At 61.5% G+C, this 49,854-nt stretch carries 45 protein-coding genes, 4 tRNA genes and 1 pseudogene (1 of these 50 only partly in view); 10 read left to right on the forward strand and 40 right to left on the reverse strand.

Features of this window, described 5'->3' with window-relative positions:
• The 10 genes from rpsS to H3V04_RS05455 form a co-directional block, all read right to left on the reverse strand.
• Positions 1 to 105, reverse strand: the start of a protein-coding gene (gene rpsS, locus H3V04_RS05410) for a 30S ribosomal protein S19 (RefSeq protein WP_015022355.1). Its footprint begins 174 nt before the window's first position; the window shows 105 of its 279 coding nt (coding positions 1–105); it begins with the start codon at positions 103 to 105; the stop codon falls past the left edge of the window.
• 15 nt (positions 106 to 120) lie between these two features.
• Positions 121 to 951 (reverse strand): 50S ribosomal protein L2, encoded by an 831-nt coding sequence (gene rplB, locus H3V04_RS05415; protein WP_015022356.1) that lies wholly within the window; start codon positions 949 to 951, stop codon positions 121 to 123.
• 35 nt (positions 952 to 986) lie between these two features.
• The gene (gene rplW, locus H3V04_RS05420; RefSeq protein ID WP_015022357.1) at positions 987 to 1,289 is read right to left on the reverse strand and encodes a 50S ribosomal protein L23; all 303 of its coding nucleotides are present in this window, start codon (positions 1,287 to 1,289) and stop codon (positions 987 to 989) included.
• Between the two features lie 5 nt (positions 1,290 to 1,294).
• The gene (gene rplD / locus H3V04_RS05425; protein ID WP_015022358.1) at positions 1,295 to 1,969 is read right to left on the reverse strand and encodes a 50S ribosomal protein L4; all 675 of its coding nucleotides are present in this window, start codon (positions 1,967 to 1,969) and stop codon (positions 1,295 to 1,297) included.
• 4 nt (positions 1,970 to 1,973) lie between these two features.
• Positions 1,974 to 2,627 (reverse strand): 50S ribosomal protein L3, encoded by a 654-nt coding sequence (gene rplC / locus H3V04_RS05430; protein ID WP_015022359.1) that lies wholly within the window; start codon positions 2,625 to 2,627, stop codon positions 1,974 to 1,976.
• A 16-nt stretch (positions 2,628 to 2,643) separates the two neighbouring features.
• The gene (rpsJ, locus tag H3V04_RS05435; protein ID WP_006295278.1) at positions 2,644 to 2,952 is read right to left on the reverse strand and encodes a 30S ribosomal protein S10; all 309 of its coding nucleotides are present in this window, start codon (positions 2,950 to 2,952) and stop codon (positions 2,644 to 2,646) included.
• A gap of 285 nt (positions 2,953 to 3,237) precedes the next feature.
• A complete protein-coding gene (gene adhE / locus H3V04_RS05440; RefSeq protein WP_232342472.1) occupies positions 3,238 to 6,003 on the reverse strand; it encodes a bifunctional acetaldehyde-CoA/alcohol dehydrogenase in 2,766 nt (921 codons plus the stop codon).
• A 328-nt stretch (positions 6,004 to 6,331) separates the two neighbouring features.
• A complete protein-coding gene (gene rpsI, locus H3V04_RS05445; RefSeq protein ID WP_015022361.1) occupies positions 6,332 to 6,823 on the reverse strand; it encodes a 30S ribosomal protein S9 in 492 nt (163 codons plus the stop codon).
• Positions 6,824 to 6,843: 20 nt separating this feature from the next.
• The gene (gene rplM, locus H3V04_RS05450) at positions 6,844 to 7,293 is read right to left on the reverse strand and encodes a 50S ribosomal protein L13 (protein ID WP_198180442.1); all 450 of its coding nucleotides are present in this window, start codon (positions 7,291 to 7,293) and stop codon (positions 6,844 to 6,846) included.
• A 203-nt stretch (positions 7,294 to 7,496) separates the two neighbouring features.
• Positions 7,497 to 8,129, reverse strand: a complete 633-nt coding sequence (locus H3V04_RS05455; protein WP_198187448.1) for an AbrB family transcriptional regulator — start codon at positions 8,127 to 8,129, stop codon at positions 7,497 to 7,499.
• Between the two features lie 113 nt (positions 8,130 to 8,242).
• On the opposite strand from H3V04_RS05455, the gene H3V04_RS05460 reads away from it, so the two are divergent.
• Positions 8,243 to 8,905, forward strand: a complete 663-nt coding sequence (locus tag H3V04_RS05460; RefSeq protein ID WP_198187449.1) for a YigZ family protein — start codon at positions 8,243 to 8,245, stop codon at positions 8,903 to 8,905.
• 228 nt (positions 8,906 to 9,133) lie between these two features.
• Here the strand turns inward: H3V04_RS05460 and H3V04_RS05465 are convergent.
• Positions 9,134 to 9,223 (reverse strand) — tRNA-Ser (locus H3V04_RS05465).
• Between the two features lie 227 nt (positions 9,224 to 9,450).
• Between H3V04_RS05465 and dinB the strand changes: the two genes are divergently transcribed.
• Positions 9,451 to 10,722 (forward strand): DNA polymerase IV, encoded by a 1,272-nt coding sequence (dinB, locus tag H3V04_RS05470; RefSeq protein ID WP_198187450.1) that lies wholly within the window; start codon positions 9,451 to 9,453, stop codon positions 10,720 to 10,722.
• On the opposite strand, the gene dapC is transcribed toward dinB, so the two are convergent.
• The 5 genes from dapC to H3V04_RS05495 all read right to left on the reverse strand — a co-directional run bounded on the left by dapC (position 10,706) and on the right by H3V04_RS05495 (position 16,643).
• Positions 10,706 to 11,872 (reverse strand): succinyldiaminopimelate transaminase, encoded by a 1,167-nt coding sequence (dapC, locus tag H3V04_RS05475; protein ID WP_198187451.1) that lies wholly within the window; start codon positions 11,870 to 11,872, stop codon positions 10,706 to 10,708. The genes dinB and dapC overlap by 17 nt on opposite strands.
• A gap of 70 nt (positions 11,873 to 11,942) precedes the next feature.
• Positions 11,943 to 12,260: a ferredoxin gene (gene fdxA, locus H3V04_RS05480; protein WP_015022367.1), complete on the reverse strand. Its 318-nt coding sequence runs from the start codon at positions 12,258 to 12,260 to the stop codon at positions 11,943 to 11,945.
• A 57-nt stretch (positions 12,261 to 12,317) separates the two neighbouring features.
• The gene (locus H3V04_RS05485) at positions 12,318 to 13,841 is read right to left on the reverse strand and encodes an amino acid permease (protein WP_198182946.1); all 1,524 of its coding nucleotides are present in this window, start codon (positions 13,839 to 13,841) and stop codon (positions 12,318 to 12,320) included.
• Between the two features lie 163 nt (positions 13,842 to 14,004).
• Positions 14,005 to 15,411, reverse strand: a complete 1,407-nt coding sequence (gene uxaC / locus H3V04_RS05490; RefSeq protein ID WP_198182947.1) for a glucuronate isomerase — start codon at positions 15,409 to 15,411, stop codon at positions 14,005 to 14,007.
• Between the two features lie 200 nt (positions 15,412 to 15,611).
• Complete coding sequence (locus tag H3V04_RS05495) at positions 15,612 to 16,643, reverse strand: LacI family DNA-binding transcriptional regulator (RefSeq protein WP_198182949.1); 1,032 nt, start codon at positions 16,641 to 16,643, stop codon at positions 15,612 to 15,614.
• Between the two features lie 247 nt (positions 16,644 to 16,890).
• Here H3V04_RS05495 and H3V04_RS05500 point away from each other — a divergent pair, with 247 nt between their 5' ends.
• Both H3V04_RS05500 and H3V04_RS05505 read left to right on the forward strand, forming a co-directional pair.
• Positions 16,891 to 18,534, forward strand: a complete 1,644-nt coding sequence (locus H3V04_RS05500) for a mannitol dehydrogenase family protein (protein WP_198182951.1) — start codon at positions 16,891 to 16,893, stop codon at positions 18,532 to 18,534.
• 73 nt (positions 18,535 to 18,607) lie between these two features.
• Positions 18,608 to 19,735: a mannonate dehydratase gene (locus H3V04_RS05505; RefSeq protein ID WP_198182953.1), complete on the forward strand. Its 1,128-nt coding sequence runs from the start codon at positions 18,608 to 18,610 to the stop codon at positions 19,733 to 19,735.
• A gap of 343 nt (positions 19,736 to 20,078) precedes the next feature.
• Here the strand turns inward: H3V04_RS05505 and H3V04_RS05510 are convergent, their stop codons facing one another.
• Complete coding sequence (locus H3V04_RS05510) at positions 20,079 to 21,524, reverse strand: tagaturonate reductase (protein ID WP_198187452.1); 1,446 nt, start codon at positions 21,522 to 21,524, stop codon at positions 20,079 to 20,081.
• Between the two features lie 74 nt (positions 21,525 to 21,598).
• On the opposite strand from H3V04_RS05510, the gene H3V04_RS05515 reads away from it, so the two are divergent.
• Positions 21,599 to 21,793: a hypothetical protein gene (locus H3V04_RS05515; protein ID WP_198187453.1), complete on the forward strand. Its 195-nt coding sequence runs from the start codon at positions 21,599 to 21,601 to the stop codon at positions 21,791 to 21,793.
• A 30-nt stretch (positions 21,794 to 21,823) separates the two neighbouring features.
• Here the strand turns inward: H3V04_RS05515 and H3V04_RS05520 are convergent, their stop codons facing one another.
• Positions 21,824 to 23,056: an FAD-binding protein gene (locus tag H3V04_RS05520; protein WP_198187454.1), complete on the reverse strand. Its 1,233-nt coding sequence runs from the start codon at positions 23,054 to 23,056 to the stop codon at positions 21,824 to 21,826.
• A 302-nt stretch (positions 23,057 to 23,358) separates the two neighbouring features.
• Between H3V04_RS05520 and H3V04_RS05525 the strand changes: the two genes are divergently transcribed.
• Positions 23,359 to 24,690 carry an O-acetylhomoserine aminocarboxypropyltransferase/cysteine synthase family protein gene (locus H3V04_RS05525; protein WP_198187455.1) on the forward strand — a complete coding sequence of 444 codons (1,332 nt, stop codon included), beginning with the start codon at positions 23,359 to 23,361 and terminating at the stop codon, positions 24,688 to 24,690.
• A gap of 137 nt (positions 24,691 to 24,827) precedes the next feature.
• On the opposite strand, the gene rpmG is transcribed toward H3V04_RS05525, so the two are convergent.
• The 13 genes from rpmG to H3V04_RS05590 form a co-directional block, all read right to left on the reverse strand.
• Positions 24,828 to 24,995 (reverse strand): 50S ribosomal protein L33, encoded by a 168-nt coding sequence (rpmG, locus tag H3V04_RS05530; RefSeq protein WP_015022386.1) that lies wholly within the window; start codon positions 24,993 to 24,995, stop codon positions 24,828 to 24,830.
• Between the two features lie 46 nt (positions 24,996 to 25,041).
• Positions 25,042 to 25,115: transfer RNA gene (locus tag H3V04_RS05535), tRNA-Met, on the reverse strand.
• 4 nt (positions 25,116 to 25,119) lie between these two features.
• Positions 25,120 to 25,191: transfer RNA gene (locus H3V04_RS05540), tRNA-Thr, on the reverse strand.
• A 1-nt stretch (position 25,192) separates the two neighbouring features.
• A tRNA-Tyr gene (locus H3V04_RS05545) sits at positions 25,193 to 25,274 on the reverse strand.
• 116 nt (positions 25,275 to 25,390) lie between these two features.
• Positions 25,391 to 26,386, reverse strand: coding sequence for a class 1b ribonucleoside-diphosphate reductase subunit beta (gene nrdF / locus H3V04_RS05550; RefSeq protein ID WP_029678084.1), 996 nt, complete (start codon positions 26,384 to 26,386; stop codon positions 25,391 to 25,393).
• A gap of 170 nt (positions 26,387 to 26,556) precedes the next feature.
• Complete coding sequence (gene nrdE, locus H3V04_RS05555) at positions 26,557 to 28,752, reverse strand: class 1b ribonucleoside-diphosphate reductase subunit alpha (protein ID WP_198187456.1); 2,196 nt, start codon at positions 28,750 to 28,752, stop codon at positions 26,557 to 26,559.
• Between the two features lie 51 nt (positions 28,753 to 28,803).
• Positions 28,804 to 29,301, reverse strand: coding sequence for a class Ib ribonucleoside-diphosphate reductase assembly flavoprotein NrdI (gene nrdI, locus H3V04_RS05560; RefSeq protein WP_015022389.1), 498 nt, complete (start codon positions 29,299 to 29,301; stop codon positions 28,804 to 28,806).
• 175 nt (positions 29,302 to 29,476) lie between these two features.
• Positions 29,477 to 30,472, reverse strand: a complete 996-nt coding sequence (gene nrdF / locus H3V04_RS05565) for a class 1b ribonucleoside-diphosphate reductase subunit beta (protein WP_232342589.1) — start codon at positions 30,470 to 30,472, stop codon at positions 29,477 to 29,479.
• A 65-nt stretch (positions 30,473 to 30,537) separates the two neighbouring features.
• Positions 30,538 to 31,026 carry a class Ib ribonucleoside-diphosphate reductase assembly flavoprotein NrdI gene (nrdI, locus tag H3V04_RS05570; RefSeq protein ID WP_198180474.1) on the reverse strand — a complete coding sequence of 163 codons (489 nt, stop codon included), beginning with the start codon at positions 31,024 to 31,026 and terminating at the stop codon, positions 30,538 to 30,540.
• A gap of 177 nt (positions 31,027 to 31,203) precedes the next feature.
• Complete coding sequence (locus tag H3V04_RS05575) at positions 31,204 to 32,304, reverse strand: histidinol-phosphate transaminase (RefSeq protein WP_198187457.1); 1,101 nt, start codon at positions 32,302 to 32,304, stop codon at positions 31,204 to 31,206.
• A 119-nt stretch (positions 32,305 to 32,423) separates the two neighbouring features.
• Positions 32,424 to 32,717 carry a co-chaperone GroES gene (gene groES, locus H3V04_RS05580; protein WP_015022393.1) on the reverse strand — a complete coding sequence of 98 codons (294 nt, stop codon included), beginning with the start codon at positions 32,715 to 32,717 and terminating at the stop codon, positions 32,424 to 32,426.
• Between the two features lie 178 nt (positions 32,718 to 32,895).
• On the reverse strand, positions 32,896 to 34,245 hold the full coding sequence (locus H3V04_RS05585) for a hypothetical protein (RefSeq protein ID WP_198187458.1): 1,350 nt from the start codon (positions 34,243 to 34,245) through the stop codon (positions 32,896 to 32,898).
• A gap of 76 nt (positions 34,246 to 34,321) precedes the next feature.
• Positions 34,322 to 34,975, reverse strand: a complete 654-nt coding sequence (locus H3V04_RS05590) for a GNAT family N-acetyltransferase (RefSeq protein ID WP_198187459.1) — start codon at positions 34,973 to 34,975, stop codon at positions 34,322 to 34,324.
• A 79-nt stretch (positions 34,976 to 35,054) separates the two neighbouring features.
• On the opposite strand from H3V04_RS05590, the gene H3V04_RS05595 reads away from it, so the two are divergent.
• From H3V04_RS05595 to H3V04_RS05610, 4 genes and pseudogenes are all read left to right on the forward strand, one after another.
• The gene (locus tag H3V04_RS05595; protein ID WP_198187460.1) at positions 35,055 to 35,732 is read left to right on the forward strand and encodes a 5-formyltetrahydrofolate cyclo-ligase; all 678 of its coding nucleotides are present in this window, start codon (positions 35,055 to 35,057) and stop codon (positions 35,730 to 35,732) included.
• Between the two features lie 101 nt (positions 35,733 to 35,833).
• Positions 35,834 to 36,046, forward strand: a complete 213-nt coding sequence (locus H3V04_RS05600; RefSeq protein WP_198187461.1) for an FmdB family zinc ribbon protein — start codon at positions 35,834 to 35,836, stop codon at positions 36,044 to 36,046.
• Positions 36,047 to 36,122: 76 nt separating this feature from the next.
• A pseudogene (locus tag H3V04_RS10540) lies at positions 36,123 to 36,458 on the forward strand (SAF domain-containing protein); the annotation flags it as partial.
• Between the two features lie 715 nt (positions 36,459 to 37,173).
• Complete coding sequence (locus H3V04_RS05610; protein WP_373564684.1) at positions 37,174 to 37,584, forward strand: MscL family protein; 411 nt, start codon at positions 37,174 to 37,176, stop codon at positions 37,582 to 37,584.
• A gap of 9 nt (positions 37,585 to 37,593) precedes the next feature.
• Here the strand turns inward: H3V04_RS05610 and H3V04_RS05615 are convergent, their stop codons facing one another.
• From H3V04_RS05615 to H3V04_RS05655, 9 genes are all read right to left on the reverse strand, one after another.
• The gene (locus H3V04_RS05615; protein ID WP_198187462.1) at positions 37,594 to 37,827 is read right to left on the reverse strand and encodes a hypothetical protein; all 234 of its coding nucleotides are present in this window, start codon (positions 37,825 to 37,827) and stop codon (positions 37,594 to 37,596) included.
• Positions 37,827 to 41,537, reverse strand: a complete 3,711-nt coding sequence (locus H3V04_RS05620; RefSeq protein ID WP_232342474.1) for a helicase — start codon at positions 41,535 to 41,537, stop codon at positions 37,827 to 37,829. The genes H3V04_RS05615 and H3V04_RS05620 overlap by 1 nt, the downstream gene beginning before the upstream one ends.
• A gap of 8 nt (positions 41,538 to 41,545) precedes the next feature.
• Positions 41,546 to 43,135 carry an FHA domain-containing protein gene (locus tag H3V04_RS05625; protein WP_332460588.1) on the reverse strand — a complete coding sequence of 530 codons (1,590 nt, stop codon included), beginning with the start codon at positions 43,133 to 43,135 and terminating at the stop codon, positions 41,546 to 41,548.
• 258 nt (positions 43,136 to 43,393) lie between these two features.
• Positions 43,394 to 44,929, reverse strand: a complete 1,536-nt coding sequence (locus H3V04_RS05630; protein ID WP_198187463.1) for a glycoside hydrolase family 30 beta sandwich domain-containing protein — start codon at positions 44,927 to 44,929, stop codon at positions 43,394 to 43,396.
• 52 nt (positions 44,930 to 44,981) lie between these two features.
• The gene (locus H3V04_RS05635; protein ID WP_232342475.1) at positions 44,982 to 46,553 is read right to left on the reverse strand and encodes a glycoside hydrolase family 30 beta sandwich domain-containing protein; all 1,572 of its coding nucleotides are present in this window, start codon (positions 46,551 to 46,553) and stop codon (positions 44,982 to 44,984) included.
• 297 nt (positions 46,554 to 46,850) lie between these two features.
• Complete coding sequence (gene rplL / locus H3V04_RS05640) at positions 46,851 to 47,231, reverse strand: 50S ribosomal protein L7/L12 (protein ID WP_045924837.1); 381 nt, start codon at positions 47,229 to 47,231, stop codon at positions 46,851 to 46,853.
• 103 nt (positions 47,232 to 47,334) lie between these two features.
• Positions 47,335 to 47,856: a 50S ribosomal protein L10 gene (rplJ, locus tag H3V04_RS05645; RefSeq protein WP_198187464.1), complete on the reverse strand. Its 522-nt coding sequence runs from the start codon at positions 47,854 to 47,856 to the stop codon at positions 47,335 to 47,337.
• Between the two features lie 377 nt (positions 47,857 to 48,233).
• On the reverse strand, positions 48,234 to 48,968 hold the full coding sequence (gene mtnN, locus H3V04_RS05650) for a 5'-methylthioadenosine/S-adenosylhomocysteine nucleosidase (protein WP_198187465.1): 735 nt from the start codon (positions 48,966 to 48,968) through the stop codon (positions 48,234 to 48,236).
• 65 nt (positions 48,969 to 49,033) lie between these two features.
• A partial coding sequence (locus tag H3V04_RS05655; protein ID WP_198187466.1) for a 3-deoxy-7-phosphoheptulonate synthase occupies positions 49,034 to 49,854 on the reverse strand: 821 nt, incomplete at its 5' end.

The following is a 49,854-nucleotide window of genomic DNA, read 5'->3' on the forward strand; positions in this document are numbered from 1 at the left end:
GGACCAGGTCTTGATGACGTTCTTGGTGCCCTTCTCGTTCTGCTCGTCGACTTTCTTCTGCAAGTGGGCGTCGACGAATGGGCCCTTCTTGATGCTACGAGTCATCTTTCCGACACTCCCTTACTTGCGGTTCTTACCATTTGGACGACGACGCACGATCATCTTGTTGGAGGCCTTCTTGGGCCTGCGGGTGCGGACCTCGCCCTTGCCCCAGGGAGACACTGGCGGCTTGCCGCCACGGGTGCGTCCGCCATGCGGGTGGTCGACCGGGTTCATGGATTCACCACGGGTGATGGGCCTGCGTCCCATCCAGCGTGCACGTCCCGCCTTGCCGAGCTGGACGTTGGCGTGGTCATTGTTGCCGACCTCGCCCACCGTTGCGCGGCAACGGGAATCGACATTGCGGATTTCACCGGAGGGCATACGCAGCTGGGCGTAGGCCCCGTCCTTGGCCACCAACTGGACGGCAGCACCGGCCGAGCGGGCGATCTTGGCGCCGCCCAGGGGCCGCAGCTCAATGGCGTGGACGATGGTGCCGGTGGGGATGTTGCGCAGAGGCAGGTTGTTGCCGGGCTTGATGTCGGCCTGGGGACCGGTCTCGATGACGTCACCCTGCTTGATGCCCTGCGGGGCGATGATGTAGCGCTTCTCGCCGTCTGCAAAGTGCAGAAGGGCGATGCGGGCCGAGCGGTTGGGATCGTATTCGATCTCAGCCACCTTGGCGGGCACGCCATCCTTATCCCAGCGACGGAAGTCGATGAGGCGGTACTGGCGCTTGTGTCCGCCGCCGCGGTGGCGGCTGGTGACGCGGCCATAGGAGTTGCGTCCGCCGGTCTTGCTCAGCTTGCGAACCAGCGACTTCTCGGGCTTGGAGCGCGTGATTTCGGCGAAGTCCGAAACCGAGGCGTTGCGACGGCCCGCGGTCGTCGGCTTGTATGTACGGATAGCCATAATCTAGTTCTTCCTTAACTTTTCTCGGCTAGCCTTCAGTTGTTGGTACCGAAGACATCGATCGACTGGCCCTCGGCCACCTTGACGATGGCGCGCTTCTCGGCGGCGCGACGACCCCAGCCCGTACGGGTCCGGGTCCGCTTGCCCTGCCGATTCAGGGTGTTGACCGATGTGACCTTCACGTTGAAGATCTGCTCGATGGCCTGCTTGATGGCGACCTTGTTGGCATCAGGGTCCACCACGAATGTGTACTGGCCGCGGTCCGAGTTGGCATAGCTCTTCTCGGAGACGACCGGACGCAGAATGATGTCGTGTGCTGGCTTGTGAATAGCTGCCATGAAAATCAGGCCTCCTTGACGGTCTCGGACTTGGCGCCGCCCTTGACAGCCAGGAAGGCATCGAAGCCATCCTTGCTGAAGACGACATCCTCGGCCGTGACCACATCGTAGGTGTTGAGCTGATCGGCGAAGAGGACATGAACGGTGGGCAGGTTCCTCACGGAGAGCCACTCGTTGATGTTCTCACGGGACAGCACGACAGTGGTGAATCTGTTGTCGACCAGGGGCAGCAGGGCTGCCTTGGCGGCCTTGGTGGACGGGGTCTCGCCAATGCCGAAGTCGACCACGTGCACGCGTCCAGCGTTGACCCGGTCGGACAGAACGTAGCGCAGGGCTGCGGCCTTCATCTTCTTGGGGGTGCGCTGGGAGTAGTCACGCGGCTGCGGGCCGTGGACAATAGCGCCACCAGTCCACTGGGGAGCACGGATGGAGCCCTGACGAGCGCGTCCGGTGCCCTTCTGCTTCCAAGGCTTGCGGCCGCCGCCGGAGACGGTGGACCGGGTCTTGACCGAGTGCGTGCCCTGGCGGGCTGCAGCCAGCTGGGCGACGACCACCTGGTGGATCAGCGGCACGTGCGAGCGGACATCCTCCTCGGCAATGCCGAAGATCTGCTCGGGTGCGTCCACGGTCCCGGTGTTCTTGCCCTGGGCGTCGGTGATGTTCAGAGTCAACTTAGCCATGGTTTCAGGCTCCCTTCACTGCCGAACGAACCAGGACGATGGCGCCGCGGGGCCCGGGCAGGGCACCCTTGATGGCGATGACGCCCTTCTCGGCATCTGCGGAGACGATGGTCAGATTCTGGACGGTCGAGGTGTCGTGACCCATGCGGCCGGCCATCCGCTTGCCCTTGAGGATGCGGCTGGGCGTTGCGCATGCGCCCACTGAACCGGGACGGCGCTCGTTCTTGTGCGAGCCGTGGGTGCGGCGGTAGGACTTGAAGCCCCAACGCTTGATGGTGCCGGCAAAGCCCTTGCCCTTGGTGGTGCCGGTCACGTCGACCTCGCTGCCCTCGGGCAGCAGGTCCAGGCCCAGCTCCTGGCCGGGCTGATAGCTGTCAGCATCGGCGGTGCGGACCTCGACCAGGTGACGACGCGGGGTCACTCCGGCCTTGGCGAAGTGGCCAGCCAGCGGCTTGGTCACCTTGGTGGGGTCGATCTGCCCGTAGCCGATCTGGATGGCCTGGTAGCCGTCCTTCTCCTGGTTCTTGACCGCGGTCACCACGTTGGTGGACACGTCCACCAGGGTCACCGGGACGAAGAAGCCGTTCTCGTCCCAGACCTGGGACATGCCCAGCTTGCGGCCCAGGAGAGCCTTGCGGTTCCTCTGCTCTTCAGCCATGCGGTTTCCTCCTCCCCTACAGCTTGATCTCAATGTTGACGTCCGCCGGCAGATCGATGTGCATCAGCGAATCCACGGCCTTGGGCGTGGGATCCACGATGTCGATCAGGCGCTTGTGGGTGCGCATCTCGAAGTGCTCGCGGGAGTCCTTGTACTTATGAGGAGAACGGATGACGACATACACGTTCTTCTCAGTCGGCAGCGGAACGGGGCCAACCACAGTTGCGCCCGCGTTCGTCACCGTCTCGACGATCTTCTTCGCCGATTGGTCGATGACCTCATGGTCATAGGACTTTAGCCTGATGCGGATTTTCTGTCCCGCCATTGCCGTCCGCCCTTTCTAGCGATCTATGAACTGATTACCCAGTCTGTTTCGAGGGCACGGAACGACGGCCACAGGAGACATTCCTCCCGACAGGCCTCAGCCGGATCCATGCGCAGCCGTGGAAAATCCCGTGGGGATGGGACTCCTCGCTGCACCCGCTATTGTGATTGACAAAATGCGAGCCCAAAACAGGCAACTTTCTTATTAAAGCACGAGGGTTCCCCTAGAAGAATCCGGGCGTGTCGCGCCGCTCCCAGGGGAACCCTCGGCTCAATTCCGGTCCTGTCAGGCCCGCTGGGAGGCCTCCTGGACCACATCCTCGCCCTGGCGGGCAACCCTCATCCGGTGGCCCTCCTCCTGGCTGACCCCATAGTAGGCGGCCACAGCTATGTCCTTCATGTCCTCAATCAGCGGAATGCGGGGGTTTGCCGGCGTACACTGGTCCTCATAGGCCCGCATGCCGATTTGATCCAAGGACTGCCAGTAGAGGTCCTCGTCCACTCCGGCTGCCTGGAAGGAGGCATCCATGCCCAGGCGCTCGTCCCTGTAGGATTCCACGGCACGTGCCAAGAGCTCCACACCCTCCTCGGGAGTAGCGGATTCGATGCCCAGCACGTGGGCCATCTGTCTGTAGCGCTCCGGGGCCACATACTCGCTGTACTTGGGCCAGCTGGTCGGCTCGTCCGGGATCCGCCCGTTGTAGCGGATCACATAGGGCAGGAGGATGGAGTTGGCCCGCCCATGGGCCACATGGCAGAGGGCTCCGATGGTATGCGCCATGCCGTGGCACATGCCCAGGAAGGCCGAGCCGAAGGCCATGCCAGCCATGGTCGCCGCATTGTGCATCTTCTCCTGGGCCCGCACCTTGGCCTCGCCGCCGGCGGTGCCCACGGCAGACTCCAGGTTGTCCCAGATCAGCTTGGCGGCGTGCAGGGCCATGGCGTCCGTGTAGTCATTGGCATAGACCGAAACGAAGGCCTCCATGCAGTGGGTCAGGGCATCGAAGCCCGAGTCACAGGCCAGCCTCTTGGGCTGGGTGCGGGCCAGTACCGGATCCACGATGGCCACGCTGGGGGTCAGGGCGTAGTCGGTGATGGGGTACTTGTATCCGGTCTTATGGTCGGTGATGACCGCGAATGGGGTGACCTCCGAACCCGTGCCCGAAGAGGTGGGAATGCAGACTAGCCTGGCCTTGGTGCCCAGGGGCGGAATCTTGAAGGCCCGCTTGCGGATGTCGAAGAACTTCTCCCGAACATCGGCGAAGGAGATCTCCGGATGCTCATAGAGCAGCCACATGATCTTGGCCGCATCCATGGGGCTGCCGCCTCCCACGGCGATGATGGTGTCGGGACCGAACTCATCGCGCATCATGGCCGCGCCACGCTCCACCGTCTCGACGCTGGGCTCCGGCTCTACGTAGTCGATGATGCGGAAGGTGACGGGCTGGGACCTGGCCCGCAGCTGATCGATGATCTTGTCGACGATCCCCAGCTGCTCCATGACCTTGTCGCAGACGATGACGGCCCGGCGGATGCCGAACATGTCGCGCAGGTAGCGGACGGAGTTGGGCTCGAAGTAGGTCTTGGGGGGCACCTTGAACCACTGCATGTTGTTGTTCCTCCGCGCGATCCGCTTGATATTGATCAGATTGACCGCCTGGACGTTGCCAGAGACCGAGTTGCCGCCGTAGGAGCCGCAACCCAGGGTCAGGGAGGGGGCGATGGCATTGTAGATGTCGCCGATGCCGCCCAGGGAGCTGGGCTGGTTCCAGACGATCCGGCAGGCATGCATGCGCTGTCCATACTCACGCACCAGCCTCTCATCGTCGGTGTGGATGGCCGCCGTATGTCCGGCACCATAACGCAGCATCTGCTGGCAGAGGGTGAAGCCCTCCTCCTTGTTGCTGGCCTTGAGCACGGCCTGAACCGGTGCCAGTTTCTCCAGGGTCAGGGGTTCCATGGGGCCGACCTGGTCGCATTGGGCGGCCAGAATGGTCACATCCTCGGGTATCTTGAAGCCGGCCCGGCGGGCGATGAACTGGGGGGACTTGCCCGGAACCTCGGAGTTGAGCCTGGGAGCGGGCGCATCGGCACCGGCATGGGCCCGCACGCCGAACATGTACTCCTCCAGCTTGACCTTCTCCCCGGGGTTGACGAAGTAAGCCTTGCGCCTCTTCATCTCCTCGATCACCCGGCCATACACATCCTGATGGGCGATGATGGCCTGCTCTGTAGCGCAGATCATGCCGTAGTCAAAATGCTTGGACAGGATCAGGTCGTTGACGGCCCGGGGCACGTTGACCCTGCGGTCCACATATGCCGGGGCATTGCCGGCACCTACGCCCAATGCCGGCTTGCCCGAGGAATAGGCGGCCTTGACCATGCCGGTGCCCCCGGTGGCCAGAATGGTGGCTACCCCGGGGTGCTGCATGAGGGCCCCGGTGGCTTCGACCGAGGGGTGCTCGATCCACTGGATGCAATCGCGCGGAGCGCCCGCCTCGACGGCTGCGTCGCGGACGATCCGGGCCGCCTCCACCGAGCAGCGCTGTGCGTAGGGGTGGAATCCGAAGACGATGGGACAACGGGTCTTCAGGGCCAGCAGCGATTTGAAGATGGCTGTCGAGGTGGGGTTGGTCACCGGGGTCACGCCGGCTACAACTCCCACCGGCTCGGCCACCTCGATGATGCCGTCCACGTCGTTCTCGCTGATGATGCCCACGGTGCGCTGCCTGGCCAGGTAATTGGTCACATGCTCGCAGGCAAAGATGTTCTTGGTGGCCTTGTCCTCCACCAGGCCGCGCCCGGTCTCCTCCACGGCCATCTGCGCCAGGGGCAAGTGCTTGTTCAGGGCCGCGATCGAGGCCTTGGCCACGATCCGATCCACCTGTTCCTGGTCGAGCTCCTCAAAGGCACGTAAAGCCGACTGCGCACGGACGACCAGGTCATCCACCTCCCTGCGTGCCTGCTCACTGCTGTCGGCCCGAGCGCCTTCCCTGCCAGCTGCCGGCTCCTTCACTTGATGCTCATGCTTCTGCTTCTGCGTTCCAGCCAAGATATTGGCCCTCCTCATGTTCCGCGGATGCCGATGAGGGCCGGCAGAAAGTCTCAGACGGTCCCAGACCGTACCGGTCCACGAAAGACATCCGTCATAACGTGACGAAAATCACAATATAGACCAGAGGGGGCACCATTGAGCCCCAGGATGAGCGAACGTTCGCTTGACGCGTGTCGTGTGGGAATTCGTGGCTTTCCTGGTCATTTTCCGCACCGCAACGTGCGTTTTGGCGTTCGCTTCAGACTGGGCCGTCCAGTCATGAATCCGGGCATGAAAAAATCCCCGAGGTCCGTGAGGACCTTGGGGATGGAAGAAGCTGCGAACGTCAGCGCTTGGAGAACTGAGGAGCGCGGCGGGCCTTGTGCAGACCGGCCTTCTTGCGCTCCACCACGCGGGCGTCACGGGTCAGGAACCCGGCCTTCTTCAGGGCAGGACGGTTGGCGTCCCGATCGATGGCGTTCAGGGCGCGTGCAACGCCCAGACGGACTGCGCCGGCCTGGCCGGTCACGCCGCCGCCCTCGACGCGCACAACCACGTCGAACTTGTTCTCGAGCTTCAGCAGCACGATGGGCGAGTTGACCTCGCGCTGGTGCAGCTTGCTGGGGAAGTACTCCTCCAGGGTGTGCCCGTTGATGCTCCACTTGCCGGAGCCCGGGATCAGACGGACACGAGCGACTGCCTCCTTGCGGCGGCCGGTGCCATAGCCCGGCTCGATTGCGGAGGTGCCGGTGCCTGCACCGGCGTTGGTCTCGGAAGTGTAGGAAGCGCTGGTCTCCTCGGCCTCAAGAACCGCGGAGCTGTTGTTGTTGTCAGCCATGGTGATTATCTCCTCTGGTCCTACTTGGCCTGCTGGGCGACCTGATGGATCTTGTACTCAATGGGCTGCTGCGAGGTGTGAGGATGCTCCTCGCCTGCGAAGACGCGCAGCCTGGTCAGCTGGACCTTGGCCAGCTTGTTCTTGGGCAGCATGCCCTTGACCGCCGTCATGATGATGCGCTCGGGGTTGTGCTCCATCAACTGCCCGTAGGAGTCGCGGCGCAGACCGCCGGGACGGCCGGAGTGGGTGTAGAGCACCTTGTCGCTCTTGTTGCCCGTCAGCACCATCTTGGACGCGTTGATGACGATGACGTTGTTGCCGGAGTCGGCATAGGGCGCATAGGTGGGCTTGTTCTTGCCGCGCAGCAGATCGGCCACCTGGGATGCCAGACGTCCCAGCACCACACCGGAGGCGTCGACGATATACCAGTCATGTGTCAGATCGGCTGGTTTCGGGGTGAAAGTCTTCACGATTCAACCTTTTCCTTGCATTGTGTTTCGGGCTCTCCGCGCCGCATGCTGCCATGCCGGCCGAAAGCCGTGTATTCCGTGGGCTCCCTTAAAGTCCTAGACGGCGAGTGGGAAAAGCGCTTTGAGGACCCCTTAGGGAAACACAACAATCCATTATTGTAACGCCTGAGTGCCGTTCGTCAAAATTCGCGTCGGCCCCGGTCTCAGCGGGAGGCTGCTGCCCGTGCCACCTGCCCGTCCGGGTCCTTGCGCAGGGCATCAAGGGTGGCCTGCCCGGTGTTGGGATTCAGGGCCACGGCCCGGCGCACCATGGCAGCCAGCACATGGGGGGCATCCCGCTCATCGCGAGTGCCCAGCGCCCCCAGGAAGTCCAGGGTGTCAGCGTCGGTGCGCTCGTCCTGGGCGCCCTCCAGGCGCATCTTCCAGGATGTCATGGGGTTGGTCAGCGCAGCAGCCCTGACTCCGGCATCCTCGTCCTTGGTGAGCAGACCGGCCAGCCAGTTTTTGTCGTCCTTGTTGGCGGCCACCGCCCGACGGACCTCCGTGCTGGAATCCTGGGAGAGCCTGACCAGGATATTGGGGAAGGGCATGGTCTTCGCCAGGTAGATCCTGTCCTCCACCGGCGTGTGCTCGTTGCCGGCCACGGCTTCCAGCAGTGCCGTAAAGCGGGAGAAGGCGGCCTGATCGGACTTGTCGGGCAGGGGACTGCGGGCGAATTCGTGCAGCTCGGCCGTATCCGTGGAGTGCCTGAGCCTTTCGTAGAAAACGGTCAGGGCCTCGTGGGGCTTGCCGGTTGACGGTGATTCGGTTTCCGGTGGGTCCTGGGGATTGGTCATGCAGCCAGCTTAGGTCGTCTCCGTGATAACGGACTCGGCCAGGGATCCGATCCCCTCTAGCATGGAGATGACGAGGGAACCGAGGAGACAAGAGGCATAGGAGGCAAGCCGATTTGCTCACCATACTGGATACGCCGCAGAAACCGGCCACAGGCTCTCTGATCGAGCGCAAGTCCGAATTCATCGGCCAGGCCTGCCATGTGGAGGATCAGGAGACGGCCATGGCCTTCGTCCAGGAGGTCCGCTTGCAGCACCCCAAGGCCCGGCACGTCTGCCACTGCGCGATATGGGGACCCGAGGGCCGCACCAGCGAGCGCATGAGCGATGACGGGGAGCCCTCCGGAACGGCCGGCAAGCCCATACTTGAGGTCATGCGTCGGCAGGGACTGACCGACTGCGTCCTGACTGTGACCCGATACTTCGGGGGAATCCTTCTCGGGTCAGGGGGGTTGATCCGGGCCTATTCCTCGGCAGCCTCCCTTGCGCTCAAGGCGGCGAGATCGGCACGCGTGCTCCCGACGCAGCGCTTCACAATCACTGTGGACTACCCGGAGTACGATCCCCTGCGCCGTCTGATCCGCGCCTCTGGTGGGCACGTGGAGACTGAAGACTTCACCGATAGGGTCCGATTGACCTACGATCTGGAGCCTGCAGAGGCACCGGCCTTTCATGGCCGACTGGATGACCTTCTGCAGGGCCGGGCCCAGCCCAGTGCACTGGGCGAAGGCCGCAGGCTGATTCCCCTGTCGAAAGACCAGGCTTCGTCTGCCTCATGATCGCCCGGACGGTCCGTGCAACCTTACTCGGCTGCGGCTTTCCCTGTCATACAGATGCCTGCCAGACACCGTCGGTCTACCGCCACGCGGACTGGCATTTTTCCAGACCTGAGCTTCGCAAAGAAAGAATATGGAAATAAACGCCCTTGGCAACGACTCTGCTAGTGATGAATCCCTTAACAATGGATAAGGCCGATGATCGTCCAGAATCAGCGATCACCGGCCATCTGGCGGAGACGAGGAGATTCGAACTCCTGGACCGCTTGCGCAGTCAACACCTTAGCAGGGTGCCCCTTTCGGCCACTCAGGCACGTCTCCATGCTGGCTCCCGAACCGGAGACTTGATCCCAAAGTTTCGAGAACAAAACAATAGAATACCATGATTGACTGATCTGACTCGCCGGAGCAGGCGGACCCAATGAATCGGAGAACAGACCTGTTTCATTTTCTTGGATAAAAATCAGAAAAATGATTCTTTCCTCAGAATTGAATTCTGAGAATAATGTATTACACATTCCTCCGGTGTCGCCTTATATCATAGAGCTATGAGTACAGCGCCAAGGCTTGCAGCCGCCAAGAAGGACTGGGGGCATGACGAGAGCGGCTGCACAGTGCTGCACATTGACATGGACGCCTTCTACGCCTCCTGCGAAGTAGCCCGGCACCCGCAACTGCAGGGCCGACCGGTCATCATCGGCACTGGACGTCGTGCAGTGGTCTCCGCGGCCAGCTATGAGGCCAGGGCTTTCGGCATCAATTCGGCCATGCCCTTGGCACGCGCCAGGCGACTGTGCCCTCAAGGGATCTTCCTCCCGGTTGACATGACCTATTACCGGAACATCTCACGACGGATATTTGATACGGTTTTCTCACAGATCACCGATCAGATCGAGCAAGTCTCGGTGGATGAATGCTACATGGATGTGTCAGGAGCGCTCATACGCTGGGGCAAGCCCACAGCCATAGCCCGGTGGATCCGAGCCAGCGTGGCCCGTCAGTTCCACGTCACCTGCTCAGTAGGCATCGCTACCAACAAGTTGGTGGCCAAAATGGCCTCGACCAACGCCAAGCCCGACGGAATGCTGTTGATTCCCAAGGCCAGGCAGGCCGAGTTCGTCCAGCTGATGCCCCTGCGCGGCATTCCCGGCATCGGCCCCGCCCTGGAGAAGCGGCTCAACGACTGGGCCGTCAAGGATGTGGCTGATCTGGCTAGCATGAGCGAGCGCGACCTGACTCGGGCCACAGGCTCGAGCCTTACAGCCAGGAAGCTGGCACAGGCCTCCCACGGGCTGGACGACGATCCGGTCCAGCCACGAGCACCTGAGAAATCCCTGGGCGCAGAACGTACCTTTCTACACGACACCACCAGCATGAAGCAGGTCTGCGACCTCCTGCGCGTCTGCAGCAACGAGGTGGCCACCGGACTGCGAGCGCATGACCTGGTCGCCCGGACCATCACCGTCAAACTGCGCTTTGATGATCTGCGCTATATGACCAAGGCCCATACCTTGGAAACACCGGTCAACTCAGCCAATCGAATCTATCCGCAGGCGGTCGGACTGCTCAAGGCCATGTTGGGGCTGCCCGAGGGCGCGCCCATGGACACCCCCCTGCCCCGGCTGATTCGCTTAGCCGGTGTCAGCGCATCCGGTCTGAGCCGGGTGGAGGATACCCCAATCCAGCCATCCTTGGATGACATCATGCGCGAGAGCAAACGTCACACCGGCAGCGAGGCCCAGCGCCTGGATCAGGCAGAGGCCACTATGGACTCCATCAGGAGCCGCTACGGCAAGGGTTCAGTCAGCATGGGTCTTTAGGGCCGGTACGCAAACGCTCCAGGGCCAGCTCCAGCTGCTCGTCAGATATGGTGGACGAGAATCGCAAACGGCGACCATCCCCGTAGAACTCCCCAGGACTGGCCAGGATCCCCATACGGGACAGGTCAGCCATATCCGCCCAGCAATCACCCGAACGGGCTTGCGTCCAGATATAAAGGCCGCCTTGGGGCATGACGGCCTCATACCCGTAAGCCCTCAGAGCTTGAGCCAAGGCTCGCAGGCGACGGGCGTAGACCTCCCGCTGGGCCGTCACAGCCTCGACATCCTCCAGAGCGGCCTGCATGGCCCGCTGTACCGGACCTGGCACAATCAGTCCCACCTGTTTGCGGTAGGCGGTCATGGCCTCCACCAGATGAGCGTCTCCGGCCACGAGGGCTGCCCTATAGCCGGCCATGTTGGACTGCTTGCTCAGCGAGTACAGGCAAAGTATCCCGCTGGCATCGCCGCCACAGACTTGTGGCTCCAGGATGCAGGGCGAGGCCGGAATCGGCGCATTCTGCCCGGCTTGGGCGGGTCTTGACCAATCCAACATGGCATAGCACTCGTCACTCAGGACCATAGCCCCTATCGAACGGGCCGCCCGCACGATCTTAGCCAACCCAGCTCGGTCGATGATCCGCCCACTGGGGTTGCCTGGCGAACTGACCCATATTGCTCGCACGCCGGGCAGATCCACCCATGAATCCGTATCAGCCGGATCATCCACGGTCGTCACCTGGGCCCCGGCCAGCTGGGTTCCGATGGCATAGGTGGGATAGGATACCTTCGGCTGCACCACTCGGTCCCCCGGTCCCAGGTGCAGAAGGGAGGCCATGAGCGCCACCGCCTCCTTGGATCCGACCGTGGGCACCAGATCCGCGCCAATGGCATCCAGATCGACCCCCCGGCGACGACGGAACCAGTCGGACGCGGCCTGCCTCAGGGGACCATCACCGGCGGTTTTCGGATAACCCCGTGCCTGGCCATCATCCGAAGCCGCAGTCAAGGCATCCCTGACGGACCTGGGTACAGGATCCACCGGCGAACCCACCGACAGGTCGACCATACCGCCGGGGCACTGCTCAGCACGCCGCCGGAAAGAGTCAATCCTTGACCAGTCGTAGGGGGATTCGAAAGAGTGGAAACCCATGGCCCGCCTTTCTCCTATGAATAAGCCGCGGAGGGATGGCTCCCATCCGCGGCTCGTCAGCCTTTATCGACTACTTGTTGGGTGGCAGGGCTGCCACACCCTCCGGATCGTGATCGTAGGGCCCGACCGCAGCAGCGCCGCCGGCATCCCCCACCTGGGCGAAGAAATCAGTCGCCGCGTCCTTGTACCAGGTCCACTCCTCGGGCAGGTCGTCCTCGTAGAAGATGGCCTCCACCGGGCAGACCGGCTCGCAGGCTCCGCAGTCCACGCACTCGTTGGGGTTGATGTAGAGCGAACGGACGCCCTCGTAGATGCAGTCCACCGGGCATTCGTCCACGCAGGCCTTGTCCTTGACGTCCACGCAGGGCTGAGCGATGACGTAGGTCATGGGTTACCTCCTGAGTATGCGAGTATTCACTCTACACTGCAGCGCAGACGCCCCAGGTCAGTCCAGACCGGCCTGGGTGGCCTGGGATATCTTCCCGCTGAGCTGATGACGGCCGAGCAGGGAGTGCCGGTAGGAATAGCCGAAGTAGATGGCCAGGCCTGCAGCCAGCCAGACCACGAATCGAATCCAGGTCAGCACGGTCAGGTTGAGCATCAGCCAGAGGCAGGCCAGGGCGATCAGAATGGGCACCCAGGGGTTGCCGGGCATCTTGAAGGACCGAGGCAGGTCAGGCCGGCGCTTGCGCATGATGGGCAGGGAGATGGCCACCAGCAGGAAGGCCGAGAGCGTGCCGATGTTGACCATGTCGGACAGGACGTCTATGGGGAAGCAGGAGGCCACCACGGCTACCACGATGCCGCCCAGGATCTGAATGCGGGCCGGCGTGCCATGACGGCCGGTGCGGGACAGGGCACGTGGAAGGAGCCCGTCGCGGCTCATGGCGAAGACTATGCGGGTCAGCCCCAGCAGGAGGACCATGACCACGGTGGTCAGCCCCACCACGATGCCGAAGGAGATGATCTTGGCAGCCCAGGGAGCGCCGACCATCTCGAATCCAGTGGCCAGGGAGGGGCTCTTGGCCTTGGCCAGGTCCTTGTAGGAGACCATGCCGGTGGTGACGATGGCGACCAGGATGTACAGGGTGATGACGATCAGCATGCCCAGGCCGATTCCACGGGGGATGGTCTTATGGGGCTCCTTGGCCTCCTCGGAGGTGGTGGCGACGATATCGAAACCCACGAAGGCGAAGAAGACCAGAGCAGCACCTGAGAGGATGCCAGGGACACCGTAGATGGTGGGCTGCATGCCCGAAACCCACTGCCAGAGCGGCTGGCCCATGATTCCCGGCACGCTGGCACCCGGAACAGCCGAGGCCGGCTCGGAAGGCGGGATGAAGGGCCGGTAGTTGTCCAACTTGACGTAGAAGAAGCCCACCACGATGACGAAGACCACGATGCCGATCTTGAGGACGGTCAAGGCGCCGTCGAACCGGGCGGAAAGCTTGGTGCCCAGGACCAGCAGGACGGTGAAGAGCGTGACGACCGCCAGCGGGGCCAGATCCACGTCCACGCCGCCCAGATGGAAGCTGGAGCTGAACGAGGTGCCGCCCATCAGATGGATGAAGTCATTCAGGTAGACGCCCCAGTACTTGGAGATGACCGAGGCTGCCATGAGCATCTCCAGAATCAGGTCCCAGCCGATGATCCAGGCCACCAGTTCGCCCATGGTGTTGTAGGTGAAGGTGTAGGCCGAGCCTGAAACAGGGATCATGGAGGCAAACTCCGCGTAGCACATGACGGCTGCCGCGCAGACGATGCCTGCAATGACGAAGGAGATGATGACGGCCGGGCCCGCATGGAAGGCCGCCGCCTGGGCACCCACCGAGAAAATACCGGCGCCCACGGCCACTGCGACGGCCATGATGGCCAGGTCCCAGGTGGTCAGCGTCCGCTTGAGCGACCTGCCTTCCTCCCCGGTCTCTGCCAGGGTCTGTTCAACCGATTTCTTCCTGAATAATTCCATTCTGCTCCCAATCGTGACTTATTGTGCCGTAAGCTCCTCCGGCCCATCACTATAGGAGATGGGAATACACAAGTCCGGACTTTGCCCATTTCGGGATACTACCCGTTGGGGAGCACGACCGGAACCACCTGGGGCAAGCCGTAGGCTTCCGCTGACCTGCGCGTCAGCTCTCAAAAAGGGCCAGGGCGTTCTCATAGGAGACCGCGCGGACCAGAGGGGCAAGATACTCCTCGTCATCAGGAATGACGCCTTGGGCTGCCCAGTCGCCCAGAATCCCGCAGAGCACCCTGCGGAAGAGCTCGTGCCTGGGGAAGGACAGGAAGCTGCGGGAGTCCGTAGTCATTCCTACCGCATTGCCCAGGAGCGAGGTTTCCGCCAGAACCTCAAGCTGGCGGCGCATCCCGGTGACGGTGTCGTTGAACCACCAGGCGTTGCCCAACTGAAGCTGGCCCCGATCATCGCCGCCGAAGCAGCCCAGGTCAGTGGCTATGGCCATGTAATCGTTGGGATTGAGGGAATAGACGATAGTCCGAGGCAGGGTGTTCGAGCTCTGCGCCTGGTCAAGAAGGGCCGCGAGGGGGGCGGCCACCGAACCGTCCGCCATGGCATCGTAGCCCGTGTCGGCTCCCAGCCGCTGGAAGGCTGTCGAATTCTTGTTGCGGCTGGCATGAAGATGGAGCTGCATGGTCCAGCCCTTATCCTTGTAGATCCGCATGAGCTCAAGGAGGAGGGCTGCACGGTATTGGGCCTGTTCCAGCCTGTCCAGCGCTGACCCGGCCCTGGCCTTGGTGAAGATGGCATCCAACTGCTCGGCAGTCGCCGGAGCGAACTCCACCGCATCGACCGCATGGTCGGAGAGTCTGGAACCATGCTGATGGAAGTAGTCCACCCGATCACGCAGAGCGTCGATCAGATCGCTGAAGTCATTGATTGGCTTGCCGCAGACTGACTCCATTGTGCCGATCCACTCGCCATACCCCTTGGCCGTCGGTTTGAGGGCCGCATCCGGGCGGAAGGCGGGAACCATCCTGAAGGGCTCCCCCTCCTTGGCGAATCGATCGTGGTACTCCAGACTGTCCTCAGGGGAATCCGTGGTGCAGACCACCTTGACGTTCATGCGACGCAGAAGCGCTCTTCTTGAGAAGTCCGGAGTGGCCAGCTGCTCGTTGGTCTGGTCAAAGATGGACTTGGCGGTCTTGGTGGTCAGGGGTTCGCAGATACCGAAGTACCTCCGCAGCTCCATGTGCGTCCACAGATAGACCGGACTGCCCACAGCCTGTTCCATGGTCCGGGCATAAGCCATGAATTTGTCCCAAGGGTCGCCGTCACCGGTGATCAGCCGTTCCGGAACGCCATTGGCCCTCTCCAGCCGCCACTTATAGTGGTCTCCATAATTGTGGCCATCGGTCAGCCAGGCATCGACGATATTATCGAAATTGAGGTCCTCATAGATCTCCCTGGCGTGCAGATGGCAGTGATAATCCACCAGGGGAAGTTTCTCAGCTACGTCATGAAACAACTCCCGAGACAGTTGCGTCCCGAGAAGAAAATCGTCATCCAGGAAAGCCACTACAAACTCCTTAGAAACTCCTTAGTCGAAAACAGCAAGTCCGGCATCCGAATTTCCACGATGCCCAAAATCCTCCTGTGCAGACCAGGAGACCGGCGAGGCATTCACACAATCGGAACTCGCATATGCTCTTGTTCAGCCTATGCGCGCCCGAAAAGGCTCAGCATGATGTTGCCATGACTTGTCGGGAACTACCCCGATCAGGAAGCTGACGCAGCCTTGCCCGTGCTCTGTCTGATAATCAGACGGGCCGGAACCGTCGGAGCTGCAGACAGGACGGCTCCGGAAAGGCGCTGTATAAGGAGATCGGCGGCCCCCCGCCCAAGGACCGAAAGGGACATATGAATGGTGGTCAGAGGCGGACTGCTCACCATGGACATGATGTCGTTGTCGAACCCGATGACCGAGACATCGCGAGGGCACTTGCAACCAAGCCTTCTTAAGGCCACGATCAGGCCTATCGCCATCAAGTCGTTGTGGGCAATGACCGCTCCCGTAGGATTCGCCAGATACTTCTCGGCAAAGGAATAGCCTCCGTAAAAGGTGGGGGCGCAAGGCAGCGAGCGCTTGACGTTCATCCCCTTGGCCTCACCCTCATTGAAGATGTGCCGCCACCGTATGCCACCTGACCAGGAGGCAGCCGGCCCGTCCAAATACGTAAGACTCCGGAACCCCAATGAGTGCAGGTAATCGACCGCCTGGCATGCCCCCTTGGACGAGTCGATGCTGATGCTGGAGACGCCCCGAACATTACGGTTGACGCTGACCAGAGGACGCAGCTGGGCGCACTTGCGGATCATGGCATCGGGCATCCTAGGGGAGACCAGGATGATTCCCGAGACCACGGGGGCGACCGCATCGATGATCCTGCGCTCCCTGGTGATGGACTCCCGCGTATCAAGAATCAGGGTTTCGAAGTGGAAACGCTCGCACTCGTCCTGGATATTGCGGATGACGCCTGTGAAAAACTGATTGCCCAGGTCGGGCACAATGACCGCCACCAGCCCCCTGCCCTGGGAGTCTGACCTGCTGTCGACCATGTCGCTGTGATAACCCAGCGAATCAGCGACCCGCTGAACCATCCGAGCGGTCGAAATGCTGACCCGATCCGGACGCGAAAAGGTGCGCGAGACCGTTGAAGGAGACACACCGGCCTGGCGGGCCACATCATATATGGTGATGCGGCGGCTGCCCTTGGAGGAGTCGTCATCCGAATCTGCCTCGGTCTTCATCTATCCGTATCAGCCTTCCCTTCTGAGCCCCGTGGCGCATGAAATGCAGGCCAACGAGGCCGAGTACTTCTTAGCTTCCAAGTATAAGAAATTCCCCACTGCCCATTACAGCGGACAACAGTCTGGTGGGAAACAAACGGCAACTCCGAAGTCGCACAAGCTCTGACTTGGGTAGGTTCGCAAGCAGGGGGTCAAGCGGGTGCGCCTGGTCTCCGCGGAATGGTTCTTTTCATAAAGGAAGACACCGATGCTTCACCTGAACGACGATATGCATAATCAGACCGCAGCCTGGCAGAAGGCGGGCGTGACCCTGCCGACCTACGACATCGAGGCCATGCGCCAGGCAACCAGGCGCTCGCCTACCTGGGTCCACTTCGGAGCAGGGAACCTCTTCAGGGCGGTTCACGCCCCTATTGCCCAACAACTTCTGGATTCAGGCGCCACCAACCGGGGCATATTGGCGGCCGAATCCTTCGACCCTGCCATCATCGACCAGGCCTACACCCCCTTTGACGACCGCTATCTTCAGGTTATCCTGAAAGCGGATGGGTCCATGAAAACCTCGTTGGTCGCATCTGTTGCTGGCGCCTACCCGCTGGGCGAGGATCCGGAGCCGATGCATGATCTGAAGCAGGTCTTCCGCAATCCCAGTCTTCAGATGGTCACCGCGACCATCACCGAGAAGGGCTATGCCTTGGCCGACTCCCTGGGCCAGCCGCTGCCGTGGATCGCTCCGGAGTTCGAAAGAGGGCCCGCAAAGGCCAAAAGCGCCATAGCAGTCATCACAACACTCCTGCTGGAACGTTACCGGGCAGGCGCCCTCCCCCTGGCCTTGGTCAGCACCGACAACTTCTCACAAAACGGAGAGCGGTTCGGCCAAGCCGTCAGGCAGATGGCCGACGAGTGGATAGAGAGGGACCTTGCCGAAAAAGGTTTCGGAGACTACCTCAGGGACGAGGGCAAGATCACCTTCCCGCTGACCATGATCGACAGAATCACTCCCAACCCAGACGCGGAAGTGGGTCGCCGACTCAAGGCTCTGGGCATCGCCGATGCGGAACCCTTCCGGACCAGGGGCGGAACCGCTATGGCCCCCTATGCCAACACCGAGGAGACCTGGTATTGGGTGGTTGAGGACGACTTCCCTGCAGGCCGCCCGCCTCTGGAGAAAGCAGGGGTCTACATGGCCGACAAGGATACGGTCAACGCCGCCGACCAGATGAAGGTCACCACCTGCCTGAATCCCCTGCATACAGCCTTGGCCGTCTTCGGTATGCTCCTGGGGTATCCGACCATGTCGAAGACCGTCGCCGACCCGGACCTCAAAGCCTTGGCCACCCGGCTGGGCTATGTGGAAGGGTTGCCTGTGGTCGAGGATCCGGGCATCTTCTCCCCCAGGGAATTCCTTCGCCAAGTCATCGAAATCAGGGTTCCCAATCCTGGCCTGCCCGATACACCGGCACGCATCTGCGCCGACACCTCGCAGAAGATTCCGGTCAGGTACGGAATCACCATCAGCAAGTACATCCGATCCCGGGATCTTGACACGGCCGATCTGGAAGCCATCCCGCTGATCATCGCAGCCTGGCTGCGGCTGCTGATCGGCTCGGATGGCCATGGAACCGACGATGCCGGGCAGCTGGTCAAGCTGAGCCCAGACCCACGTCTGGAAGAGCTTCAAAGGATTATGGTCGACATCCCACTCGATGGATCAGCCAGGAAGGAGACCCTGGCGGCGACCATCAAGTCCATCCTGGCCGATACCTCCATCTTCGGAACCGATCTGAACGCCACCCCGCTGGCCGACAAAATCGAGACCCTCCTGGCCGCCATGTGCCAGGGCACCGGCGCCGTCGCCAACACACTCCACAAAGCTGCAAGCGCCTGGTGACCTCGGTATCTACTGACTGGTCAAGGCAGGCAATGACGGGGTTCCCCCGATTCGAATGTAAGGAGAGAACATCATGCACATGGGATTCCGCTGGTATGGAGAGGGCAACGACACCATCAGCCTCGATGATATTCGTCAGATTCCGGGGGTGGAGACCATTGTCTGGTCCCTCCACCATAAACAGGCCGGCGAGGTTTGGCAGCCCGACGAAATCGAAGAGGCCATGGCGACAATCACCGGGTTGTCTGCCAGGGATCAAGCGGCAGGCATAACCAAGACCTTCAACGCCGACGTGGTTGAGTCGGTCAACGTTCACGAATCCATCAAGACCGGTTCGACGGTCCTCGGGATGAGCCGTGACCAGGCCATTGACGCCTATATCGAGACCGTGGCCAACCTGGGCAAGGCCGGGGTCAAAGTCGTCACATACAACTTCATGCCGGTTTTCGACTGGCTGCGCACGGAGATGTTCCACCCCTGTCCAGACGGGTCCACAGCCCTCTACTACAACCAACACCAGGTGGACAAGCTCAGCCCGCAGGGCATCATCGACGAAACCCTGAAGGGGGCCGGATCCCTGACTGTGCCTGGCTGGGAACCTGAGCGGCTTGCCCATCTGCCTGAACTGATGGAGGCCTATCAGGGAATGGGCCACGAACAGATGTACGCCAACTACAAGTACTTCCTGGATGCCGTGATCCCCACCTGCGAGCGCTACGGGGTCAAGCTGGCCGTCCACCCCGACGACCCTGCCTTCGACCTGTTCGGCTGGCCACGCGTGGTCTCCAGCAAGAAGGGAATCCAACGAGTGCTCGACCTGAACCCCAGCCCCTGCAACGGACTGTGCCTGTGCCTGGGATCCTTCTCATCCAGAAGAGGCAACGACGCCGTGGATGCAGTCAAGACCTTCATGGACAGGATCTACTTCAGCCATGTGCGCAATATCCGGTTCACCGACGAGCAGGGCTCATTCTACGAGGTGGGCCACCGCGCCTGCGAGGGGAACGTGGACACCGTCGGCATCATGAACGCTTACGCCGAGGCTGATTACCAAGGTTACATCCGCCCCGACCACGGACGGCATCTATGGAATGAGAACACGGAAGCCGGCAGACCGCGGCCAGGCTACGGCCTTTACGACCGCGCCATGGGCATCCAGTATCTGCTTGGAGTCTGGGACGCTTTCCGATACAACCGTTGATGAAACGCAATCAAGCAAGGCCCCCTTGCCATGCTGTTCGGCAAGGGGGCCTTTATATTTCTCATTTTGCGGCCGCTTTAGCAGCTTATTGCCTGGTCTCATTCGTCAAGACAAGCCTCTTCCGGCGACCAACCAGACCTGAAAGCGAAGCTGGCCCGAAGGTGAAGCAGAAGAAATCCTGAACAATAAGAAGGTGTCTGAGCCAGTCTGGGTCAATCGCAAACCCAACCTGGCATCAGACACTTTTTCGATATTCCCGTCAGGGCTATGCCTTGAGGGAAGCTTCTCCCAACCTTGGAAAGCCGACATACCTGCAATGCGAGAATCAAATTGCCTTGAAGGCTCATGCCAATCGGTCAATCAAGGGCTGGACGCCCCGGTCGGCCAAATCGTCCAGGTTCTGCCGGACGGCCTCCCCCAGCCCTGCGATCCTGGTCAGGTCATGGCCCCAAATGGAGGAATCAGCAAGAATCCGGTTGACAAAGTCAGCCTGACCAGCAGCCTCGCGGAAGGCATCAATGACTTTTTGATCATCCTGGATATTCACAGCATCACCGGCCTTGCCGCCATAGGTCCACAACAGGCAGGACAGCGCCAGGACGATCCGTTCCGGAAGCCCACTCCCCCGATTTACGTTGGCCGTAACCAGCGGGAGAAGACGGGAGACGAATTTGGAGACCGAGTTCAACCCTATGGAATCCAGAGAATGCTGGACAAAGGGGTTGTCGAACCTCTCACGAACCGCAGCAGCGAAGCTCTCCAGCCCTTCCCTGGGCAGGGTCTGAACGGGGATGATCTCCTCCTCCATCTCGCGGGTGATGAAGGAACGCATGGTCTTATCGCCCATGACCTGTCCTACGGTCTTGAATCCGGCCAGACGGGCCACCTGGGCCATGGTGGTATGAGGGCCGTTGAGCAGATAAACCTTGCGCTCACGGTAGGGCTGGACGGCATCACAGGTCACCAGGTCGATTCCGACCTTCCGCGCGGGAAGCAGTTCATCGACCTTGCACTGGGCGGTCTGGTCGCCGGCCACGACCCAGAGCAGGAAGGGCTCGGCCTCGACCATGTTCTGGTCCTCGTAGCCCAGCATCTCCCAAAGCTCCTGGGCATCTTCGCGCGGATAGCCGGGGACTATCCGATCCACAAGTGTTGATACGAAAGTGTTCTCCCGATCGAGCCAGTCAATGAAGTCCCTGCCCCATCCGAACCGTTCGGCGACATTTATCAGAGCCCGATGCAGGGCCGGACCGTTGTCGGCGATAAGCTCGCAGGGCATAATCAGGAAGCCTGGCATGGACCTGTCGAACCTACGCTTGAGCAGATGGGCCAACTTCGCCGGATACCCGGCTGGCGGCTGGTCCGTGACCTTATCCCCATCGTTGACGGCAATGCCTGCCTCGGTCGTGTTGGAGACGATGATCTGCGTATCAGGATCATCGGCCAGAGCCAGAAACCCATCCCAGTCCTGGTAAGGGTTGACTGTCTTGCCGATGGAGTCGATCAGCTCATGACTGCGGACCGGCTGTCCATCCTTGAGACCTTCCAGAATGACTGTATAGAGCCCTTCCTGGTCCTCCAAGGCTTGGACTCTGCCGTTTTCACGGGGCTGGACCACTGCTACGTTTCCCCCAAACACGCCCTTGTTGTTGAGCTGCTGCACTATCCACTCAACAAATCCTCTGAGGAAATTGCCCTCACCGAACTGGATGATCCTGATGGGTCGTCGAGCTGCCTCTGGACTGGTCAATCCCAGATGTATGGCCACTGCTTCCTGCAGTCTTTCCACATTGCTCCCTTTCCGTCCTTTTGCCTCGCGCCCGCCGACCGCTATGTCATGGGAACCGCCATACTATTCCTTCCATGACCAGGACCGATGGATCCGACAGGTCTGTTTCAACCAGCGACAAGGCGGATGACGGTCCGATTCGCCCATTGATGTTTCCAAGCTATGCAATAGAAGGATGGCGGAGGAATATGTTGCCAGCCGTTGCTTGTCTCGGCATTGTTGATGGGCACTTTTCAAAAACAGACCCTCAGATCTTCGAATCGATCTGAGGGTCGGAAGAAAGGAGCTTGGAGCAGGGGCTACCAGGCCAAGTCGATGCCTGGGGTGACGGGCTCGGGAATCAGGTGGATGCCGAAGGTGGAATTCACGCCTTTCTGTATGGCACGGGCCAAGGCCACCATATCGTCTGAGCCGGCACCTCCCCGGTTGGTCAAGGCCAGCGTGTGCACGTCGGACAGAGCGGCAGCCGCCCCCTCTTCCAAGGCGAAGCCCTTGTGGAAGCCTGAATGATCAATCAACCAAGCCGCTGAGGTCTTGACCATTGCCGAACCCTCGACAGGATAGCGCGGGGCTTCAGCCGGCAGGGCATCCGCGGCCTCACGACTGATGATCGGATTGGTGAAGAAACTCCCGCAGCTGTGACGGTCAAGCAGCACCCTTTCGCCCCTGGGGCCATGAAGGTCACCCTGGAGCGCCTCCAGAGCCTCTTCCAGGTCGGAGGTTCGACGGCATGATCCCATCCAGTCGGTCAGGTATCGGTATGGATCCTCCAGCATACCCTTGCCTGCTCTGACGGTCAGAACCGCCTGTCGAATCCGCTCCAGGGGAAGTGTTGCTCCTGGCTCCACGCCCAGGACCTTGGCAAGCTGGGCCGAACCCACCTGAGCGGCGGACCCGTGTCGCAGAACCAGGGTGACAGAAAGTACCACGTAGCGGGGCGTGGGGAAGAACCGTGCATCGGGCACAGCCGGCGCCTGGTACATGGTCTGCTTGAGCAGGGAGGTCCTGTATCCGAAATCCAGATCCGATGCCTGCAGATAGGCGGTGACCTTGTCCTGGCGATCCCATACCTCGACCGAGTCGACAAGACGCCCGACCTCCTGGCCATAGGCGCCGATGTTCTGGACCACCGAGGCCCCGACAGTCCCTGGGATGCCGGATAGGCCCTCCAGCCCGATTAGATGCATGCGCACGCAGTAGGAGACCAGGTCATCCCAGTTGGTCCCAGCCGTGGCGTTGATATGGACGACGGGAACTCCACCCTCAGGCGGGGCCACCTCGTCAGGCACGCTGATGTCCTGACGGGTATCACGCACAACCACGCCGGGAAAGTCCTGGTCAGAGGCAAGCAGGTTGGATCCCCCGCCGATCAGGCAGAGGGGCAGTCCCTTGGAATCAGCCCCCTCCACAGCCTCGATCAGCCCGACCCTGTCATGCGGCTGAGCAAAGGTTGCAATACGTCCTCCCACACCCATGGTGGTGATATCAGCAAATGTCGGAGTTGAGATGTTGACCGTGACTGCTTCTGGCATGTCTTTCACTGTATCATCGCAGGTGACAGGTCTGATCTGGGGCCCTTCTTGCCTAGCGGCCCTCTGATCTGATGGCTCGATTCGGTGAATTACAGCAGACAAAAGCAAAACACAACCACACGCAGGTAGGTTCTCTTGATTTGACTCCAGTCAGCCGATGCATACCGACAAGGACGGCGGAGGATGAATAACCTCTTATAAGGAACGCCTATAGAGGCACCGTTGTCTCGGCATCCGAAAACGGGTTTGATGATTCGTGAAGCACGCGGGCATCCAGGCCACATTCAGAGGAGTGGACCGTCATGAGCAAAGGATTTGCGACAAAAGCCGTCCATGACGGCTATGACTGTCAAAGCCAGGGCGGAGGGGCAGCCAGCGTGCCCATCTACCAGTCGGCTGCCTTTGACATGGTCACCGCCGACCGGGGAGATGCCCTGGCCGCCGGCGAAATTCAAGGATTCTCATACTCCCGCCTGGCCAACCCCACGGTCAAGGTCCTGGAGGACCGCCTGGCCAGTCTGGAGGGGGGCAAGGGGGCTGTAGCCATGGCCTCGGGGATGGCCGCCGTCTCGTCAGCCCTCATGTGTGCAGCCGAGGGCGGCGGGAGGCTGATCTCCCCGGTCGATCTCTATGGGACCTCCGTGGATGCCATGAAGACCTTCTTCCCCAACTTCGGCATTGAGACGGATTTCGTGGACGACATCAACGACCTTGACGCCGTGGAATCCCTGATCCAGGACAACACCAGGGCCATCTTCGCCGAATCCGTGGCCAATCCGTCCACAGCCATCGCCGACATTCCCGGCCTGGCCGAACTGGCCCACCGGCATGGGCTGGCCCTGATCATCGACAATACGGTGCCCACGCCATACCTGCTTAACCCAATCGACTTCGGTGCCGACATCGTCGTCCACTCGACCACCAAGGGGATCAGCGGCCACGGCAACGCCCTGGGCGGGGTCATCGTGGATGCAGGACGGTTCGACTGGGGCAACGGCCGCTTCCCGCAGATGAGCCAGCCCGAACTGATCATCAGCGACGAGCGGCATGGGTCCATGGTCAGCTTTCTGGATGCCTTCGGCAGGATGGCCTTCCTGCACAGGGTCCATACCAAGTACCTGCACACCTTCGGGGCGGTCATGAGCCCCTTCACCGCCTACCTGCAGCTGACCGGCCTTGAGACCCTGGCACAGCGGGTCGACACCGAGGTAAAGACCGCAACAATCCTGGCCCGCCACCTGCTGACCATTCCCCAGGTGGAGCAGGTCAACTATTCGGGCATCCCCGAGGGCCGACACCAGGGCGATACAGGCCAGCAGGACCGCCTGGCCTCGACCCTGCTGCCCAAGGGCGTCGGCACGATCCTCTCCTTCAAGGTCCAGGGAGGCTATGAGCAGGTCAAGCGCATCGTGGACTCGGTACGTCTCATGAGCTACATGCCCAACATCGGCGACTGCCGCACCCTGATTGTGGACCCGGCCAGGATCACCCACAGGGAGGTTCCAGGCCCCTACCGCCTCAGCGCCGGTGTGGGCGACGATCTGATACGAATCTCCGTGGGCCTGGAGAACCCGGGCGACCTGATCGCCGACCTGGATCAGGCCTTTGCAGCCGCCTTCCAGGACACTCTCTGAAGGCTGAGCCCCCCTATGTCGCAAAACCCGTAACGCAGGGCGGGCATGTAGGCGGATTCGCACACGGAAGGACCTTTGTATAAAAAAGAACCCGGCCAGATGGTCGGGTTCCGATGAAGCCAAAAGACGGGAAGAACTCAGCGGGTCTCCCGGTGCAGGGTATGCTTGCCGCAACGGGGGCAGAACTTCTTGAGCTCCAGACGGTCAGGAGTGTTACGACGGTTCTTGGTCGTAATGTAATTACGCTCCTTGCACACGGTGCACGCCAGCGTAATGCCAGGACGGATATCTGCGGCTTTTGCCATGGTTCACCTCTATAGTCGTTGCACGACCGACGTATGTCGGCCACAGTAGCGAGGAAGAGACTCGAACTCTTGACCTTACGATTATGAGTCGTACGCTCTAGCCAGCTGAGCTACCCCGCCAGAGAGCCTCGGGTGAGAATCGGACTCACGACCTCTTCCTTACCAAGGAAGTGCTCTGCCACTGAGCTACCGAGGCGTGGCGGATAGAGGATTCGAACCTCTGAAGCATTACGCGGCTGATTTACAGTCAGCTCCCTTTGACCGCTTGGGAAATCCGCCATGCCGCACTAGAACCGGAGCTCCGTACGGCAACTTGCCTATAATGACATGTTTTTCCGTTTTCCGCAAGTCCCGCTCCAACGTCGTGTCTTCCGTGTCAGAGCGGGACAGACAGGTCAGAAATCCCAGTCGTCGTCGTCCGTCTCCACAGCCTTGCCCATGACATAGGAGGAGCCCGAGCCGGAGAAGAAGTCGTGATTTTCGTCGGCATTGGGGCTCAGCGAGGCGATGATGGCAGGATTCACATCGGTGGTGTCCGATGGGAAGAGGGCGGGATAGCCCAGGTTCATCAGGGCCTTGTTGCCGTTGTAGCGCAGGAACTTGGTGACGTCCTCCACCAGGCCCACCCCGGAGTACAGGCTCTCGGTGTATTCCACCTCGTTGTCATACAGGTCTCCCAGGAGCTCATAGGTGTAGTCGCTCATGGCCTGACGCTCGGAGTCGGAAACCTTGGCCAGCCCCTTCTGGTACTTGTAGCCGATGTAGTAGCCGTGCACGGCCTCGTCCCGGATGATCAGACGGATCAGGTCGGCCGTGTTGGTCAGCTTGGCATGGCTGGAGAAGTACATGGGCAGGTAGAAGCCCGAGTAGAAGAGGAAGGACTCCAGCAGGGTGGAGGCCACCTTACGCTTCAAGGGGTTGTCACCCTCGTAGTAGTCCAGGACGATCTGTGCCTTGCGCTGGAGGAACTCGTTGTGTTCGCTCCACTCAAAGGCGGCGTCGATCTGAGGTGTGGAGGCCAGGGTGGAGAAGATGGAGGAGTAGGACTTGGCATGGACCGACTCCATGAAGGCGATGTTGGTGTAGACCGCCTCCTCATGGGGGGTCAGCGCATCCGGGATCAGGCTGACGGCGCCCACGGTCCCCTGGATGGTGTCCAAAAGGGTCAGCCCGGTGAAGACCCGCATGGTCAGGGTGTGCTCCTCCTCGCTCATGGCCTGCCAGGAGGGCAGATCATTGCTGACGGGAACCTTCTCGGGCAGCCAGAAGTTGCCGGTCAGACGGTCCCAGACCTCCAGGTCCTTCTCGTCCTCCAGACGGTTCCAGTTGATGGCGGAGACCCGGTCGATCAGCTTCAGCGGCTGCCGGGGAATGGAAATGGGTGGGACCATGGTTGATTGCTCCTTGTTGGATGGGTGTTCGACAGTACGATGCGGATCCTGACAGGACCGTCAGTCTACCGCATGGACGGACCCGACCTGTGGATGTGGATACCAAAGGGTCGGTGCCGCCCTCAAAGACGGCACCGACCAGTGATTGCATATGCCTTGGGACAGTTGCCTTAGAGCATGCAGCTGACGCAGCCTTCGACCTCGGTGCCCTCCAGGGCCTGCTGGCGGATCCTGATGTAGTAGAGGGTCTTGATCCCCTTGCGCCAGGCGTAGATCTGAGCCTTGTTCAGGTCGCGGGTGGTGGCCGTGTCGGGGAAGAAGAGGGTCAGGGAGAGCCCCTGGTCCACATGCTGGGTGGCCTCGGCGTAGGTATCCACGATCTTCTTCCAGCCGATCTCGTAGGCGTCCTCGAAGTAGTCCAGATTCTCGTTGGTCATGTAGGGGGCCGGGTAGTAGACGCGCCCGATCTTGCCCTCCTTGCGGATCTCGATCTTGGAGGCGATCGGGTGGATGGAGCTGGTGGAGTGGTTGATGTAGGAGATGGACCCGGTCGGCGGGACGGCCTGGAGGTTCTGGTTGTAGATGCCGTCCTTGAGGATGGCCGCCTGGAGTTCCTTCCAGTCATCCACCGTGGGGATGTGGACCTGGTACTGGTCGAAGAGGTCCTTGATCCGCTGGGTCCTGGGCTCCAGGGAACGGCTGCCCTCGGTGTACTTGTCGAAGTAGTTCCCCTGCCCTGCCGGCTTGGCATAGTCGGACTTGGCGAAGGAGGCGAAGGCCTTCCCCCGCTCCACGGCCAGGGCATGGGAGGCCCTGTAGGCGTGGTAGGCCACGGTCATGAAGTACATGTCCGTGAAGTCCAGCCCCTCCTCGGACCCATAGTGGATGCCCTCGCGGGCCAGGAAGCCGTGGAGATTCATCTGACCCAGCCCGATGGCATGGCCCTCGTCGTTGCCCCGCTTGATTGAGGGGACGGCCTCGATGTTGGTGTGGTCGGAGACGGAGGTCAGGGCCCGCACCGAGGTTTCGACCGTGTCGGCCAGGCCGCCGTCCATGGCCTTGGCGATGTTGAGGGATCCCAGGTTGCATGAGATGTCACGGCCGATATGCTCGTAGTTCAGGTTCTCGGAGTAGGTACTGGGCTCCTGGACCTGCAGGATTTCCGAGCAGAGGTTGGACATGGTGATCCGGCCGTCGATGGGGTTGGCCTTGTTGACCGTGTCCTCGAAGAGGATGTAGGGGTAGCCGGACTCGAACTGGATCTCGGCCAGGGTCATGAAGAAGTCACGGGCATCGATGTACTTCTTGTGGATTCGCTTGTCCTTGACCATCTCCTCATAGTGCTCGGTGATGGAGATGTCGGCGAAGGGCTTGCCATAGACCCGCTCCACGTCGTAGGGCGAGAAGAGGGCCATGGGCTCCTTGCGCTTGGCCAGCTCGAAGGTGATGTCGGGGATGACCACGCCCAGGGCCAGGGACTTGATGCGGATCTTCTCGTCCGCATTCTCCCGCTTGGTGTCCAGGAAGCGCATGATATCGGGGTGGTGGGCCGACAGGTAGACGGCGCCGGCACCCTGGCGGGCACCCAACTGGTTGGCGTAGGAGAAGGAATCCTCCAGGAGCTTCATGACCGGGACCACGCCGCTGGACTGGTTCTCGATGTGTTTGATGGGTGCACCCATCTCGCGCAGGTTGCTGAGCAGCAGGGCCACGCCGCCGCCCCTCTTAGACAGCTGCAGGGCGGCGTTGACGCCGCGGGAGATGGACTCCATGTTGTCCTCGATGCGCACCAGGAAGCAGGAGACCGGCTCGCCGCGCTGGGCCTTGCCCAGGTTCAGGAAGGTCGGGGTGGCGGGCTGGAAGCGGCCGGAGATGATCTCATCCGTGTACTTCATAGCTGCCTGCTCATCCCCGTCGGCCAGCTCCAGGGCCACGGCCACGCAGCGCTGGGGGAAGTCCTCCAGGTAGCGCTTGCCGTCGAAGGTCTTCAGCGCGTAGGAGGTGTAGAACTTGAAGGCGCCCAGGAAGGTCTCGAATTCGAAGCCGCTCTCGGCTGCATGCCTGTAGATCCTGTCCAGGAACTCAGGGGTATAGCGCTCGAAGACCTTCCGGTCGTAGTACTCGTGGTCCACCAGGTAGGCGATCCGCTCGGCCGTGGAGGGGAAGGTCATGGTGTTGGGCCCCACGTGCCGGTCCATGTACTGGCGCTCGGCCTCGTGGTCCTTGTCGAACTGGATCCTGCCGTCCTTGTCGTACAGGTTCAGCATGGCGTTCAGGGCATGGTAGTCGTGAGCCGGGTCGAAGGTCTCCTCATCCTCGGATGCGGTCCTGTCCAGGGCCAGGGACGTGTCCTCGTTTGCTCCCATCGGGTGTCCTTTCATGAATATGGCAGTGATGATACGTGTAATGAAATCGGCTCAGGACTCGGGGTGGTTGCGGAAGAAATCCACCACCCCGCGGCGGACCTTCTCCTGGTCCTCCTTGGTGCCCATGAGCTCGAAATAGTAGAGGAAGGGCACATTGCACTTGCGGGAGATGATGTCCCCCGCCATGCAGAAGGCCTCCCCGAAGTTGGTGTTGCCCGAGGCGATGACCCCGCGGATGCCGGCCCGGTTGGCCGGGTCGTTCAGAAAGCGCTTGATCTGCGGCATGACCGCCTTCTTGGCCGATCCTCCCCCATAGGTGGGGACGATCAGGATGTAGGGCTGCCGAATGTTGAGCGGCGGATCCTTGGGCCTCAGAGGGATGCGGAAGACGTCAATCCCCTCGTCGTCCAAATGGCAGTTGGCGATGAACCGGGCGGTGTTGCGCGAGGCCGACGAGAAGTAGACCACGGCCCCCAGGCGCTGGCCCTGGGCGGCGAACTCGGGAGCGCTGAGCTCCGAATCAGTCCCGGCGGTCTGCTGTTGCTCCATGCTTCCTCCTGATCAGGCCATCCAGAGCCTGTCTTGACGGTGATGCCCGCCCTGAGGACGGACCGATCAGAACCCGCCCAGCGCGAGCCTGAACTACTATATGTGCTGTCGATATCAAAAACGGTGAGCATATATAGGGTTTTCTGTGCCCAATATCACACCGGCTCCAACTGGCCTAGAAGTCCCAGTCGTCGTCGTCCGTGGACTCGGAGTGCCCCATGACGTAGGAGGAGCCCGAACCCGAGAAGAAATCATGGTTCTCGTTGGCCGATGGCGACAGGGCCGCCAGGATCTCCGAGCTGACATCGGTCTGGTCGGCTGCGAACCGGGCCGGGTAGCCCAGGTTCATCAGCGCCTTGTTGGCATTGTAGCGAACGAAGGCGAAGACGTCCTCGACGAAGGGGAAGCCCTCATAGATCTGCCCGGAGTAGACCATCTCCAGATCGTAGAGCTTGTCCAGCAAATCATTGGTGAACTTCTCCAGCATGGCCTGGTCGGCCTGGGTCCTCTCTTCCAGACCCCGCTGATACTTGTAGCCCGAGTAATAGCCGTGGATGGCCTTGTCGCGCAGGATCAGCCGGATCATGTCAGCCGTGTTCATCAGCTTGGCATGGCTGGAGAAGTAGAGGGGCAGGTAGAAGCCGGCATAGAGCATGAGGGAGGAGAGCATGGTGGAGGCCACCTTGCGCTTCAGGGGATCCTCGCTGACATACTCGTGCAGGACCGTGTGGACGCGCTCCTGGAGGACATCGTTGGCCACAGCCCAGCGGTAGGCCTTGTCGATCTCCTCGCTGGAGCAGAGGGTGGAGAAGACCGAGGAGTAGGAGCGGGCGTGGACCGACTGCATGAAGGCGATATTGGTATAGATGGCCTGCTCCTGCTCGGTACGGGCGTGATCGATCTGCACCAGCTCGCCGATGGTGGCCTGGGTGGTGTCCAGCATGGTCAGTCCGGTGAAGACGCGGACCGTGGTCTGGCGCTCATGATCGGTCAGGGTGTTCCAGGAGGGTATGTCGTTGGACAGGGGCACCTTCTCGGGCAACCAGAAGTTGGAGACCAGACGGTTCCAGACCTCCAGATCCTTCTCGTCGGTGATCTTGTTCCAGTTGACCGGGCGGATCCTGGCATCAGGGGTGACTCGGTACTGGGGCGGGGTGATGGATTGGCGCATCATCTCGTCGTCGGCATAGACGCCGGCCTCTGACTTGGCGCTCTCTTTGGTGCTTTCCTGCTGGCTCATGACAAAACCGCCTTTCGTGAATCAGTCGACTGCTGCTGGAGCTGCACTCCCATTCCGGCCAGGATGGCCCTGACCGCTTGAACATCCTCCGAGGTGCCCAGCAGCTCGAAGCGATAGAGCTCAGGAACCCCGCACCGGCGGGCTATCAACGGGCCTGCTGCGCAATAGGCGCTGCCGAAGTTTCGGTTGCCCGAGGTGATGACCCCGCGAATCAGCCCGCGGTTGACCGGATTGTTCAGGAAGTGGATGACCTGCTTGGGCACGGCTCCCTTGGCTGACCCGCCGCCATAGGTGGGCACCAGCAGAAGGTAGGGCGTATCCATAACGGGCATGGGCTGGCGCCGCTCATACAGGGGGATACGGATGGGCCCCTCCACGCCCAGCCGCTGTACAAAGCGGTGGGTGTTGTTGGAGACGCTGGAGAAATACACCAGCCTGGAGGCGCCATCGGGAGGATCGCGCCGATCCACATCTGCTGAGGACATAGTGACTGCTGCTCCTTGGTAAACACTATATATTGGATTGGCTTGGCCAGCCAACCACAATATATAGGTTTATCCAGGACGACACAAGTTCACAGGAACAAAACCGCCCCCGCTGTGACATTCCATACAAGAACGGAGGCGGCAAGCATTTACATTTACACTCGCGCTATTGCGGCCTTAGTCAGATATCGGGTCCTGCGGCAAACCCCGTCGACGCAGGTCTGCGCAAACCTCCAGGACGCGATCGTTGGCCTCCCGCTCCCCCACAGTGATGCGGATGCCCTCGCCAGGGAAGGTTCTGACCGACAGACCCGCGTCGCGGAACCGCTGATCAGCCTGCGCAGCCGCATGACCCAGTGGCAGCCAGTAGTAGTTGGCCCGAGGTTCAGGAATCTTCCACCCCTGCTCCTTCAAACCAGCCAGGATTCTGGCCCGTTCCTGCTTGAGAGCCCGGACCCGTTCGGCCAGGCGATCCTGTGCGTCCAGGCTGGCCATCGCCGCCGTTTGGGCCACATCGGTGACACCGAAGGGCAGGGCAACCTTGTTCATGCCGGCAATGATCGGCTCGGCGGCCACGGCGTATCCGATCCGCAGACCGGCCAGCCCGTAGGCCTTGGAAAAGGTCCGGGCCACTATCACATTGGGATGCTCACGCATGAGCGACAGCCCGTCGGCCCGATCAGGGTCGTCGTTGAACTGTATGTAAGCCTCGTCGAAGAGCACCGGCAGGTCTGCAGGCAGGGCTTGCAGCAGCCGTTCGGCCTGGCTGCGATCGACATTGGTCGCAGTCGGATTGTTGGGGTTATTGACAATGACCAATCTGGTATGCTCGTTGACCGCCGCAATCATTGCTTCGATGTCATGGCACCCCTGGTCATCCAGGGGCACGGGCACCCCGGTGGCGCCAGCCGAGGTGACGATGATGGGATAGGCCTCGAAACTGCGCCAGGGATAGACCACCTGATCTCCATGACCGGCCACCAGATCAACCAGCTGGGTGATGACCTCGGTGGACCCGCATCCCAGCTGAATACATCCAGGATCCACCCCATGCAGCTGGGCCAGCCGCTCCACCAGATGGGTGCCACGCATGTCCGGATAGCGGTTCAGATGGCCCAGGGCCTGTTCGGAGACGGTCTGGATCACGCCGGGCAGGGGCGGGTATGGGTTCTCGTTGCTGGAGATCTTGTAGCTGGTCAACCCGGGAACAGATGGTGCCGGGCTGCCCTGCCGGTAACCGGGCAGGGCATCAATGCTGGGACGATGACGATAGTACATGGGCACCATGCTAGCGGCCGCCGTATGTCTCCGCGGTGTCTGTTCCGCTGCACGGCCCTCCCGAAACGCGAGTGGCCCCCGGTCCTTCCGCAGGACCAGGGGCCACTATCACCGCCTCTTTACTTGAGGATGGCCAGAACGTCGCGCGCGGACACGATCAGGTAGTCCTCGCCGCCGTAGTTGACCTCGGTGCCGCCATACTTGGAGTACAGAACCTTGTCGCCAACCTTGACATCCATGGGGATGCGCTCGCCCTTGTCGTCACGACGGCCGGGGCCTGCCGCCAGCACCTCGCCCTGCTGGGGCTTCTCCTTGGCGGTATCGGGGATGACCAGCCCGGAAGCGGTCTTGGTCTCCGCCTCAGCCTGCTTGATGACGATCTTGTCTTCCAACGGTGTGAGTGAAATCGACACTGTGGACCTCCTACATCTTGTGAGAACAGCCAATGAACCCACGCCGGAACGTCGATGAGAGGCTGACGAACACTCACCACGCATTCCTTTGCGCTACAAGTCATAGTAGCGCGAAATTAGCACTCTGCCAACTTGAGTGCTAACGCTGGTGGTGAAAGAAAGGTCGCCGATTGGTCGCTCAGGACTTGGCTGCCGGACGACGCCGGGCCAATATAGCCTCCACGCCGATGGACAGGGAGTCCTCGCTGCGATCGGGCGCCTCGACCTGGGCCTGCAACTCCCGCTTGTGAAAGTCGTCGGGCCGGCCATCGGTCTTCTTCTTTTCGGGGGGACGGGCCACGGAGACCTGACGGGTGGACTTGATCTCCAGGCTGTGGGGACCCTCGTCTTCGCTGTTCCTGCCGTCCTTGCCTGACCCCTCGCCACGGGCCGATCCCAAGGAAAAGGAAATCAGATCCTGGCCCGCCGCCATGCCGAAGGCATCCAAGGCCGGAGAAGGACTGATGCGCTCAAGCTCATTGGTGGCATCGTCCTGGGCCTTTGCCGTGGACGATGGAGACGGGTGCTCTTTGCCAGCAGATTCAGAGACCGATCCGGACCTGTCTGTATGGGTACTGGCGGATTGAGCAGACTTCGACCGCGGGGAAGCTGAGGACTTGTCCACTGACGATTTGGACACTGTGGGCTTGGAGGCGGTCTTTTGGGCCTTTGAAGATTTGGTAGTTGCCGGTTTGGAAGCCGTCGGCCCAGAAGCTGCTTGTTTGGCTGGGTGCCGTTCAGCGGTCTTCTCGGGCGACTTGACGGACCCGGCCGAACCCTTGGCCTTGCTGCCGTCGACTGTCGACTTGACAGGCTTTGCAGAATCGTGCCGTCGGGCCTTGAGGGCCGCCTGCTGATCAGCCTTGGCCTGGGCAAGCGTTCGACGGATCTCACCCTGGTCAAGCACATCCGTGGCAGTTTCCGTGCGGCCCTCATTCTTGGTCTGCCCTGGCCTGCCGGAGGTCTTGTCCTTAGTCAGACCGGCCGCCTGCTGACGACGCTGCCGGGCACGCCGCTGGGCCAAATTTCGCTCCCAGGCCCGAGCCTGGGCTGAAGCATGCGCGCCTGCGGCCAATACCACTATCACCAAGGCCAGAGGAATCAAAGTGAACCATGGGCTGTAGCCCAAGGGGAAAGAAAGTCCGGCCACCAGCAGGGTGACGACCAAGAGGGCAAGGACCAGGATGCGACGACGACGTATGGCCGCGCGGCGCAACTGTCTGATCTGCTTGATGCGCTGGGCCTGACTGCGCCGGTTGCCATCCTGCTGCCCTTGCTGCATGACCAACCCTTTCACCGTCCTCGACTGCCTGTCGCAGAACCTCATGCCGTCTTCCCGCCCCACCATGTGCAGGGAGGTGGAAAGCCTGTCCTGGCGATGCTCCGAGGCCCGCTTCATGCCCTTGACGGTGCGAAACGGCAGCCAACCCAGCACCAGAATCACCGCAATCACCAAAACCACGATGCTGCTGAGTGATTCATAAACCATAGGTACTACGTTAGTTGACGGTATGCCCCAAGCGGCAAGTCAAACCCAGCGTGTCGACCATGTCCGTCCCAGGAGCTCACAGACGAGCCAGCAAATCCGGATCGAATTGGTCGCTGATCCAGGCAAAGGTCAGGTGGTCCCGCCACTGTCCGTTTACATACATGTAGCTACGGCGCAGCCCCTCCGGCTCCATGCCCAGCTTTTGGACTACACGCAAGGAGCGCTGGTTTTCAGGCAGAATCGCCACCTCCAGACGGTGTAGATGAGGCCCCTTCCTGTCCCTGAAGGCCCAATTCGCCAACATGGCCAAGGCCAGTGGCGCGAATCCGTGACCAATCCAATCCTGATCCACCCAGTAGCCCGCTACCGCCGTGCACATGGACCCGTATCGGATGGCACCCAGGGAAATCTGCCCGACAATGCTCTGATGAAACTCCATTAGAAAGACCGCTGAAGTCCCCTCCTGCCGGGAACGCTCCAACTCCTGCATCCATTGGGCATAGGTCATGCCGGGTCCGTGGCGGGGATCCCCTGATTCCCATGGAGCCAGCCACTCACGATTCCTCCATCGGACCGCATTCCAGGCTGCCTGGTCACCATCGCGGATGGGTCTCAGCAGGAAGTCCCCATGGCCTGGGGGCGCAGTCAGACGATCAGGCAGATTCAAGACATGGTACGACCTGGCTCGGGAACCCTGCCAGACCTGGCGGAAGGTATGCAGAACCGACATGACTCCATGTTCTCACCGAACGGCCATGGAGGCAGGCAAGCGTCCACCAGGGAGAGCCCCTGCTGGTAGACCTGAGGACATGAACGAGCAGGAACGCATCGATATGGAAAAGCAGGATCGGCGCGGCAGGCTGCTTGAAGCCAGGCGGCGTATCGACCCGGCCCAATGTCTGGACGCAGGCCGCAAGCTGGCCGATCTGCTGGCCGTCCAGGTGCTTGCCAAGGTCGAACGCTCCCGAGGCGATCAGAGCCTGACCGTGGCTGCCTTTGCCTCCATTCGGGGAGAGATAGCCATGGACCCCAGCCTGGACCTCCTGCTGGGCCGGGGCCACCGGGTGCTCATCCCCATGCTGGGCACGGGCACCCAAGTAGGTTGGGGATGCTTGCAATCAGAGCAGGATCTGGACGACATGAAGCGGATTCCCGGCTGGCGGCCGGACGAACCCGATATGTCGGCCCTGCCAGCGCAGGCCTTGGATCAGGCCGATCTGATTCTGGTGCCCGCACTGGCCATCGACCATGCCGGCATTCGTCTGGGTCGAGGCGGCGGCTGGTATGACCGGGCTTTGGCCCTGCGGGCAGAACAGACTTCAGTGGTGGGCATCTGCTGGCCTGGCGAATTCGTGGAAGCCCCTCTGCCCCATCTGGACCATGACCTTCCTGTGGATGCCGTCCTGACGCCCGAAGGTTTCACGCCCACAGCCGCAGGTCTGTCACGAGGGCCCGGAGCGGACCATAATGGTGATGAACAAGACTGACGAGAGGCCCGGTGCCGATTCTTCTGGTCGAAGCCACCACTAGGATATTGGGTGTTGAACCAATCGTCGCGCGAACCGACCATCAGCGGAGGGAAAGAACGGTGCCCACCTATCATTATCGTTGCAAGAACTGCGGATACGACTTTACCAAGGAGCAGTCTTTCAACGACGAGCCCATCACCATCTGCCCCAAGTGCGGGCAGCAGCAGGTCCGCAAGGTCTTTTCCGCAGTGCCCATCGAGTTCAAGGGCCATGGTTTCTACCGGACCGATGGAGCCTCATCCTCCTCTTCAAGCTCCACAAGCAGCAAGTAAGTAGACCGAGAGGCACATTCGACCACATCGACCATGCAGACCCATATGCCTGCCAAATTCCTGACAGGCTGGGGGCATGGTCGATTTTTCCATCTTCAGCAACAAGGGCAAGCCTTCAGCAGCCGGATCCCTAATCCGCCGACGGCGGCTTTTTAAGCTGCGCCGTGCGGGAGCCGCCCTGGCATTGGGGCTGGCGGTTTTCTGCGCCCTGCAGATCCTGGTCCAGGCCCAGGGCCGCCTGTCCATACTGGTCGCCGCGCGACCTATTGCACGCGGATCAGCCATCGAACCTGGCATGGTCGAAACGCGAATCCTGCACGGCAGGGAACGGCTGCCTGGCCTGATCTCCTCATTTGGACAAGTACGTGGGCGGCGGCTGATGATCAGCCTGCACACAGGGCAACCGCTGACCACAGCCATGATCAGCAGCAGACCGGCACAGCCACCCGGGACCACCCCGGTGACCGTCCGCCTGGCCGACGATCCAGGAGACCTGCAGGCTGGTGACAAGGTGAATTTGCTGGCCTCGGGAGACTGCCCAGCCGGTGCCGACACGCATTCCGCCCAGCCGAGTTCCCTACCACCCTCCGCGAGAGACCAGCCAGGTTCTGACAGCAAACCAGGGTTTTCCCATGTCCAGCAAGTCAACGGCCTGCAGACACCGACGCCCGGACAGACCCAAGGCGTTGGACGCTGCACGTTAGCCGAGCAGGCACTGGCTCTACAACCGGCACAGACCATCGCCAAAGATCGATCCGATCTGGAAGGCCGGGAGGGCAACCGGGTCCGGCAAACATCCCAGGCGGTCTTCGCCCTGGATGCCAGTCAGGCTCTGCTCCTGTTATCGCTGGATCCATCCACCCCGGTCATTGCCATCCGACCTGACAGAACGTCTGCATCGACACCCTCCAATCATGTCGGAAAACCGAAACAATCCTGGGCCCGCGATAATGGAGGAAGAAGCAGGCATGGGCTTTCCACGCCTCATATCAGCTACGGAAGGATGCAGAATGGCCTCGATCAACCAGGTGGCGGCCAAGGATACCGCCGAAGCAGTCCACAAAATCTCACAAATCAGCAACAAGGGTGTGCTGGGCGAATTCAAGCAGTTCATCTCGCGTGGATCCATGGTGGACATGGCCGTGGGCGTGGTCATGGGTTCGGCGGTGACCAGCGTGGTCAACGCCATCGTCAACAATCTGATCAGCCCACTGATCGCCATGATCTTCGGCAAACCGGACCTGTCGGGACTCCTGACCATCAGCTACCGGAACGCCACCATCTCCTTCGGTGCCATTCTGACGGCTCTGCTCAACTTCCTCTTGATCGCCATCGCCGTCTACTTCTGCATCATCATGCCCATCAACAAGTTGCGGCAGCTGAGCCGGGCGGCCTCGGGCATCAAGGACCAGCCCAACGCTCCCAGCCCCCAGGACCAGAGCCTGCAGCTGCTACGGCAGATCGCCGACGACATCCATCAGTCAACGAGCGCAGACAGCCAACAGGCTGGGACCGGACTGCCCAAGGGCCAGGACTAGGACCGATAGTCAGTCGCCGCGCTCATTGGGGAAGAGCCCCCAATGGGGCGGCAGCTCGCCCAGGATCCGCCGGTCATCCCCGGCAAGACGATCCTGCTCACAGACCCGATCCTGGGGATCATCCTCGGTGCCATCAACATCGAACCGTTCCCTGCCTGGACGAACCACCCGCCGATGCCGACGCCGACGCGGAGCCGCAGACTCACCGGTCTGGTTCCCCCGGTCCGGCTGATTATCCGCCATCAACGCGCCTGCTGGTAGATGTCGGCAAGGCGGGCAACGATCCTGTCGGCTTCCTTGTCGGGGTTGACAAAGGCCGAAACGCTCCAGACGGTCATGACCGACCAGCCAAGATACTGCAAATCCTCGGTGGTGAACCGGTGACGCTCCCGGGTGGACTGGGTGTGCATGAACTCGGCATCGTCGGTCAGCACAGCCAAAGCATAGGGCTTGTTCTTGAGCCCCACCACCAGCGGAATTCTGGGCGCCTGGTCGTACCCGTAATCCAGGGCTACATCCAGCCCCCGGGTCCGCAGTCTGTGGGCCAGATCCCTGAAGAGCACATTGGTGGACTGCTCGGCTTGCTCGGGCCGGGCAGGTTCGGCGTCGGGATGCTCAACCCAAGTCAACAGCTCCTTGAGCAGACGCGGCCCAGGCTGGTGGATGCGGTCAGCCTCAAGATCGTCGGCCGAGAATGCAGCGACGATGTCCAGATTCCGATCCGGCAGGACCAGAGCATCCAGCAACATACCCTTGCCCCCTTCGCCTTCCAGATCGCCGAACTGCTGGAGAAGACGGCCGTGGGTGGTCTTGGCAAAGCCCAGAGTAAGGATTACGTCCGTGGCCCGGGCGCCACAGACCTCGTCAATGCCGACGATGCGTACATGCCGCAGGAACTTGGCGAAGACCCTGTCCTTGGCCGCAGCCGACTTGAGTTCGGCCCCCAGCCTGGAGCGGTGGGTGGCCGACAGGGTGACCACAGTCAGCAGATAACTGTTCGGCACCAGGGAGAAGGATCCGGCCTTGCGTTTGAGCATCTCGACAACTGCGGCCACCTCCTGTTGGCTGGACTCTACCAGCCCAGTGGCCATGACAGGGACGCCGGCTCCCTCCACCCTGGTCAGGGTTACCCTGCCAGGCTCCCGGCAATCGGGGACAGGTGCCGACAGATCCCCATAACCATGATCCTTCAGGAAGGTGTCCAGCCGAATCGAGCGGCGCGAGGGCCGGGCTTTGACGGTGACCGGAACCAGATGGTCGACCAGCTGCAAGAGACCATCCGAGGTGATGGTAGGACGGTGCGCGATGACCGCCACCTGCCGGGCACGAGCCAGCACTGTCAGCACCTGGATGGAAGGCATATGGGCTCCCGCATCGATGATGACCGTGTCGGCCAGCTGTGTCGGATTGGTCCTGGTCGCCAGCGTGGCCGGAGTCGCGATGATGATGGGTTTGGCCGCCGACAGGATGCCGGGGTGGGCCTGCCGGAAGACCGCAAGGGAGGCGCCGGGGTTGCCGGCCAGCATGGTGTGCAGCTGATTGGCCTCCTGGGTGCGGGAGAAGAGCAGCTCGGACAGACGCTTTTCGCTCTCCTGGGCGACCATGGGCCCTACGCTGGCCACGTGCTGAGCATCCACCTGGCTGAAGCGGTCGGCTGCGTTGGACAGGGCGGAACCGTCCTGGTTGGAGATGATCTGCGAGGAGCGCATGATGTCGTCGAAGACCGTGGTCCACCAGGCCAGCTGCAGCTCGGCCCGTACCGCCTTGCCCTCAACCTGACGGTTGCGCAGGTCCTGGACAAGGTCCTGCAGCCCCGCCTTGCTGAATTCGTCCTCCAGGGCGCAGCGCTCAGGCAAGGTATCCAGGGCTGTATGGTCGTCAAAGAGCGCCTTGAGCCGCTCCTCCACCTTGTTCAAATCCATGGTCTCGAGATCGCCGCCGGCTGGAGTCGAGGCCAGAACGGTGTCCAGAGCCGTCATGTCGCGAATCAGGGATTCCTGGGTGTCGATGATGACGTCCAGCTTCGGCGGCAGGACCGGCCAGCCGCCGTGAGGGACGAAGGTCCGCCATTGCTCGGCCTGCTTGGAGACCACCACCAGCGACTCATGCAGATCCTCGACCTGCGCGCCAGGCCTGAGCAGGCTCTTGGCCTCCTTGACCAGACGTCGGCGTTCCCAGAATCCCAGATTGGTGCCATTGGCCTTGCGATCGGCCTTGGACTTGGTGGCCTCGATCATGGAGGGAATATCACGCTCGAAGATGGAAGGCTGGAAGACATCCAGGACCCGGCGCAGATTCTTGAGGACCACCACCTGCCGCCCCCAATCCTTGACGGTGGCCGGCACGGGGAATCCGCAGGTCTCCACAGTGGATTTGACCTGTTCACGGGTGTCCGGCAGAAGCCGCTGCAGGAGGCGAACCACACGGGAGTATGCGTCCACAGCCTCGTTCTCGTTGACCAGAGTGGCGCCGAACCAAGGCGTGTCCTGGGGACCGATGACGAACTCGCCCAGCTCGGCAGCCCTCTCCAGCTTGTCTGCCCATGCATCCAGCTCGGGCTGCAGGTTGTGGGCCGTCGCCGCGCCCAGACGGACACGGGTGGCAGGGTGCGTAGGCATATTGGCGATATTGGCCAGATTCTGAATGGTCTGGTAGGCCGAAACCCCCCAGCTGGAATCCACCCCATGCAGATCACCCAGGTAGCGGGTCAGCCGGGAGCGGACACCCACAAGCTCGTCAGCCACCTGATCGAAGTGTTCGCTGGCCTTGCCGGGTTTGAACCCCACTGCATCAATCAGCCGCTGGTCCAGGACCCGGCCAAGCTGATCGTCTGTCAGGTCAAGAGCCATGTCCGCCATCCCGGCGGCATCCAGACGATGCTGGAAGCGTCGCTTCTCCTCCACCACGCAGGGCACGTAGAGCACGGTCCTGCCGGCAGTGACGCAGCGCGAGGCGATGGCCAGAGCATCGTCAGCGCTGTGGCGGCCGGTCTGTTCATCGACAAGCACACTGTGTCCGGTCGCCACCAGCTGGGCGGCATAACGGACCTGGTTGTCGACGTCTCCGGCCTCGAACTCGCTGTGGGGGTCAGCATCAAAGGGGCTGTAGTCGGGCACTGGTCCGCCCTTGAGCCGCTCCGAGGCAGCCTGGTCGCCAGCCAAGGCATCCAGCAGATCGTTGCCGGTGGACCCGGCGGTCATCCGGTCCAGAATCCGAAGGCTCTCGCCCAGCAACTGGGCGGATGGCTCGATAAAGCACCCAAGAACGATTTTCCGTTCAATGGTGAAGTCGCTGATATGCGGCGTAATCAGGGCCGTCATGTCCTTGAACAGTGAAGAAGTTTCGGGGGTGCCGCCCTGATAGTGGGAGGCGGAAAACAGGCGGTCCGGGTCCAGGGTGATGCCCCGCTCACGCATGGCCGAAATCAGGGCAGGATTAAGGTCCACCTTGCCTGTGAACCTGATGGAGGATCTGGAGGCCCCCTGTGTGCTCTCGTCGATACGCACGGGATAGAGCAGTACAGGCATATCGCGCCCCTGCCAGGCAGCCACTCCCACCACCATGGAAAGCTGGGCGAAACCACTGGCACGCTCCTTGGCGGCCTGATCGTCCAGAACCCGCTCCATGCGCCGGTGAGCCGCGCGTAGCATACCCCGGTCTCGGAAGAGCGCATCCAGATGAACCTGGCCACTGGCGAAGAGCTGGGCGATGCCTGAAGGATGCGCATGGGTCAGGTCCATCTGCGCCGCCAGCTGCGACACATTCTCCAAGGGGGTCAGGCCCACCTGGTTCTGGTAATCCTGGCGCCATCCCCGGATTCGCTCCAGTGGAGTCAACGGGGCCTTGACCTCTTCTGCGGCGCGGTCGGAGGAGGAGCCGGCCGTTGATGCCTGTGCATCTTCAGCCCGTTTCTCCTCTTCCGATCCCCCGGTGCTCATTACCGTCTCGCTCATCCGTCCACTCACTTCCGCACGGCGTTCAGATATTCGTGATACCCGTCATTGTTGCGCAGGGCCGCGTCGATGTCCTGGTCGCCCTGAGCCTCCAACCAGGCGTACAGATCATCATAGAGGGCCGGGTTCATCGCCAGGAAAGGCAGCAGCTGCCGATGCTTGGCCATGGCGAACTGCAGGGCGAAGTCCCCGGTACGCTTGGCATCATCGGAGCTCATCCCGTCCACCACGATGGCCTCCTGGCCACGGTCATAGTCCCCCTTGGAGACCCGCTCGAAGACGGATCCGGGCTCGAAGGCCGGCTGATAACGCTGGTCATCACCCTGCTTATCCGCTGGCTGGGGACGCCGGGCCTGATCTGATTCCTTCTTGGACAGGCGGGCCAGCTCCACGGCTCCCAGCGGGGTGAACCCCTGGGCCGAGCCCGGTTCGCCCCTCCGGCCTTGCCGTGACTGGCCGTCTGCATAGCCGCTGCGGCCGGAAGCCGCACGATCGTCATGATGACCACGATTGTCACGGACGTCATGGGCATCGCCGGCATCCTGGTTGTAGTGGTTCTGATCAGAAGCGGATTCGGGGGAACGTGATCGGCGAGCATCCGCGAAAAGGTCACGGTCGACAGGCCGGCTGTCCTCCTCCTGGGTGCCGACCAGAGGCAGGCCCTGCTCGGATTCATGCTCCTGCCATGGCAGAGGCCGACGAGCTTCGCCACGAGCGCCCTGGGCCTGGAAGTCACCTGCACGCCGGTCACCCTGGCGGTCTTCGAATGCCCTGTCATCCGGCTGGTCGGCATAGACCCTGCGACGGTCCGATCCCTGACCATCCGCTGAGCCTGCATCGACCGGCCCCCTGTCAGCCTGGCTATGCTCGATTGGATCAGAATCGTCAGAATGCCGCGCTTGCGAGCCCCGCGAATCCGCGGGCTGCGACGGATTGTCCCGCGAGTCGCGAGCGACTGAGACAGACCCGGGACGATCCTGAGAAGCGCCGTTGACCTCTTGGGAAGAATCGGCTGTCTTGGCGGCACCCAGGGCCATATCGTGAAGGGCAGTGACCCTGTTGCGGACCCCGTCGGCCTTGAAGATGCCAGTGGGCTCGCCGGCGCGCATGTCCAGAATGTCGTCGACGGACATCTCAGCTGCATCAGGCTCCACCATGCCCCGGGGCTGCGTGGAGTATGAGAAGAGGTCGGGCACCCGGGTCGAAGGATCGGTCTTATCTTCTTCAGGATTGCTGATGCGCACGAAGTCGACAGGGACATCACCGAATTGGAAACGAGCCGAACTGCTGGACAGGGGGAAGTCGGCATCCACAGGCAACCTGACCAGGGATCCGTCGGACTGGATCAGATAGGACCCGTTGGTGGAACCCATGTCGCGCAGGGTGGCCAGACCGTCCTGGTCGACGGCGAAAATGGCATGTCGCTTGGACATGGATTTAGTCTGATCGGGCACCTCCAGACGACGCCGACCGTCATCGGCCAGCGGACGCAGGGGCTTGCGGCCGATCTCGACGGTCTCGCCAGGCTTGAGCCGGGTCTCTTCCGCCCCATTGAACTTGATTATCCACACCTGCCCCGGTCGCCGATCGTCACTCACGTTTTCGACCTCCCAAATCTGCAGCCGCCTTCACTCGGTACTATCGCCTATTCTGTCATGAAACCCAGAGATAGGATTGATTGCGTGCCGAATTAACCGATAAAGGACACATGAAAGACGGGAGGCATGCCGGTGCAGCGAACCCTTCCCTCAGGCAAGGCTTTGGCAACGAAGCGATTGACTGGATCAACAAGAAACGGCGGCCGCCCTTGGCCTGGATACAACCATCAGAGTCAAGCAACGGCCGCCGTCATCGAATCAGTCCTGGCCGTCCTCTCCCTCGTCGTGGTCGTCGTCTGGGTGCGGAGTCATATGGACGACGAATTGGTCATCCTCGGGCACCGTGCTGCGGTTGAGACGATCGGAGTCTGACATGTGGCAGGAGACCGTCCCGAAAGCCGGCACGCTTACCGGTCGCCAGTTAGCGCCCCAGCCATTGACGGTCAGGGCCGCCTGGATAGGCTCTCCGGTCGGATTGTAGAGGATGACGCTGAGCTCACCATCGTCGCGAACGAAGGCGACCGATCCCAGCCCGCCGGTCCTGCCGTCACGGGTATGGCTGGTGGAGGCCACCCTGCGAGCGCCGACCGGCACATCCTGTCCGAAATTACGGAGCATGAAATATTCCAGGTTGCGCTTGACACCGCCGGTTCGGGAATCGACGGTGATGACCCCGCGCCGACCCAAGGTTCGCGCCCAACTGGGCAGACCCTGCTCATCCAGGGCCAGATTCCACAGGTCGATCATGCCCACGCCCTGGCGGACCAGTCCGATGCCGATCTCCCCGAACATGACATGGCTGGCCTCGTCCACCCGTTCGTCCAGCATGCAGCGCCGCTCACTCATGACCGAGCGCCATCCGGGGAACTGCCTGGTGGCGTTCACGACCCACTTGGGCAGGCCGGAGTATGTGTGCATGGCAGTCCCGGCGAAGCTCAGGGCCTCCACAGGGGTCATATAGTCGCTGACCGGGCGGCTGAAGAACCTCAATCCATCATCCCCGAAGAAGATCTCCACCTCGGGGAAGCTACGGTCCAGCGCCGGACGCAGATAGTCCACGCCCCAACGCACCAGCTGTTCAGGGGTCCAAATCGTCATGGGCCAGGGCGGATTGTTGGAAGGCTCGTTCTGCATGGTCACTGCCGAGATGGGAATCCCCAGCTTCTGGTAGGCCTCGATGAACCGCACGAAATAGCGGGCATAGGCGGCATCGACCGTGTCACGTGGACGGTAGCCATTGCCGCAGTATTGCCCCAGCCTCAGACGTCCAGCCCCGTCCAGCCGACCACTGTCCTTCATCCAAGCGGGTGCGCTCCAGGGCGAAGCCAGAATCCGCACGCCCGGGTTGATGGCCATGATCTCCTGAAGGACGGGGACCACATACTTCATGTCTTTGGTGGCCTCGGGCGTGCCCGGCTTCCCCTGCCCAATGGAGAAGTAGGTCATGCCCGAATCCGACATCACCCCATCGGGCAGATCATCATAGGAGTAGTAGCGCTGGCTGGAGAAGTCGCAGGACCCCATGGAGATCCTCAAGGTGGACAGGCCCGCCTGAGCCGGGTCGAAGAGCTCGGTCAGAATCCGATGGCGTTGGTCGGCATCCATGGCCGTCATGAACAGGTAGGCGCTGGAGTCCGTCAGAGCAGCGCCGGCCCCCTCCCAGTACTGGTAGCGTCTGGTTGGATCGATGACGATGGGGACGGCTGTGCCGGGTCCAGTCGTCGTCTCCGGGATCGTTATCGGTTCTCGCCGCTGGGACAGATCCCCTGCCGTCGCGGTCCAGATCTCCTCCATAATCGTATTTCTCCTTCCGCCGGGCTCTTTCCCGGTTTGCAGAATTCAAGCCTCAGCCCTGTCCGGGAGCCTTGTCATCCACGGTGTACTCAGGCAATTGCAGAGCGAAATCCTCATCTTCGGGCACTGCCGAATCGTTGATTCGCTCGCTCGTCGTCGCGTGCATGGTCACGGTCCCCCAGGCGGGTACGGTCACGCTCTGCCAACGGTCCCCCCAGCCGTTGACTGTGACAGCCGCCCTGACAGGCTGGCCCGTGGGGTTGTAGATATGGGCGGCGATGGATCCGTCCGGCGCCAGGAAGGCCACGGAGCCCAGCGAGCCGCTCCAGCCGTCCGGGGTGTAGTTGCTGGAGTCGATCACTACCGAACCGGGCTCCACGTCCTGTCCGAAGCTGCGGAGCATGAAATACTCCAGGTTCCTGCGGACTTTGCCGCTGCCATGATCGATGGTGACCACCCCGCGTCTGCCGTCGGCACCGATCTGGTTGGGCAGCCCCCGCTCGTCCAGGGCCATGTTCCACAGGGTGATAAAGGAAGAGCCATGGCGGACCAGCCAGTTGCCAATGACACCGGACATGATGTGAGCAGCATCCTCGGGGGTCTGGTTCAGCATGCAGCGACGTTCGGTCATGCCGTAGATCCACTGCGGATAGACCCGGTTGGCATAGTCCAGTTGCGGATAGTCGTTGTCATAGGTGTGCAAGGTCAGACCGTCGATGGAACGGGCCTGCTCGGCGGTGACATCCTTGTCGACCGGTCCGGTCAGGCAGTGCGCCGAGTCATCGTTGATGAAGATGCGCACCTGAGGGTGCCGACGGTCCAGCACAGGCCGTAGGAAGCGGTGGGCGAAGTCGGCCTGCTGGGCCAGAGTCCAGGTCATGGCTGGCCATGGGGCGGCGTTTGAGGGTTCGTTTTGCACAGTGACCGCCCATATGGGGATGCCTATGGCTTCCATCTCGTCGATGTAGCGGGCGAAGTAACGGGCATAGACCCCCTCTATGGAATCCTCGAGCGGATCATAGCCGTTGCCGGTCCACTCGCCGAAACGCAGGTGACCGCCCATGCACAGGTGACCGGTGTTCTTCATCCAGGCCGGGGCGCTCCAGGGCGAGGCGATGATTTTCACGGCAGGATTGATGGACAGAATCTCTTGGACTACAGGAATGATGTACTTGTAGTCCTTGGTGGCGTCCGGAGCACCCGGCTCGCCCTCGCCCAGGGAGAACCTGGTCAGATCCTTGTCATGCTCCCCGTAGGGGATGTCATCGTAGGTGTAGTAGGGCTGGGAGGACGGCTCGCAGGAGCCCAGCGGTATGCGGATGACTGAAAAGCCGCCCTTGTCCGGGTTGAACATGTCGTCTAGAAGAGCATGCCTTTGCTGCGCGGATTGGCTGCCCCAGATCAACGAGGCCGCGGCATCGGTGATTGCGGCTCCGGCACCGATCCAGGGCTGATGGCGCTGGCAGGGATCGATGACGATGGGCATGGCGCCCCTGGGCTTCTCCCCCATTGGAGGGGCCTGCAGGGGCCTGCGTCGATCGGTCAGATCTCCGGAGGTCACGGTCCAGAACTGGTTGGTGAAGGTGATGGTCATGATTGCTCTCTCGTTGTCATATCTGGGCATCGGCGTCACGGTCGATAGGACAGAGCCTTAGCTTAGCTGCGGTTTCAATCATGAAAAAAATGTTGCAATCTATTGCAATCGTTCCAACTATATGGCCATCCCCATGCCTCTGAGTGGCCGAAACTGCGTCCACAGGGGCAGAGGGGAACAAACACATATACTCCGGTGAAAATCGGCTCTGCACGGGGCAGCGCAACCACCCTTGCGCGCAGGTCTGACAAGATATAGGAAAAGCCCCGCGCTGTCGATGACAGCACAGGGCTTTCCAGCATGCAAGGGCTCAGAAAGAGCCGATGACTACTTGAGCTCGACGGTGGCGCCGGCCTCTTCCAGCTGGGCCTTGGCCTTGTCGGCGTCTTCCTTCTTGGCGCCTTCCAGGACGGCCTTGGGGGCACCGTCAACCAGAGCCTTGGCGTCGGCCAGGCCCAGGTTGGTGATGGCCTTGACGGCCTTGATGACCTGGATCTTCTTGTCGCCGATGGCGGAGAGGACGACATCGAACTCGGTCTTCTCCTCCTCAGCCGGAGCAGCAGCACCGGGGGCAGCAGCGGCCACGGCCACAGGGGCGGAGGCCTCAACATCGAACTCGTCCTCGAACTTCTTGACGAAGTCGGACAGCTCGACCAGGGTCATTTCCTTGAACGCGTCGATGAGCTCGTCAGCGGAGAGCTTGGCCATAATGGCTTCCTTTCATTTGTGGCGACCGGCATTGACTGGTAGGCCGATCACCGAACATCTTTTCTTGTATTTGCCGTATGAATCCGGGCCGATGGCCGTGGACTCAGGCGGCCTTTTCCTGCTTCTCGCGCAGGGCGTCGAACGTGCGCACTGCCTTGGTAGGCACAGCGACGAACAGGTTGGCGGCCTTGGACATGGTGCCCTTGAGCGCGCCGGCCATCCGGGAGAGCAGAACATCGCGGGATTCCAGATCCGCGATCTTCTCCATGGCATCCGCGTCAGCAACAGCTCCATCGATGAAGCCGCCCTTGACGATCAGTGCCGGGTTGTCCTTGGCGAAATCACGCAGTGTCTTGGCGGCATTGACGTAATCACCCTTGACGAAGGTGATGGCGCAGGGGCCGGCAAGCATCTCATCGAGACCCTCGATTCCAGCCTCTTTGGCCGCAATCCGGGCTAGCGTGTTCTTCGCCACGTTGTAGGAAGTATCGCGGCCTAGCTTGTTTCGCAGATCGGCGACCTGCGGAACACTGAGCCCGCGGTACTCGGTGAGGATGATGGCATCGGCATTACGGAACTTGTCCGTCAGCCTGGCGACAGCCTCTTCCTTTTCGGGCCTTTTCATGGCGTTCCTTCCTAGACAGACCTCTGGAGGGAGCCGGACGACCGAGCATGACAGGCAAAAAGAAAGCCCTGCCGACAGGCAGAGCGGAAAACAGGTCGTAAGGACCGATCTGAAACTCAACCTGTGCTGGCTCGATCAACCGAACTTAGGAGACCCAAGGGTCCCGACCAACGGTCTTTGGTATGCAAAGGGTAATAATACACAGTTCGGCTGCGGCCGTCAAATCCGCAGACGCCCCAAGCTCGGCATCAGTCAGATCCGAAGGCTGCAGGACTGCGGCGGATTCATGGTACACAAACCTCAGCGGGCGCGACCAATCAGCTCGCAGGCCCACGGGCGCCGAGCCACACGCCCATGGGCTTCTTATCGATCTAGGCTCAAAGCTCACGCACGATGCCCAGCACCAGCCTGGCGGCCGTGTCGGCATATTCGGAGATGTCAAACTCCCGGAAGACCTCGTAGTCGGTGTCGGCGTTGTCGCTCAGAGCGCGGATGACCAGGGCCGGGACCTTGTTGCGGGCCGCCACGTGGCAGACGGCAGCCCCCTCCATCTCGACCGCATCAGCCCCGGTCTGCTCCTTGACCTGGGCTATCTTCTCCGGGCTATCCACAAAGTAGTTGCCTGTGGCAATGGTGCCGACGATGTGCTTGATCCCCATGGCATCCAGAGTCCGGCTTGCCAGATCCAGCAGGTGGGGGTCCGAGTGAAACTCCTCGGTGCCGGGTGCCGACTGGGCCACCAACCGCATGTCCGTGTCCAAATAACGCAGGGTGCCTCCAAGAACCACGTCGTTGATGTGCAGGTCCTTGTTCAGGTTGCCGGCAATGCCGGAGAAGATGACGGCCCTGGGATGGAAGGCATCAATCAGATACTGCGTGGTGGCGGCGATGTTGACAGTACCCATGCCGCCCACTGTGGCAGCCAGTCGAACCGGGCCCTGCGACCCATCAAGGGTGCCACATATGACTTTCAGTCCAGCATCACTGGCGTGCGGATCCTGATCCGCCTGCTTCAGGCCTTGGCCAATCAGGGCCACTTCCTCGTCCATGGCTCCTATGACGGCAACCGGCCGTCGATCTTCACCCTCCAGGGAACCGTCTGTTTCACTCATGCCTGACTCCTTATCCATGATTTCACCCGCGAATGCGGCCCGACCAGCCTACTGCAGGCCGTAAGTCAACGAGCCGTGCTGCGACGACGGTCCACTGCCTGTGCCAGCTCCTCCAGCAGATCCTGGGTATCGGGCCAGGAGATGCAGCGGTCGGTGATCGAACACCCGTAGACCAGCTGGTCCAGCGGGGCCGGCTTCTGATTGCCGCCACGTATGAAACTCTCCATCATCAGCCCGGTAAAGCCCTCCTCGCCGTCGCCTATCCGCTGGGCCAACTCATGGACTACCTGGATCTGGCGCCGCTCGTCCTTGCCGGAATTGCCGTGCGAGGCATCGATGAGCAGTCCGTGGGCAGCCGCGCTGTCCTTGGGCATGCGCTGGCGAAGTACGACGAGAGCCGCGCGCACCGAATCCTGATCGTAGTTGGGGCCGGACTTGGAGCCGCGAAGGACCAGATGGCAGTCGGGGTTGCCCATGGTCGCTACGGCTGCGGCCTGACCCTCGTGGTCTATTCCAAAGAAGGTGTGGCGCTGAGAGGCCGCATAGCAGGAGTCAATGGCCACATCCACGCTGCCGTCCGTGGCGTTCTTGAAGCCAATGGGCATGGACATGCCGCTGGCCAGCTGCCGATGGACCTGGCTCTCCGTGTTCCGAGCGCCAATGGCCCCCCAGCTGACCGCATCAGAAATGTACTGTGGCGATGTAGGCTCAAGGAATTCCGTGGCCGCCGGAAGCCCGGTCTCCAGCACACCCAGCAGGATGCGCCGTGCCAGAACCAGACCCTTCTGGATGTTGTGGCTGCCGTCCAGGTCGGGGTCGTTGATCAGGCCCTTCCAGCCGACCGTGGTCCGGGGCTTCTCGAAGTAGACCCGCATGACAATAAGGA

This window comes from Bifidobacterium sp. M0353 (assembly GCF_016100645.1).
Taxonomy (GTDB): domain Bacteria; phylum Actinomycetota; class Actinomycetes; order Actinomycetales; family Bifidobacteriaceae; genus Bombiscardovia; species Bombiscardovia choladohabitans.

Bases quoted from the DNA above. Each gene is read 5' to 3' on its own strand.
- dapC (WP_198187451.1), bottom strand. From the start codon at position 11,872: ATGGGTTTCCACTCTTTCGAATCCCCCTACGACTGGTCAAGGATTGAC.
- rplD (WP_015022358.1), bottom strand. From the start codon at position 1,969: ATGGCTAAGTTGACTCTGAACATCACCGACGCCCAGGGCAAGAACACC.
- rpmG (WP_015022386.1), bottom strand. From the start codon at position 24,995: ATGGCAAAAGCCGCAGATATCCGTCCTGGCATTACGCTGGCGTGCACC.
- rplW (WP_015022357.1), bottom strand. From the start codon at position 1,289: ATGGCAGCTATTCACAAGCCAGCACACGACATCATTCTGCGTCCGGTC.
- nrdI (WP_015022389.1), bottom strand. From the start codon at position 29,301: ATGGAGCAACAGCAGACCGCCGGGACTGATTCGGAGCTCAGCGCTCCC.
- H3V04_RS05585 (WP_198187458.1), bottom strand. From the start codon at position 34,245: ATGGTTTATGAATCACTCAGCAGCATCGTGGTTTTGGTGATTGCGGTG.
- H3V04_RS05595 (WP_198187460.1), top strand. From the start codon at position 35,055: ATGAACGAGCAGGAACGCATCGATATGGAAAAGCAGGATCGGCGCGGC.
- rpsJ (WP_006295278.1), bottom strand. From the start codon at position 2,952: ATGGCGGGACAGAAAATCCGCATCAGGCTAAAGTCCTATGACCATGAG.
- rplL (WP_045924837.1), bottom strand. From the start codon at position 47,231: ATGGCCAAGCTCTCCGCTGACGAGCTCATCGACGCGTTCAAGGAAATG.
- mtnN (WP_198187465.1), bottom strand. From the start codon at position 48,968: ATGAGTGAAACAGACGGTTCCCTGGAGGGTGAAGATCGACGGCCGGTT.
- H3V04_RS05635 (WP_232342475.1), bottom strand. From the start codon at position 46,553: ATGCCCAGATATGACAACGAGAGAGCAATCATGACCATCACCTTCACC.
- rpsI (WP_015022361.1), bottom strand. From the start codon at position 6,823: ATGGCTGACAACAACAACAGCTCCGCGGTTCTTGAGGCCGAGGAGACC.
- rplB (WP_015022356.1), bottom strand. From the start codon at position 951: ATGGCTATCCGTACATACAAGCCGACGACCGCGGGCCGTCGCAACGCC.
- H3V04_RS05575 (WP_198187457.1), bottom strand. From the start codon at position 32,304: ATGTACTATCGTCATCGTCCCAGCATTGATGCCCTGCCCGGTTACCGG.
- H3V04_RS05620 (WP_232342474.1), bottom strand. From the start codon at position 41,537: ATGAGCGAGACGGTAATGAGCACCGGGGGATCGGAAGAGGAGAAACGG.
- H3V04_RS05505 (WP_198182953.1), top strand. From the start codon at position 18,608: ATGCACATGGGATTCCGCTGGTATGGAGAGGGCAACGACACCATCAGC.
- dinB (WP_198187450.1), top strand. From the start codon at position 9,451: ATGAGTACAGCGCCAAGGCTTGCAGCCGCCAAGAAGGACTGGGGGCAT.
- H3V04_RS05590 (WP_198187459.1), bottom strand. From the start codon at position 34,975: ATGTCGGTTCTGCATACCTTCCGCCAGGTCTGGCAGGGTTCCCGAGCC.
- nrdI (WP_198180474.1), bottom strand. From the start codon at position 31,026: ATGTCCTCAGCAGATGTGGATCGGCGCGATCCTCCCGATGGCGCCTCC.
- rplC (WP_015022359.1), bottom strand. From the start codon at position 2,627: ATGGCTGAAGAGCAGAGGAACCGCAAGGCTCTCCTGGGCCGCAAGCTG.
- H3V04_RS05500 (WP_198182951.1), top strand. From the start codon at position 16,891: ATGCTTCACCTGAACGACGATATGCATAATCAGACCGCAGCCTGGCAG.
- fdxA (WP_015022367.1), bottom strand. From the start codon at position 12,260: ATGACCTACGTCATCGCTCAGCCCTGCGTGGACGTCAAGGACAAGGCC.
- H3V04_RS05525 (WP_198187455.1), top strand. From the start codon at position 23,359: ATGAGCAAAGGATTTGCGACAAAAGCCGTCCATGACGGCTATGACTGT.
- H3V04_RS05495 (WP_198182949.1), bottom strand. From the start codon at position 16,643: ATGAAGACCGAGGCAGATTCGGATGACGACTCCTCCAAGGGCAGCCGC.
- nrdE (WP_198187456.1), bottom strand. From the start codon at position 28,752: ATGGGAGCAAACGAGGACACGTCCCTGGCCCTGGACAGGACCGCATCC.
- H3V04_RS05615 (WP_198187462.1), bottom strand. From the start codon at position 37,827: ATGGCGGATAATCAGCCGGACCGGGGGAACCAGACCGGTGAGTCTGCG.
- H3V04_RS05520 (WP_198187454.1), bottom strand. From the start codon at position 23,056: ATGCCAGAAGCAGTCACGGTCAACATCTCAACTCCGACATTTGCTGAT.
- nrdF (WP_029678084.1), bottom strand. From the start codon at position 26,386: ATGGTCCCACCCATTTCCATTCCCCGGCAGCCGCTGAAGCTGATCGAC.
- H3V04_RS05630 (WP_198187463.1), bottom strand. From the start codon at position 44,929: ATGGAGGAGATCTGGACCGCGACGGCAGGGGATCTGTCCCAGCGGCGA.
- rplJ (WP_198187464.1), bottom strand. From the start codon at position 47,856: ATGAAAAGGCCCGAAAAGGAAGAGGCTGTCGCCAGGCTGACGGACAAG.
- H3V04_RS05485 (WP_198182946.1), bottom strand. From the start codon at position 13,841: ATGGAATTATTCAGGAAGAAATCGGTTGAACAGACCCTGGCAGAGACC.
- H3V04_RS05610 (WP_373564684.1), top strand. From the start codon at position 37,174: ATGGTGGACATGGCCGTGGGCGTGGTCATGGGTTCGGCGGTGACCAGC.
- nrdF (WP_232342589.1), bottom strand. From the start codon at position 30,472: ATGCGCCAATCCATCACCCCGCCCCAGTACCGAGTCACCCCTGATGCC.
- H3V04_RS05515 (WP_198187453.1), top strand. From the start codon at position 21,599: ATGACCAGGACCGATGGATCCGACAGGTCTGTTTCAACCAGCGACAAG.
- H3V04_RS05455 (WP_198187448.1), bottom strand. From the start codon at position 8,129: ATGACCAATCCCCAGGACCCACCGGAAACCGAATCACCGTCAACCGGC.